The organism is Roseovarius sp. MBR-154 (assembly GCF_053628595.1).
In genome coordinates this window covers 1-55,682 of the sequence record NZ_JBRJGR010000015.1, presented here as the reverse complement: position 1 = coordinate 55,682, position 55,682 = coordinate 1, and the positions used below count along the sequence as shown (strand labels likewise).

Below are 55,682 nucleotides of genomic sequence, written 5' to 3'. Positions count from 1 at the left end.
AATTTTCGGGTAGGTGCGCGGATCGGCGGAGGCGAGACGGATTTGCCCGCGGCTCTCGGGGCGCAACTGGCAGACCGACATGGTAAAGGCCGAGAAGTGATGTGGCCCCTCGCCGGGGCTGTCGGCGGACCAGGGCTGAACGTGGAACTGGATGTCGGGGGTCTCGACATGATCCCCGGTGCGCATGAACCCGGTGGCAAGGCTCGCGGCCATGGCCATCGGACCGGCGCGGAACATCGCGTATTTGAGCGCGATCCGCGCCTGATCGAACAGGCTGCGCACCTCGTCGTTGAGCGTCGGCTCGTTGCACTTGAACACCAGCCGCGCCTGCAGGTGGTCCTGCATGTTGCGGCCCACGCCGGGCAGGTCGCGGCGCACTTCGATGCCGTGTTCGGCAAGATGCGCGGCCTCGCCCAGCCCTGACAGCATCATCAGGTGCGGCGAGCCGATGGCACCTGACGACAGGATCACCTCGCGTCCGGCGCGCACCACATGTTCGTGCCCGGCGCGGTCGCGATAGGCGACGCCCGTGGCGCGCGTGCCGTCAAAGGTGATATGGCTGGCCTGCGCGCGGGTCAGGATCGTCAGGTTCTCGCGTCCTCGTACCGGGTTGAGAAAGGCCACGGCGGCAGAGCAGCGCCGCCCGTTGCGCGTGGTCAGCTGGAAATAGCCCACGCCCTCCTGCGTCGCCCCGTTGTAATCGGGATTGAACGGATAGCCCGCCTCTTGCGCCGCCGCCACCCAAGCGTCGCAAATGGGGCGTTGCAGCCGCATGTTCGACACCGATAGCGTGCCCTGATCGCCGTGATAGTCATCCGCGCCCCGTTCCTGCCGTTCCGATCGCTTGAACAGCGGCAGCACATCGTCCCAGCTCCAGCCCGGGTTGCCCATCTGCGCCCAGCGGTCGTAATCCTGCGGTTGTCCGCGCACATACAAGAGCCCGTTGAGCGACGACGACCCGCCCAGCACCTTGCCGCGCGGCCAGTCGAGCGCGCGACCATTGAGCCCCGGATCGGGCTCGGTGCGGTAGCACCAGTCGACGTTCGGGTTGTGCATGGTCTTGAAATACCCGACCGGAATATGGATCCACGGGTTCCAGTCCCGCCCGCCCGCCTCCAGCAGCACGACCTTGATCTTGGGATCGGCGGAGAGGCGATTCGCCAGAACGCACCCGGCAGAGCCCGCGCCGACGATCACGTAATCCGCTGATATCTCCGACATTTCCAAATGACCTTTCAAGGTGCGTGAGAGCCAAAAAGTTTTTCCTTGCCATAACGACCATAAGTCTAGCAATATTGAGACTGCAAGTATCAAAATTGCAAAATCAGGGAGGAAACCATGAAAGCATCGAAAGCCCTAGCTGGGATTTCCCGGCGGGATTTATTCCGTCTGTCGGGTCAGTTCGGCCTGTCATCCGTGGTCTTGGGCGCGGGCGCGCTGACGGGGGCGGTCAGCCTGCCCTCCCTCGCGCGTGCCGCCGAAAGCACCTATGAGAAGCGCTTTGCCAAGGAACCCAAGCACACGCTGAAGCTGGGTGCCGCCGGTTTCAACGCGCGCAACCTGCTGATCGAACGCGCCGGCGTTCTGGAATTCGCCCGCGATCTGGAGGAGCGGACCGAGGGCGAGATTCGCGTGGAATTCATCGGCGACAACCAGATTTGCGGTCAGCTCAACTGCGTTGAGAAAACCCAGACCGGCGTGATCGACATGTATGCCGCCTCGACGCAGAACTCCGCGGGCGGCGCACCCTATCTCAACGTGCTCGATTATGCCTACATGTTCCCGAGCCGGGCGTCGCAGTATCACTTCCTCTATTCCCCGGAATCGCAGCGCATTCTGCGCGATCCTCTGGAAAAGCGGCATGGGCTGAAATTCCTGTTCTCGCATTGCGAATTGCGCGGCATCCAACTGGGCAACAATTTTGCCGAGAAACCCACCGTGACCAAACTCGAAGAGCTGTTCGGCACCAAGAACCGCGTCACCGGCACACAGTTGGGCCGCATCGCCATGCAGCTGCTGAACCTCAACCCGGTGCCGGTGGCCTGGGAAGAGACATTGGACGGGCTCAAGCAGGGCCTGATCGACGGCGCGGAAACCTGGGCCTCTGCCGTGGCCTACGCCAACATGTCGCCGGTGGTCAGCCAGTCGGTCGATCTCAAGTTCTTCTGCGGGACCGAGCATACCTCCATGTCGGTGCGCGTCTTTGACGCGATGGAGCCTCATTTGCAGGATGCGATCATGGAATCGGCGTATCTGGCACAGGTGCATGTGCAGGCGGCGAACGAGGCGGCGCTGGTCAAGACCGTCGGCTTCTCCGACCCGCAACTGCCGGGCACGATCTTTGCCGAGCACGGCGTGCGCCCCGCGTTCCTCGCCGACGACCAGATCAAGATGGCCGAGGAAATGTGCTCGCCCGAGTTCAACCCCGAACCATGGGCGCAATGGCGCGAGCGGCTCAACGGCTGGGCCGGCGGCATCGACACCTATCAGGAGATCTACGACGTCGCCCGGGAGATCCCCGTCGATACCCTGCCTGAGAATGTCGAGCCGCGCCGCTGGTGGCGGTCGGCCTGACGCGCCAGGCTCTGATCGGGTCGCGCGGCGAGTGCGCGCGGCCCGACCCCCAAGCCGCCGAGACGTGCGGCAAAGATACACGGCAACCCAAAGGGAGGAGTGGGCATGACCGGCTGGTTTCAGGGCACGGGAGAGATCCTGAGTGCCCTCGCCTCTGGCGATTCATGGATGTTGAGCGAAGCGATGCGCGCGCCCGCGGTCTGGCCGTTGGGCCTGATCGCGATGCTGGTGCTGGCGCTGGCATTTCTTGTTCTCTACCGCGTGGTGCCATGGGCCGAGCGCAACCTCGAACAGTCCTTGATGGTCGTGTCCTACCTCGCCATTGGCGGGATCATCTTTGTCGAGGTCTTCCGCCGCTTCGTGCTGTCGCAGCAGGTGCCGTGGTCGACCACATTGCCGCCGTTCCTCTTTCTCATCATGACGTGGTTCGGCTGCAGCTTTAACGTCAAGCTGCGCACCCATCTGGCCTTTGCCGAGTTCCGCACCGTCATGCCGCGCGCCGGGCAGATGAGTTGCCTGATGCTCGATGCGGTGCTGTGGATCGGATTTTCCTGGGTCGTGGTCGTCACATCGACCAAGGTGGTGGCCAATTCGGCGGCGAATTTCCAGATCATGCTGGGCACCGACAACGTGATGCAATGGTGGTTCCTGCTGTCGGTGCCGCTGGCCTTCACCACGCTGGTGGCGCGGGTGCTCGAGAACGTTGCCACAGACATCGCCAATTTCAGGCGGGGCAACACCCTCATCACCCAGGCCGTGATCGGAGGCGACTGACATGACCGACCCTTCAACCCTCGTCACGCTCATTTCCATCGCCGTGACGCTTCTCTTCATGCTGGGCGTGCCGGTCTTTCTGGTGATCGGTTACTGGGTGATCGGCGTGTCCTTCGTTCTTGGCATGCCGTTGCAGAATATCGGCGGGGCGCTGGCGGATGTGTTCACCGATGGCTTTGCGCTGCTGGCCATGCCGCTCTTCATCCTGACGGGTGACCTGATCAACCGATCCGGTATCGCGCGCCGACTGTCGGATTTCGCCTATGCCTGTCTCGGCTGGATACGCGGCGGGCTGGCGATGGCCAGCCTCGGTGCCTGCGGGCTCTTTGCCGCGATCTCCGGCTCCAACTCGGCCACCACGGCGACCATCGGCTCGATGCTGCATCCCGAGATGGTCAAGGGCGGCTATGACGAGCGGTTCTCGGCGGCCACGGCGGCGGCGGGCGGCACGGTGGGCATCATCATCCCGCCCTCGATCATCTTCATCGTCTACGGCTTTCTGCTGAACCTGCCTATTTCGGAGTTGTTCGTGGCCGGGATCATTCCCGGCGCGCTGATGGTGGGCGCAATGATGTTTGCGGCATTCCTGATCTGCTGGAGCAACAAGTGGGGCATCCTCATCGCGCTCAGCCCGATGCGCGTGATCAAGACGGCGATCGGTGCGTGGCTCGGCTTCTTCGCAATCGGCCTGGTGCTCTGGGGCATCTACACCGGCAAGTTCTCGCCCACCGAGGCGGCCGGTGTGACCGTCGGCTTCTGCGTGATCGTGGGCTTCATCAGCCTGCCGCTCTACAAGATCATGGGCGGGGCAAAGGGCCGCGATGTCAGCGAAAAGAGCGTCTCGGAAATGCTCGTGGTCGAAGGGTTCAGCCCGCTGGAACTGCCCTCGATCACCATGCGCTCGGCGCAGATCACCGGCATCCTGGCACCGCTCATCGCGGTGTCGGTGGTGATGCAGCAGATCCTGTCGGTGCTGGGCGCGCAGGAACTGATCGGCAATTTCGTGACCTCTATGGGGGGCTATTACGCGGTGCTGTTCACCTCGATGGCGATTGTCTTCGTCTGCGGCATGGTGCTCGAAAGCCTGCCGGTGACGATCATCCTCGCGCCAATTCTCGCGCCGATTGCGCATGAGGTGGGCGTCGAGCCGGTGCAATTCGCGGTGATCTTCCTTGTCGGGGCCTCCATCGGGTTCATCACGCCGCCTTACGGGCTCAATCTCTACGTGGCCTCGGGTGTGACGGGCGTTCCCTATTTCCGACTGTTGCGTTACACCGTCCCGTATCTGGTGGCTTTGCTTTCGGTCTGGTTCATCGTGGCCCTCGTGCCGGAGCTTTCGACGGCCCTGCTTCCGAACCGTTGACGATGGGGTATTCATGGACGGTGACAGCACGGGAACGATCCCGACAAACCTGCGCCTGCTTCTGGTGATCGAAGAGATCGCCCGGGCAGGCGTGCCGATCACGCCCACGGATGTGAACGCTGCCCTTGGCCTGCCCAAGCCGACCATCCACAGGCTTTTCGCCACGCTTGAGGAAGAGGGCTTCCTGCAACGCGACATGGACGGGCGCACCTATTCGCCCGGCCCCCGGCTGCGGACCATGGCGGGCGGCATCCTGTCCTCGCTGCGCATCCGCACCGCGCGGCAGGCCATTCTCAAGCGGCTCAGCAGCGAGATCGGCGAGACCTGCAACATCGCCCTGCCCGATCGTGACGCGATGACCTATCTGGAGCGGGTCGAGACCGAATGGCCGCTGCGCATCCAGCTGCCCATCGGCACACGCGTGCCATTCTATTGTACGGCAAGCGGCAAGATGTATCTCAGCTCGCTCGCGCGGACGCATCTGGAGAAATACCTCGCGGCGACCGATCTGCGCGCGAGAACGGCCAACACCCTCACCGATCCCGAGGCGCTGATCGAGGAGATACGTCTGGTGCGCGACAGCGGCTATGCGCTCGACCGCGAGGAGTTCATGCAGGACATGATCGCGCTCGCGGTGCCGGTGCTTGATATCAACGGCCGATTGATGGCGACGCTGTCGTTTCACGCACCGACGCAGCGGTTCGACATCGACCGCGCGCTCGGCTACCTGCGCCAGATGCGCGAGGCGGCGGCGGATCTTTCACGGCTGGTGAGCGAGGATTGAGCGATCACGCGGCAGGCCGCCCCTCGCGCGCGAGGTGTCGGGCATAGAGGCGCGGGGCGAGGAGCCGCTCATAGACAAGATGCGCGGTCTGACGCAGCCCCGGCAGCGCCACGATCCGCGCGATCCAGCGATAGCGTGGCAGTGCCTGCCACAGCGCGATGAAGGCATCGACTCCCGACAGGATGCACCCGCCCTGCCGCACATGCAGCCGCCGCGCGGCGGCATCGGCGCCGATCCCCCAATCGGCCAGATCGCGGCTGTTGAGATCGTGAAACGCGACCGGCAGGCCGCGCGCTTCGGCATAGCCCCGGTAATGGTCGATCTCTGCCCGGCAGACCGGGCAGCGGGCATTGTAGAGCACATGGGTTTCAGTGGTCATCGGGGGCCTCCTCCTGCGTCATCTAGAACGGGAGGAGGTCACGGGAAGAGCGCGCATCCTGCGTTGTCATGGCACGCCAACATATCCGCGACAGCGGGTGCTCCGGGGCACGCGTCTGACGAGAGATCCTCGGGTCAAGCCCGAGGATGACGGGGGACGCGCGCCCACAGATCATACTCCCCCGCCTCGTCCACCTCGACGGTGACGATATCGCCGACCGAGAGCGCACTCGTCCCCTCGTCGATAAACAAATTCCCGTCGATCTCCGGGGCGTCGGCCTTGGTGCGGCAGGTTGCGACGCCGTCTTGGTCGATATCGTCGACGATCACCTCGAGATGCTGGCCGACCTTCGCGGCAAGCTTGGCCTCCGAGATCGCCTGCGCCTTGGCCATGAACCGGTCCCAGCGGTCTTGTCTGACCTCCGGGTCCACATGATCCGACAGGGCGTTGGAGCGGGCCCCCGCGACATTCTCGTATTGAAAGCAGCCGACCCGGTCGAGTTGCGCCTCGTCGAGCCAATCCAGAAGCGTCTGGAATTCGGCCTCGGTCTCGCCGGGATAGCCGACGATGAAGGTGGAGCGCAGGGCTATTTCGGGGCAGATGGCGCGCCATGCGGCGATCTCGTCCAGTGTCTTTGCCGCTGCGGCGGGCCGGGCCATGCGTTTGAGCGTGTCGGGATGGGCGTGCTGGAACGGGATGTCGAGATAGGGCAGCACCAATCCTTCGGCCATCAGCGGGATCAACTCTCGCACATGCGGGTAGGGGTAGACGTAATGCAGCCGCACCCATGCGCCGAGCGACCCCAGATCGCGCGCGAGATCGGTGATATGGGCGCGGTGGCCATTCGCCTCGGCATATTTAATATCGACGCCATAGGCGGAGGTGTCCTGAGAGATCACCAAGAGTTCGCGCACGCCGCTTTCGACCAGCTTTTCGGCCTCGCGGAGCACCGCATGGGCGGGGCGGCTGGCGAGACGCCCGCGCATGTCAGGGATGATGCAGAATTTGCATTTGTGGTTACAGCCCTCGGAAATCTTGAGATAGCTGTAATGGCGCGGCGTCAGGCGCACGCCGGAGGCGGGCAGCAGGTCGATGAACGGATCGGGCGACGGCGGCACGGCGGCATGCACCGCATCGAGCACCTGTTCGTATTGATGCGGCCCGGTGACGGCCAGAACCCGCGGATGCACCCCGGTGATATAGTCAGGCTCGGCCCCCAGACAGCCCGTCACGATGACCCGGCCATTTTCCGTCAGCGCCTCGCCGATGGCCTCCAGGCTCTCGGCCTTGGCGCTGTCGAGAAAGCCGCAGGTGTTCACGATCACCGCATCCGCGCCGGTATAGTCGGGCGAGATGCCATAGCCCTCGGCGCGCAGCCGGGTGAGGATGCGTTCGCTGTCCACCAGCGCCTTGGGACAGCCCAAGGAGACCATGCCGATGGTCGGCTGGCCGTGGCGGGGCGTCTCGGTCAGGCGGGCGCGCGGGGCGAGATCGGGGCGAAGGCTGGGCGGGTTCTGTGACATGGGCGGCATATAGCCTCTGCCCCGCCCTGCGGGAAGGGGGAAAAGCGGTTGCCCCTGCCGTCGCAGCGCGCCTAGAGTTGCACCGAGGCGTTGCAAAAGGGGATTGCGCCATGCGGTGGGTGTTTCGGCTGATCGGGCTGCTGGTCGTGATGGCGGCAATTGTCCTGGGCGCGCTGTTCTTTCTGCCGGGCGATCGGATCGCCAAGATCGCCGCCGAACAGATTTCCAAGGCGACGGGCCGTAAGGTCACCATGTCTGGGGACACGACGCTCAGCTTTTATCCCATCTTGGGGGTCTCGACCGGGGCGGTCGAGATTGCCAATGCCGACTGGTCCGACGCGGGACCGATGCTCGCGGCTGACAGCCTCAAGATCGGGGTGGAGCCGGCGGCGCTCTTTGGCGGCGATATCCGGATCACCGGGTTGGAGGCCGTGGGGCCGAAAATTCGGCTTGAGCGGGCCGCTGACGGGCAGGTCAACTGGGAGTTGGGCGTCGAGGGCGTGGCGCCTTCGGGCCAATCCGAGGGCGGCGCGCCCGCCACCGCGAACCGGCTGTCGCTTACGCTGGATCGGGCGTTGATCCAAGGCGCCTATCTGACCTATACCGATCACGGCAGCGGCGAGACACAGGCCATCCGCGACATGGATTTCGACCTGCGCTGGCCCGATTACGATGGCCGGGCGACGTTTGACGTGGTGCTGCGGCAGGCGGGCGATCCGGTGACCGTGTCGGGCCATCTGGAGCAGGTGGGCGCGTTCATCGACGGCGCGGTGACGGATGTGGTGGCCAATATCGAGGGGCCGGGTGGGCGCTTTGGCTTTGACGGGCGTGCCGGGCTGCAGCCGCAGATGCAGGGGCGGTTCGACATCGACATGTCCGACACGGGAGCCTTTGTCGCGGCGCTGGATCTGGGCGCGATTGCTTTGCCTCAGGGCTTTGGCGCGGGCGTCAAAGGCGGGGCGGATGTGACGCTGACGCAGGAAATGCGGCTTTCCTTGCGAGACATGACGCTTGATCTGGGGGGCAACGCGCTGTCGGGGGCAGCGGATATCGACCTTGCGGGCGAAGTGCCGCGCGTCAATGCGCAACTCAATGCGGGCGCGCTTGACCTGTCGCAATTCGCTGGCGCGGATGGCGAGGCGGGCGGCGGCACTGACAGCGGCTGGTCGCGCACGCCCATCGATGCAAGCGGTCTGGCGCTTGCCAATGGCGAGGTGGCGCTGGTGGCCGATAGCATCGACCTTGGCGACCTGAAGCTGGGCACAACCCGCACCCTGATGACGCTGGACCGGTCGCGCGCGGTATTCTCCTTGCGCGAGTTGCGCGCCTATGACGGGCTGATCACCGGCGAGTTTGTCGCCAACAACCGCGCGGGCCTGTCGGTGGGTGGCAACATGAACGCGGAAGGCATCAACCTCGAACGCTTCCTCGCCGATGCGATGGACATCACCCGGTTCGCCGCCTCGGCGAGCGGTGAGGTGGAGTTTCTCGGCGTCGGCAACTCGTTGCATGCGATCATGAATTCGCTCTCGGGCAAGGGCGCGTTGCGGACCGGGCGGGGGGTGATCTCCGGGATTGATCTCGACCGGCTGATGCGCTCGGGCGACATGTCAGGGGGGGCCACGGTCTTTGACACGTTGAGCGCCAGTTTCACCATGGACATGGGTAATCTCTACAACCGTGATCTGGCGATGAAGCTGCCGCTGGCGCGGGCCGAGGGGACGGGCCGTGTGGGGCTGGGCGCGCGCGATATCGACTATCTCTTCACGCCGGTGTTGCTGGAGGGCGAGAATTCGCACGGTCTTGCCATTCCGGTGCGGATCGAGGGGCCCTGGGCCAGCCCGCGCATCAAGCCCGATCTGGAAAAGGCGCTTGATCTAAACTTCAAGGCCGAGCGCGACAAGCTGGAGCAGAAGGCCGAGGATCGGCTGGAGCGCGAGGTGCAGAAGCGGCTCAAGGTGACGCCGGAGGAGGGCCAGAGTCTTGAGGATGCGGTCAAGGACAAGATCGAGGACAAGGCGAAGGACACGCTGCGCAAGCTTTTCGACTGAGGCGGGCGTCGGATTTGAGTATTTTTGCCAAAAAGAAACAGGGGGCGGGGCGGTGAGCGAGGTCAGGGCGCAATACGAGGCTTATCCCTATCCGGCGCGCGATCCGGCGGAGGAGCGCACGCGGCTGATCACCGGGTCGCCGTCGCATCTGCTGGAGGTGGATCATTTTGTTTTCGGCGGGGCGCGTGACTGGTCTCAGCCGCTGCGCGTGCTGGTGGCGGGGGGTGGCACCGGCGATGCGCTCATCCAACTGGCGCAGCAGGTGAAGGATGCGGGCCGGGTGGCGGAGATCACCTATCTGGACCTCTCGACCGCCTCGCGCGCGATTGCCGAGGAGCGGGCCCGGGTGCGCGGGCTCAGTGGCATCCGCTTTGTCACCGGCAGCCTGCTGGAGGCGGAAGATCGTGGCGTGTTCGATTATATCGACTGTTGTGGCGTGCTGCATCACCTGCCCGACCCGGCCGAGGGCTTTCGCGCTCTGCTGGCCGCCCTGGCCCCCGGTGGCGGCATGGGGTTCATGGTTTATGCGCCTTACGGGCGCACGGGCGTCTATCCGTTGCAGGAGGCGTTCGGCACCCTTTTTGCGGGGATGGCACCTGCGGCGCGGCTCAAGGCGGCGCGCAAGATCGTGGCGGGGCTGCCCGAGGGGCATCCGTTCAGGGCCAATATCAACCTTGGCGATCACAAGGACAGCGACGCAGGGTTCTATGACTTGCTGTTGCACTCGCAGGACCGGGCTTTTGACGTGATGTCGCTGTGTGACATGCTGGAGGCGACGGGCTGGCACCTCACCGGCTTTACCATGCCCGCGCTCTATGATCTCGGGCGCCTGACCGAGGTGCCGGAGCATCTGAGCCCGGTGGAGCGGATGGCGCTGGCCGAAAAGCTCGACGGCACGATCAAGACGCATGTCGGTTATGCCGTGCGCGGCAGCGAGGCGCGGGGGGCGGCCACAGGTCGCAACCGCGCGCTCATTCCCCATCTCAAAGGGCTGCGCGCCGCCGATCTGGCGCGGGCCGTGGCGCAGGGGCAAAGCCCGAAGCTGAGCTTTGGCAGATTGCAGGCGCGGCTGAGCCTGCCGAAAGAGGCGGCCCGGCTGATCGCGGCGGTGGACGGGCGGCGCAGCCTGCAAGAGATTGCGACGGCGACGGGGACCGATCCGATCGGGATGGGGGCGCTCTGGTCCAAGGTCGAGCGGGAGCTGGGGGATCACGGCTTGCTGCTCTATTCCTCAATCCTGCGGCGCTGAAGCGCCATCAGCCCGAGGCGCGGCAAGCGCAGCACCAGCCGCCACAGGATGCCGCCATATTCCGCATCCCCCGCCATCAGGTCGAGAAACTGCCGCCGCAGCGTGGTCGAGCGGGCAAAGGCGCGCGCAAAGCCCGGCGCGAGCGCGGGAGCGAAGATCACCGGGCGGATCAGCCGTGCCATCCGGAGACTGCGATGCAGCGGGCGCAGACCGCGCCGATAGCGGCGCAAGGTCGTGTCGGGCTGCCCTGCGGCGAGCGCATCAACCGCCGCCTCAGCCGCAAGTTGGCCGCTGTGCAGGGCGTGGCCGATGCCCTCGCCGGTGATTGGATCGACGAGCCCGGCAGCATCGCCAGCGAGTAGAACCGCGCCGCGACCAGGGTGTTTCCGGAAATGGCCGAAGGGCAGGAACTGGCCCTTGATGCGCGCCTCGGGCGCAGTCACGCGGAGCATGTCACAATGGGCGGACATGATGTGTTTCATCCGGGGGTTCTTTGACAGCAGGCCGCCGACGCCGATGGTGGTCGAGTGGCGCTTGGGGAAGGACCAGCCGTAGCCCCATTGCGCTGCCGCAAGGTCGATGCGGATCGGCGCGGCGGGGTCAAGATGCGGATCGGTTGCCTCGATCTCCAGCCCGAAGCCGATGCGCGCGTGATCGAAGCTCTGGCCGAAGAGGTGTTTTGCCACCTGACTGATGACCCCGTCCGCGCCGATCAGCACGCCGTAGACAAGTGTCCGACCGTTCGTGAGCGTGACACTCTTAGCGCCGAAATCCATCTCTGCGACAGCCTGCCCTGTGAAATCCCGCGCCCCCGCACCAATCGCCCGGCCACAGATCATCGCATCCATGTCCCACCGCATCGCAAGGCACAGCATCGGCGCATTCTCGATCACGCCGATGGGCTGGCCGCGATGGCGGAAATCGACTGTGGTCTTGCGCTGATCCGGGTCGAACGGCATGTCATGGCCGAAAATCTCCGCGTAATGCCTGCGCGCGCGCCCCGTCACGAGGCCGCCGCAGAGCTTGTCGCGCGGAAAGCTCTTGCGGTCGACGAGCGCCACGGTAAGACCTGCGCGCGCCGCCCAATACGCGGCTGCCCCGCCTGCCGGCCCGGCCCCGATCACGATGACGTCGAACTGCTCCATTCAGACCTCGGGCAGCGCGTCGCGGCGGATCATGGTGCGCAGCGCGAAGCTGGAGCGCATGGAGCGGATGCCGGGCGTCTGCATCAGCCCGTCCTCGAGAAACCGGTCGAAGCCTGCGAGGTCGGCGGCCACCACGCGGATCAGCACGTCGCGCGTGCCGGTCATCAGGTAGCATTCCATCACCTCGTCAAAGCGGCGCAGCCGGTTTTCGAAGGCCTTGATCGCGTCGCGGGTGTGATGTTCCAGCTCGACGAAGATGAAGGCGTTGAGCGGCAGGCCGAGCTTTTCCTGATCGACGCGGGCGGCATAGCCGGTGATCACGCCCGCGCCTTCCAGCCGGGTTATGCGGCGCGCGAGCGGGGTGGGTGAGAGGCCGATGGTGGCCGAGAGATCGGCGAGTTTCTGCCGACCGTCGCGTTGCAGCGCGGCGATGATGCGGCGGTCGATACTATCCATGAGCCCTAATATTCCCCCTGTTATTGGAGAAAAACCCCATTCGTCACGCCCAAGTGACAAAAGTTTGGTGTTTTTTCGCCCTTCTGTGGTCTTACCCTGACGCTAGGGAGGATTCCACCATGCTGACACGTCTTTCATCGCCCACCCATGAGGCCCTCTACCGCGTCGAGGATATCGAGAGCGGCTTGCGCGGCTACATTGCGCTGCATTCCACGCGGCTTGGCCCGGCGGCGGGGGGCTTGCGGATGCGGGTGTATGAGGGCGACGATGCGGCGATCGAGGATGTGCTGAACCTGTCGCGCGGCATGAGTTACAAGAATGCTGCCGCCGGTCTGCCGCTGGGCGGTGGCAAGGCGGTGATCATGGGCGACCCGGGTCACGACAAGACGCCCGCGCTGCTGCGCGCCATGGGGCGTGCCATCGACAGCCTTGGGGGACGCTACTGGACCGCCGAGGATATGGGGATGAGCCCCGAGGACATGGCCGAGATCGCCCGCGAGACGCGGTTCGTGGCGGGCCGCGATCAGGGCATGCATGCCAGCGGTGATCCGTCGCCGGTGACGGCGCGGGGTGTGATGGGCGCGATGCAGGCGGGCGCGATGCGGGTCTGGGGCAAGGCCGATCTGGCCGGTCGCCGGGTGGCGGTGCAGGGGCTGGGCCATGTCGGCTGGCATCTGTGCCTGATGCTGCACGAGGCGGGCGCGCGGCTGATCGTGGCGGATATGGACGCGGCGCGCGTTGCCTCTACCGTCAAGGAATTCGGGGCGGAGCCGGTAGCACCCGGGGCCATTCATGCGGCGGAGGCGGATATCTTCGCGCCATGTGCGATTGGCGGCGTGCTGAACGCGCGCAGTATTCCCGAGATCGGGGCTGCGATGATCTGTGGTGCGGCGAACAATCAGCTGGCCACGCCCGAGGCCGCCGAATTGCTGGAGGCGCGCGGCATCCTCTACCTGCCGGATTATGTGGCCAATGGTGGCGGGATCATCAACGTTGCTGCCGAGATTTTGCAGATCGCGGATCGCGATGCCTGGGTCGCCGACCGTTTGTCGGCGATGCGGGCCAACATGGCGCATATCCTGGCCCGTGTAGCGGCGGAGGGCATAAGCCCCGCCGTGATCGCCGACCGGATCGTCGAGGAGCAACTGCTGGCACAGGCGGTCTGACGCCTGTCGTGATTTGTGCGGGGCCTCGGGGCTTGCTAGGCTGGGGCAAACAGCCCGGGAGGCCCGCCATGCGATGTCCGCTGATCCTTGCCCTTGTCTTGGGCCTTGCCCCCGCCGCGCAGGCCGAGACCCGGCTGAGCGAAGGGGTGAGCCTTGCCCATGGCACGTTTTCGTCGGGCGGCGGGCTGACCGTCGCGACCGAGTTTCGCCGCACTGCGAAAGGCGGCACCGCGCTCTGCGGCGCATGGGCGGAAAGCGAGAGCAAAGCCAGCTATACCGAGGGGCAGGCACGGCGTATCTTGCGACTGGCCAGCGCCTATGTGCAGGGGCGGCGCGTGGCGCAGGATCTGGGGGCCTTGCCACAGATCGCGCCGCGGCTGGATTATGCGGGCGCGCCTGCGGGCTGTCTCCTGACCGATTTGCCGTGGCGCGCGGGGCGCGTGCCCGAGGTGTTCCTGCCGCGCCAGCAGATCGCCCATGCCGATGGTGGCGATGGCGGTCCGCATATTGTTTTTCGCCAGACCGGGCCGGGGGCCATGGGTGCGGGGCTCGAGGTGGTGCCATTCCTGCGTCGCCTGAGCCGTCTTGTCGATCTGAGCCCCGCTGCCAGCCAGTCCGAGGGGCGCTATTCCTCGGGAGGCGGTCTACGCGTTGCCGCCGAACTGATCTCGGTCAACGGGCGCGCGCATGTCTGTGGCGTGTGGTCAGACCTGTCGGGGCAGGGGCCGCGCACCGCCAGCCTCGGGCGCGAGATCCTGCGGAGCACGCAGGCGGTGGTGGATGGGCGGGTGATGCTCGACGATCTGGGCGAGTTGCGCCGCGTGCCGCCGCGTGAAAGCTACGCGGGTGTCGATTCGACCTGCCTCGACACCGGCACGGCCTGGCGCGCCGGGATGGCGCGGCAGCCGCTGAGCCTGCGCCTGCCCGATCTCGTGGTGTACCGCGATACCACGCCCGAGGGGCGCGTCCTGATCCGCTTTGGCCCGGTGCAGGGGCAGGGTTGACGCCGCACGCCCGCCGGGCGCAGATCAGTCGACGCGACGTACCAGAAGCTGGTTGCCCGGCCCCGATTGCGTTTCGAACACCTTCAATTCCTTGATCAGGTCGCTCAGCTTCTTCTTGCCATAGCTGCGGGTGTCGAAATCCGGCTTGTCGGCCTGGATCTGCTGGCCGATGCGCCCGAGCGGATACCATTCGTCATCGCTGTCGATCTTCTCCATCGCCTCGAAGATCAGCCGCCGCGCATCGGCGATATGCTGGCTGTCTAGCTTGGGCTTGGGGGCGTTTCGGGGGGTGTCGGTCACATCTTCATAGATGTTCTCGATCGCCACGAAACGGTTGCAGGCGTTCTTGAGTGCGTCCGGGGCCTTGGCCTCACCGATGCCGATCACCGTCAGCCCCTGCTCGCGGATGCGGCTGGCCAGCCGGGTGAAATCACTATCCGAGGAGACCAGCACGAAGCCGTCGAAATGGCCCGCGTGCAGGATATCCATCGCGTCGATCACAAGCCCGATATCGCTGGCATTCTTGCCCTTGGTATTGGCGGTCTGCTGGTGCTGGACAAGGCCGAGGCTTTGCGCCGTGCGGGTCCAGCCCGACAGTTGCTGGCTCGACCAGTCGCCATAGACGCGGCGCAACCCCGGCTCTCCATAGCTGGTGACCTCGCGCAGGATCGCATCGGCATATTTCGCCGGCACATTGTCGGCGTCAATCAGAACGGCAAGAAGGTGGGTGTCGCGTGTCGGCATGAAGAGGCTCCTTTGCCCCCTTCATGCCTGATCCCGCGGCGGGGCGAAAGCGATTAGGCGTCCTCGCCGATCTTGTCCTGCGTGCGGGTCTCGAAATCTTCGGCCGAGTGGCGTTCATGCAGTTGCATATGCGGCTCGCCAAAGCTGCGGTTGACCATGCGGCCCCGTTGCACCGCCGGGCGGGCGTCGATCTTTTCTGCCCATGCCATCACGTGCTTGTAGCTCTGCACATCAAGGAAGGTGCCCGCACTGTAGAGCCGTCCGAGGCACAACTGCCCATACCACGGCCAGATCGCGATATCGGCGATGGTGTAGTCCTCCCCCGCGATATAGGGCCTCTCCGACAGTTGTCGGTCGAGCACGTCAAGCTGTCGTTTGGCCTCCATCGCGAAGCGGTCGATGGGGTATTGCCACTTCTCTGGCGCGTAGGCGTAGAAATGGCCAAAGCCACCGCCGAGATAGGGCGCACTGCCCATCTGCCACATCAGCCAGTTGAGCGTTTCGGTGCGCGCCGGGCCGTGTCCCGGCAGGAAGGCGTCGAATTTCTCGGCCAGATGCATCAGGATCGAGCCGCTCTCGAACACGCGCAGCGGTGTGTCGCCGGTGCGGTCCACCAATGCGGGGATCTTGGAATTGGGGTTGATCTCGACAAAGCCACTGCCGAACTGATCACCCTCGCTGATATTGATCAGCCACGCGTCATACTCAGCGTTACGTCCGGCGTCGAGCAGTTCCTCGAACATCACCGTCGCCTTGACGCCATTGGGCGTGGCGACTGAATACAGCTGGAAGGGATGCTCTCCGACAGGCAAGTCCTTGTCATGGGTCGGGCCCGCGATGGGCCGGTTGATCGAGGCAAACTGCCCGCCAGAGGCTGCTTCCCATTTCCAGACGTCGGGCGGGGTGTAGCTGTCATTGGTCATGTGCTGATGTCCTCTCAATTTTTCTGACCGACAAGCTAACTCTTTCAGTCGCTTACACAAGCGATGCCTCCGCACAAAGTTGTGTGCGCACCTGCAAAGGCCGCTCTTACCGGAACGCAGTGATCGCGCGCGGCGTGACAGTTGCCCGGTTGGGCAGTTTGGGGCTGCGCATCCGGTTTCAAGATTGATTGAGCTAGCTAGCGCGCGGTGCGGCGCAGGCGGATCACCACATCGACCGCGCTGATTTCGGCACCTTCGGGGGCCGAGGGCAGGCGCGAGATCTCCAATTCGTCGGCAGGGGCGTCGCTGAGACGGTTTTCGTCTTCCCAGTAGAAATGCGGATGGTCATGGGTGTTGGTGTCGAAATAGCTCTTGGAGCCGTCGACCGTCACTTCCTGAATGAGCCCCGCATCGCAGAACGCGCGCAGCGTGTTGTAGACCGTGGCCAGCGACACGCTTTCGCCCTGCGTCTGCACATCTGCAAAAAGGCTTTCGGCGGTGACGTGCCGATGCTGCCCGTCGCCCACCAGAAGGCGCGCCAGTGCCACGCGTTGACGCGTCGGGCGCAGCCCGGCCCCGGAGAGCCAATCGGTCGCAACTGTGGTTGCTTGCGGTGTCATGAATGCCTTTCCCTTCTTTCATCGCAATATAGGGCGGCATGACCCCCCATTTCAAATAGAATTCCCGGGGCGGGAAACAGGGCCGCAGCAGTGCGGCAGGCTTGCAAGGGCCTTTTCCCGGGTGTTAGAGGGTTTCTGGACTGATTAATTTGCGAAGCAAGCAATGAAAGGGGCCGCCCGAATGGCCGAGTATCCGAGCAGTTTCGATCGCGACGATCTGCTGAAATGCGCCCGTGGAGAGCTTTTCGGGCCGGGCAATGCGCAATTGCCCGAACCGCCGATGCTGATGATGGATCGGATCACCGAGGTGTCGGGCGATGGCGGGGAGCATGGCAAGGGCCATATCGTGGCGGAATTCGATATTCACCCCGACCTGTGGTTCTTCAAATGCCATTTTCCGGGCAATCCGATCATGCCAGGTTGCCTCGGTCTTGACGGGCTGTGGCAACTGACCGGCTTCAACCTCGGCTGGCGCGGCTGGAAGGGGCGCGGCTATGCGCTAGGCGTGGGCGAGGTGAAGCTGACCGGGATGGTGCGCCCGGATAGAAAGTTGCTGACCTATCACGTGGATTTCACAAAGGCCGTGCAGACCCGTCGTCTCACGATGGGGGTTGCCGATGGCCGGGTTGAGGCCGATGGTGAGGTCATCTATCAGGTCAGCGATATGAAAGTGGCCCTTTCGGAAAGCTGATCCACGCTGCAACAAGGAGAGCGCCTATGCGTCGTGTCGTCGTCACCGGGATGGGGATCGTATCCAGCATCGGCAATAACGTCGAGGAGGTCCTGACCTCTCTCAAAGAGGGTCGGTCGGGCGTGTCCGCCAATGCCGCGATGGCCGAGCACGGCTTTCGCAGCCGCATCGCAGGAGACATCAAGCTCGATGTGACCGAGCACGTGGACAAGCGCACGCTGCGCTTCATGGGGCCGGGGGCGGCCTATGCGTATATCGCCATGAGGCAGGCCATTGCCGATAGCGGGCTGGAGGAGGCCGATATCATCAATCCGCGCACCGGGCTGGTTGCGGGATCGGGCGGGCCGTCCACGTCGGCGATGCTTTCGGCGCATCAGACGGTTCTGGAAAAGGGCAGCCCGAAACGTATCGGGCCGTTCGCGGTTCCCAAATGCATGTCGTCCACGATCTCGGCCAACCTGTCCACCGCTTACCAGATCAAGGGGATCAACTATTCGATCACCTCGGCCTGTTCGACCAGCCTGCATTGCATCGGCAATGCCGCTGAGCAGATCATGATGGGCAAGCAGGACCTGATGTTCGCCGGTGGCGGCGAGGAATTGGACTGGACGCTGTCGTGCCTGTTCGACGCGATGGGGGCAATGTCGTCGAAATATAACGACACGCCCGAGCGCGCGAGCCGCGCCTTTGACGCGGATCGCGACGGGTTCGTGATTTCGGGCGGCGGCGGTATCGTCGTGCTGGAGGATCTGGAGCGTGCCAAGGCACGCGGGGCCAAGATCTATGCCGAGGTGACCGGATATGGCGCCACCTCGGACGGGGCTGACATGGTCGCCCCATCGGGCGAGGGCGGCGAGCGCGCGATGCGCGTGGCGCTGTCGACCCTGCCCGACGAGCGCAAGGTAAGCTATATCAACGCGCATGGCACCTCGACGCCGGTCGGCGATGTCGGCGAGGTCGAGGCGGTGCGCCGCATCTTCGGCCAAGGCTCCACTCCGCCGATCAGTTCGACCAAGTCGATGACCGGCCATTCCCAGGGGGCCACCGGCGCGCAGGAGGCGATCTATTGCCTGCTGGCGCTGGAGCATGACTTCATCATCCCCTCGATCAATGTCGAGACGCTCGACCCGGCGCTTGACCCCGCCGAAATCGCGACTGCCCGGGTGGATAATGCCGGGCTTGATACGGTGATGACCAATTCTTTCGGCTTCGGCGGCACCAATGGCTGCATGCTGCTGAGCAAGTATCACGGATGACACGCATATGATGAATTCGATGCAGGGCAAGCGCGGCCTGATCATGGGGGTTGCGAATGACCGCTCCATCGCCTGGGGGATCGCCCGGGAGATGCACGCGGCGGGTGCAGAGCTTGCCTTTTCCTATCAGGGCGAGAATTTCGCCAAGCGCGTGGCCCCCTTGGCCGAAAGCGTCGGCTCCGACATCCTGCTCGATGTCGACGTGACCGACGATGCCTCACTCGATGCGGCCTTTCAGAAGCTGGGCGAGCAGTGGCCGACAATCGATTTCGTGGTGCACGCCATCGCCTATTCCGACAAGTCGGAACTGACGGGGCGGTTCCTCAATACCAGCCGACAGAATTTCAAGCACTCGCTGGAAATCTCGGCCTATTCTTTCATCGAGGTGGCGCGCCGGGCGCATCCCCTGATGCGCGACAAGGGCGGCTGCCTGCTGACGCTGACCTACCAGGGGTCGAACAAGGTGGTGCCGAGTTACAACGTCATGGGCGTGGCCAAGGCGGCGCTGGAGGCCGCGACGCGTTATCTGGCCAATGATCTGGGCCCCGAGGGCATCCGCGTCAACGCAATCAGCCCCGGCCCGATGAAGACACTGGCAGGCGCGGCCATCGGTGGCGCGCGCAAGACTTTCAAACATACCGAAATGAACGCGCCGATGCGCGCCAATGCCACGCTCGAGGCGATCGGTGGCACGGCGGTATACCTCGCCTCCGATGCAGGCGCCTGCACCAGCGGCGAGATCATCCATGTGGATGGCGGCTATCATGTGCTGGGCATGCCGCAGGCCGAAAACCTCTGAGCAACGGGTGCCGCCCCCGAGACCTGCGGGAGCGGCGATGCCCAGAGCCTCAAAGAATGAAGTCGTCCGAGTCGAGTTGGGCGATCGTGACATTGCGCAAGATCAGATCATGTGCGCCGAAGTCGAGCACGACGGAGGTGCCGGAAACTCGTGCGGCACCGAGAACGTCGTCGAAATCATTGACGCCGCTCAGCCCGGTCAGGTCGATCTGATCGTCTCCGGGTTCGAAATCCCGGATCACATCGCGGCCGAACCTGAAGACAAAGGTGTCGGCCCCTTCGCCGCCGGTCATCACGTCATTGCCGCGTCCGCCGTCGATGTGATCATTGCCTTCGCCACCGCTGAGCTGGTCATGGCCGCCACCACCGGACATGCGGTCATTGCCCGCGCCGCCCGCGAGACTGTCGCGGCCTTGTCCCGCGATCATCACGTCATCGCCTTCGCCTCCGAACATGCGGTCGTTGCCGCCCGCCCCGGTCATCCGGTCGTTGCCCGCGCCCGCCATCATCAGGTCATCACCCGCGCCGCCATCGAGGCTGTCGTTGCCTTCGCCGGCGTCCAGCGTGTCGTTGCCGATCCCGCCGAACAGACTGTCGTCGCCGCTGGCATCGGTGATCCTGTCGTCTCCGGCGTTGCCGACGAGCAGGTCTTCGCCCTTGCCGCCCTCGATGGTGTCAGTGCCCTCGCCGCCTTCGATGCGATCGCCATCGTCGTTGCCGTCGATCTTGTCATTTCCGTCGCCGCCGAGGAGCGTGTCGTCGCCGTCAAGTCCAGTGATCTGATCGGCGAAGGGAGTGCCTGTCAGACGGTCCGCGCTATTGGTTCCAATCAATCGTGCCATTCTGTCGATCCTTGCTGCTGGCGCCGTGTCCGGCGCGTTGGTGTCAGGCCCCGCGCGTTCGTCTTGACGGGGCTTATGACAAACGTGCTGCCTGCGGATTTATTCCCGGTCGGCTCGCGGTTCTTTGCGCGCTGCGGATGGGCGCAGGGCGTGTATGGCGTCTTGCGTCGCGGTTCCGCCTCAATCTGGCCAAGCTTGCCGATCATGCTGCAGGCATGGAACAGCAGGGCAAATCTCCGGCCGAACGCCAGATGCGCGTCGAGCAGCGCGCCCGGCGCGTGCGGGGCATGGCCTGGCCTGTGCGGATCGGCCTGCTGGGCTGTCTCGGGACGGCGATCTGGCAGGAGCCGATGCTTGCACCAGACCTGCATGACGGCATGAAGAGCGTGGCCGCGTCGATTGAAGCCCGGCTCGAGGAAAACGAACAGGTTGCGGCGTTCTTCAAGTCCTGGACCGGCGAACGGCTGGCGCAGGACGCGCCCAATCTGTCGGCGTCTCTTACCGATTTCCTGAGTAACTGACCCGTGACAGGGAATTTTCCGGGGGCATATTGACCGCAGTGTGGCGCATTCCCACTTCGGCAGTATGACGTACCAGAACCGCACCCACCCGAATGTGCCCGGCGTGGATCAATCGGATCGCACAGTGCCCGCCAATCTGCGCCAATCCGGCCCCACCCCCGTGCAGATGCTGATTTCGACCCGGGTCCGAAAATCCCCCTTCTGGCACCTGTCGATCGAGGCCGGGGCGTGGCGCGCGACGATCTACAACCGCATGTATCATCCGCGCGGCTATGCACGGCCCGAAGATGGTGGGGCGATGGCCGAGTATCGCGCGCTGGTCAATGGTGTGACCCTGTGGAATGTCGCCGTCGAGCGGCAGATCCGCGTCAAGGGACCCGATGCCGAGGATTTCGTAAACACCGTGATCACCCGCGACGCCACGCGGATCAGGCCGATGCACGGCAAATACTGCATCCTTTGCAATGACCGGGGTGGTATCCTGAACGATCCCGTCCTGCTGCGGCTGGCCGAGGACGAGTTCTGGTTTTCGATCTCGGACAGCGATCTGATGCTGTGGTTGCAGGGGGTGAACATGCCGCGCCGCTGGAATGTGGATATCCGAGAGTTGGACGTGGCACCTCTGCAGGTGCAGGGGCCGCTCTCGGAGGATCTTATGGCCGACCTGATCGGCGAGGAGTTGCGCGACATCCCGTATTACGGGTTGATGGAGGCACAGATCGAGGGCTGCCCGGTGGTGATCAGCCAGACCGGCTTCAGCGGCGAGAAGGGCTACGAGATCTATGTGCGCGATGCCTCGGAGACGGCGGAGCGGGTGTGGTATGCGCTGCGCGGTCTGGGCGCACGCTACGGGCTGAGGGTGATCGCGCCGGGTCATCATCGCCGCATCGCCGCCGGAATCCTGTCCTGGGGGCAGGACATGGATGCCGAAACCTCGCCGTTTCAGGTCAATCTGGCCTATCAGGTGCCGCGCGAAAAATCCGCCGATTACATCGGCAAGACGGCGCTGGAGGCGCAGCGTGACGAGATCGAGGCCGGGCGCTATCCGTTCTCCCTGAAGCTGGTCGGGCTAAAGATGGGGGGATTGCCGATCACCGATTATGCGCCGGATTTCTGGCTGGTGAGCGATGCCGAGGGCGCGCGCTGCGGTTATGTCACCTCGCCGTGGTATTCGCCGGAACTGGAGCAGAATATTGCCCTGGCCTATGTGCCCTGGGACAAATCCGCCATCGGCACGCGACTGCAGGTCGAATTACCAGAGATGTATCAGGAGGCGTCGGGCCAATCTGCCGCGGCGGTCGTGTCGGAAGTGCCGTTCGTCGCCTCAGAGAATCCGAGCGCGCGAGAGAGGGCACGAGGGTAGGGGCTCAACTGCAAGTCTTCGGGCGGGACCCGATGGATGCTTCCGCGAACCGGTCCGAACATGAGGTGCCGACACGTTCTTCACACAAGAACCGTGATCGGCACAGCACATATCGTCTTGCGCTTACATCGCCCGGGTCAGTGGCCGCATGGATTCATTTCGCAGGCGTTGATCGTGCCCATGCCACGGCCCCGGCAGAGGATGCGGCAGGCCGCGTCGCTGCTGCGACCAATGACGCTGGTCGGTTACCGGCGCAAAGCCGCCCGGATCGACAGGGCCGCGATAATGCCACGCAAGCTTGACCGGGTCAAAGCCTTGGGCGCAGAGAACGGACATCTCCACCTATGCTTCCATGCGGCGCGGTGGTTCGGTGCCCGGGTCGTGCGCACGGCGTGAACCGCCGGGCCGGGATGGCCGTGGGTGATGAGGATCTTCCGTGGCACCCGCCCGGTCCGGGCGGTCCCAGATAGTTCGCGCAAAAATCTAGGCCAGTCTTTAAGGTGGACCGGATGATGAAAGAGACGATCCAACATGGCAATGGGGAGGACGCAAAGGGCGGTCTGACTTCGGTTACAACTCGATGTTCACCCGTCAGCATGTACCGGGTCTGCACTACCTGTCTGTCTGGCTCTATCGACTGTCCTGACAGATGATCGCCACGCACGAGAAAGCGAGCCTCGATACGCAAGGCCAGCGGCCCGCCCGAGATCAGCGGCGCACCATCAGATGCGGGGCGCTGAGCGTGGATGTGCAGATGCGGCTCGGCCGATGCACCGGAATTGGCGACCTGCCCAGCACGTCAGCCACGTTGACAAGATCGTTGGGCATTACGGACACGCTGCTCTGCCGCATGTGGGCAAACACGATCTCGGACGCGCCGCGACGCAGGATGACGTGGCTGTCAATGCGGTTGACCTGATCGCTCTTCGACATCTCGAAATCCGGCATCTCCCCTTCCGTGGCGACCATCGTGCCAGCGCAGGGCGCGCACAGCCCCGAAGGCCGCAGCGGCCAAAACCTCGGCCCCGGCGGCAAAGCCCGAAAACGGGGCGGCGCCGGGCCCCGCGACGATCTGCACCACCGCCGTGCCATGATCGGGCGGCGCGGGGCGCTCGCCCTCGGCCCGCACCGACCGGCAGTTGAGACGCACCCCCTCCAATGCCGGATGGCCAGGGTTGACCGGGCCGTCGATCCCCCCGATGTGCACGGGTCGGTCGAGACGGCAGGCCCGCCCCGGATCGTCGCCGCGGCATAGAGCATCGCCGGGCGCGTCATCAGAACGATCTTTCCCTGCGCCCTTGGCGGCGGGCCGCGCACCGCGCGCGTCAACGTGCTGCCCGGTGCGGCACAGCCTGTCTGCGTGGCCGCCAGCCACGGCATGAGGCCAAGCAAAAGCGCGAGGATGAGACCGTCGGTGCGCCCGTCGGCCCCCATGGCCGACACCCGCCAGAGCGGCGGATCGACCCCGGCCAGCCGCGCCAGCGTTGGCGGGCGCGACCCGGTGCCCGTGGCAGCGGTAGGCGGCACATGCACTGGCCTGCTTTCGATTGTCGAATTGGTAGGCAGTTGCGCCGAAGCGTGCTTCGGTTCAATGCGTTTTTAACGCAAGCAGAGGTGGTCGTGGAAATGCCGATCAGTTGTCCAGGTGGATCGCATGACGAAAGAGAGGTTCAAGCGCCACAAAGAGAACGACGCATAGCCCTGGTGATCCTGTGCCTTCTTCGGCCCCCACCTTTGTGCGCGCGCGGCGGAGGAGGCGTTTGCTGTCGCTCCGGCGTAAGGCGATTAACGTATTGAGAATATGTGATTTAAATTCCAAAATAAAGCAAGCTGTATAGCAAAATGTATAGCGGGAATATCAACTCCCTTTGCTATCATCACGTTGCCCAAAATGCGGCTCGGCGCAACCGCCCAGACGTGTAACCGGGCGCGATCCATGCAAACCTCTGGCTCGTCGGCGTGCGAGCGGATATGTTACAAGGCGTGACGAACCAGTTCCCACCAGAAGATCAAGGGCGAGCCCAAGGGCAGATGGCAGGGGCTCCGGCATTCCTGTGGATCCTGGTCGGCATCATGGCCGTGATCGAGGTCGCTCTCAGCCTCTCCGAGGCCGGATACCTGGGGTCATTCAACTGGAGATGGCCAGCATTCGCCGCGGGCGCGTTCTGGCAGCCGATCTTCGCGGGCGACATGACGCCGCTCTATCCGGGGCAGAGGCTGGTCATGCTGGTTACATATGCGTTCCTGCACGGCGGCATTGCGCATTTCGCTATCAACAGCGTCATCTTGCTTTCACTCGGCAAGCTTGCCGCCAGTCGCATCGGGGCAGCCAAAACGCTCTTGCTGTTGTTACTCTCGACCGTCGGTGGTGGGCTTGCCTTTGGGATGTTGTCACAGAGTGCCGGGCCGATGATCGGCGCGTCGGGCGCGGTGTTCGGGTTGATCGGGCTCTGGCAGGCCTGGGACTACCGATTTCGGAAAGATGCAGGGCTTCCGCTTCGTCCGTTGGTCACCGCGATCCTTGGGCTCGCCGTTGCAAATATCGTGCTTTTCGTGATCCTCGCCGGTGGCTTGGCTTGGGAAGCGCATCTCGGCGGCTGGCTGGTCGGCTGGGTCATGGCGCTGCGGCTCTCGATTCGAAATGTGCACATTTGAGCGGCGCCTGTCTCTTCGACAGAGTTGCTTTCAAACACCTAGAGGCTTTGGTTAGCGCGGTTTCACGCTGACCAATTTGATGTCTTCAAATGTACCCACGATCTACCGCCAGATGCGCGCGCATGATGATGGACCGACGGGCAGATCAATGGACCGGAACAGGTGATCTTGTGCGCTCTGCTGCACAAATCACCTGATGTCGCGTGGGAGTAGAAAAGTTTTGGAGTTACACCACGGCGCTGGCCTCTGTGAGTTCGTAACTTATGTCGCCGATGACGACACTTTCGAAGCGCTCTGCGATGTTCACAGCCAGTTCCGAAGCGATTTCCCTGATCCGGGTCTGTTCGAGCGTGCACTCCGTGTCATGCATAGCGGGCTTGCCAACCGGAAGCTCGATGCGATCAAGGATTACAGTATGAAAACGGGCATCTGCATCGAAAGTGCCGCGCAGTGGAGGACGTAGGGATGAGGGCGACCCGGGGCAGGGTCAGAACCCTGCCGCGTGGCCGTCCTTACGCGGATCGGAGCCCCCGCTCAGAAGGCCTCGCTCATGGTCGATGAGAATGGCCTGGCAGCCGCCGAGCGGGTCCTGCGCCATGCGCAGACGGTGGCCCTTGTCGGTCAAGGCCTGCAGGATCGCAGGCGGCAGGCTGCGTTCGACCTCGACCTCGGCGCCGGTCGCCAGAAGCCGCGGCATGTCGATGGCCGCCTGCAGATCCATGCCGTAATCGACGAGGCTGGAGACGATCCGCGCATGTCCGAACGGCTGGTAATCCCCACCCATGACGCCAAAGGACAGCCGGACGCGGTCGCCTTCGGTCGCCATGCCCGGCATGATCGTGTGCATCGGTCGCTTGCCAGGGGCCAACGCGTTGGGATGCGCGGGGTCGAGCGTGAAGGAATTGCCACGGTTCTGGAAAAGCACGCCGGTCTCCGGGCAGAGGATGCCGCTGCCGAAGGAATCGAAGATCGAGTTGATGAAACTGACCGTGTTCAGGTCCCGGTCAACCACGGTCATGTAGACCGTCTCTGAGGTTGACAGCCCAAGGACGCCGATATCGGGCATGGCATGATCGGGTGAAATGCGCGTCCGCAGCCCGGCGGCCCAGTCCTTTGACAGGATCGCATCGAGCGGAACCTGCATCGCCTCGGGGTCGGCGATGTGGCGGTCGCGCATGGCATAGGCAAGTCGCCCGGTCTCGATCTCGAGGTGAAGGCGCTCCGCCGACAGCGGATCGAGCGCGGCCATGTCGAAGCCTTCCAGCAGGTTGAGCATCATCAGCGCCGTGATCCCCTGATTACTGGGCGGCACCTGATGGATATCGAGGCTCCGGTAGCGCGTGCTCGCCGGGGTGACGTAGTCGCCCTGAACGCCGTGAAAATCCGCCTCCTCGTGCAAGCCGCCATGGGCCTTCAGGCTGCGCACCATGGCAGCGGCCAGCGGACCCTCGTAAAAGGCGCGCGTGCCCTGCGTTGCGATGGTCTCGAGCGTGTCGGCAAGCCGTTCCTGGCGGTGAATGTCGCCCTCGGCGGGCACCTGCCCCGAGGGCAGGAACAGCGCGCGCGTCGCCTCGCGCGCCGCAAGATGGGAACGCGCGCGCAGCCAGTCCCGCCGCACCCGCGCATGGACAGGATAGCCGTCGCGCGCATAGCCGATGGCCGGTGCGAGCAGCCGGGCGAACTCCATCCGCCCATGATCGGCATGCAGCCGCCCCCAGCCGTCGACCGCCCCCGGCAGGGTCACCGCATGCACAGAATCTTCGGCGATCCGCGTCAGGCCCTCGGCGCGCAGGCGCTCGATACTGGCCGCAGCGGGGGCCCGACCGGAGCCGTTGAAGGCGATGACCTGGGCAGAGCCCTTGGGACAATAGAGCGCAAAGCAATCCCCGCCGATCCCGGTCATCTGCGGCTCGACTACCGCCATGACCGCAGACCCGGTGATCGCCGCGTCGATGGCATTGCCACCCTCGCGCAGCACGTTGAGCGCGGCCTCGGTCGCCAGAGGGTGCGAGGTGGCCACCATCGCATTCTGAGCGTGGACGGTGGAACGGCCGGGGAAGTGGAAATCACGCATGGTCTTGTCTTTCATTCGGTTTTGGGGCGCATCGGGGCACGCTGCCCATCGTCGCGCCGGACTTGGTTGATCTGCCTGATGATCTGCATGTTCTGGCGCGACGACCGGATGTGCGCGCGCGCCGCCGCGACCGCCGCAGGCGCATCGCGCGCCATCACGGCTGTTACGATGGTGCGGTGCTCTTCCACGGCCATCTTCCATTGATCTATCCAGCGCACCTCGACCCAGAGCGCGAGCCGCAACTGGTCATAGACGCGCTGCGTGATCTCTCTCAGCGCCGGGTTGCGCGTCATGTCGAGGATCACCTCATGCACCTTGAGGCCCAGCTCCAGTTCCCGGGCATAGACCTCGGGCGTGCGCTCATGCACCCGGTCGAGCGCCTCGATCTCCTCCATCACGGCAGCAAGCCGGCGCAGGTCGTCCTCGGTCGCCGTCTCCACGGCGATCTCGGCGGCCAGCGCATCGAGACCTTCGCGCACGACGAGCAGATCGCAGACCGCGTCGATGTCGAGATTGGCGACCGAGTAGCCGCTGTTCGGCTGGCTGACCACCAGCCCCTCGCGCTCCAGCCGGTTGAGCGCTTCGCGCAGCGGCGTGCGGCCAATATCGAACTCGCGCATCAGCCGCGCCTCGGACAGGCGCTCTCCGCGTCTGAGCTGGCCGTGAAGGATGCCCTGCTTCAGGGTCCGATACGCCTTTTCCCGCAGCATGCCACGCGGTGTCGGGGGGCCGCCATGGGTGTGATCTTCGGTAAGGCCGGTCATCGGGTCAATCCTTGGGCAAGGGCGGTGCGCGGGGCGTGCGAGGGTTGCAGATGCTGGTTGAGCCGCCGCTCCACGCGCCGCGCCATGAAGATGAAACCATAGACAAGGATGAGATAGAGAATCGCGGCAAGGCCGAACGCCTCGTAGAAGGTGAAATGCCGCGCCCCGATGGCACGCGCCACCCCGGTGATGTCCATGATCGTGATGATGGAGACCAGCGAGGTCGCCTGGATCTGATAGACCACCTCGTTGGTATAGGCGGGCCATCCGATGCGGATTGCGCGCGGCAGGATGATGAATCGCAGCCGCATCGGCCATTTCAACCCGAGCGAGCGGGCCGCCTCGATCTCGCCTTTGGGAACGGCCTGGATCGCACCTCTGAGGATCTCGGAGCTATAGGCCCCGGTATTGAGCGTCAGCGTCAGCAAGGCGCAAAACCAGGGATCGCGAAAGAAGCCCCAGAGACCGACCGCGTCAAGCGCATGGCGGAATTGGCCGCTGCCGTAATAGATCAGGAAAATCTGCGCGAGCAGCGGCGTTCCCCGGAAGAAGAAGACATAGCCCGTGGAGATGCCCCTGAGCACCCGACTGGCGGACAGCCGCGCCAGGGCTACCGGCACGGCGATACAGAGCCCCAGCAGACAGCTATAGGTCGCCAGCTGCACCGTCAGCCACGCCCCCTCCAGAAATCTCGGCAGGTTCTCGACAACGAAGGAGAGCATTACAAGGCCCCTTCGGTGGTGCCGCGCGATGCCCAGGTTTCCAACCGCCCCTGTCCCCACATCGAAACCAGCGTAATGCTCAGATAGAGCAGGCAGGCCATGAAGAAGAAGGTAAAGGGCTGCTGGGTCGAGCGGGCGGCGATGTCAGCGTTGCGCATCAGTTCCGGCAACTGGATGATCGAGATGAGCGCCGTCGCCTTGACGAGGACCATCCAGACGTTGCCGAGCCCGGGCAAGGCATAGCGCATCATCTGCGGCAGTTCGACCTTGCGAAACGTGACCATCGACGACAGACCGAGCGCAAGTGCGGCCTCGCGCTGACCGGGTGGCACGGCGAGGTAGGCCGCGCGATAGACCTCGCAGGCGAAGGCCGCATAGATCAGCGTCAGCGTGCCGATCCCCGCCACGAAGGGATTGATCGCGAGCGTCACGTCATGGCCCATGCCGCCAAGCGTATCCTGCACCAGCGTCGGCAGCCCGTAATAGATCAGCAGCAGCAGGACGAGTTCCGGCACCCCGCGCACGACGGTCGTGTAGCCTTCGATCAGGACCCGGCCCGCCTTGGGGGCAAAGAGCTTTCCCGCAGCGGCGGCAAGCCCCAGGATCAGCGCACCGATCATGGACGCGATCGCAACGCCGAGCGTCATCATCAGCCCGTCGATCAGCAGGCTCCCATAGCCCTGAAGATCAGGCATTGGCATTTCTCCGGATGGTTTTCGGTCTCATGCAGGACAAGACCCGGCCGTCACGGCGATGACGGACAGCCGGGTCAGAGGGGTGTCAGCCGCCGTAGACGTTCAGGCCGAACCACTTGTCGGAGATCTCCTGGTAGGTGCCGTTCTCACGCAGCGCCGTGATCGCCTCGGAGAACGCGTCGGCAAGCGCCTTGTCGTCCTTGCGGACCGCGACACCGGCCCCATAGCCGAACCACTCGGGCCCGGTGAATTCGGGTCCGCGCATCTCGAAACCCTCGCCCTCAGGCTTGCCCAGAAAGCCGTTCTGGATCGCCACCACGTCTCCCATCACAGCATCGACCCGGCCGGAGGTGAGATCGAGATAGGCCTCGTCCATGGTGCCATAGAGCCGCAGTTCGGTGCCCGGCATCTTGTCGTTCATGTAGCGCTCGAAACTCGTGGCGCGCTGCGTGCCGACCACTGCACCGTCAAGCCCTTCAGCGGAGATCTCAAGGTCACTGTCGCTCGGCACGAGAAAGCGGGCGGGCACCTGGTAATACTTGTCGGAGAAGGCGATCACTTCGCGCCGTTCGTCGGTGATGTAGAGTGAGGCGATGATCGCGTCGTATTTCTGCGCCTGAAGCCCGGGGATGATGCCGTCCCAGTCCTGGGTCAGCCACTCGCACTCGATCTCGAGATGCGCGCACATCGCGTTGCCCAGGTCGACCTCGAACCCCTGCACGTTGCCGTCGGAATCGGTGAAATTGAAGGGCGGATAGGCTCCTTCCGTGCCGATCACCAATTTTTCCGGCACGTCCTGCGCCCATGCGGCCCCCGTCAGTGCGACCGTGACGGCCAGCCCATATGCCGCTTTCCTGAGTAGTTCCTTCATATCAACCTCCTTGTCGTATCTCCGCGCTGTCCGCCGCGCGTCGGGGTTCAGCTTGATACACAAAATTGTATATAATCAAGCATTCAATCCAGAATATTTTTCTTCAGGTGGCTGAGTTGTCCAGAAAGGCGCTTGTTTGGCGAAGATCTGCGCACGCGCGGCGACCGTGATGGCCGCCATGGGCCGAAGGCTCGCCCAAATTCAGGGGTCAGACACGAATCGTGCTGCTCCAGTTCAGGGCTCGCTTGGAAACCCTAGCACGAGGCCCGTGGCAAGGAATGGCTACGCCTCTGCCCCTCGCCGGATCACGACGAAAAGATTTACAAGACGTTTCCATGAGGCTGCCTCAAGGTCTACATAGGCGGAAGTTCTCCGGAATAATGTGAACCCTAGGTTGCGGGAAACCGCCTTTTTTCATGGAGAAAGTAAGACCGAAGGTTGTGCAAGAGATTTACATTGGAATGCACAGAAAAAACTCTCGGATTCATGTAGACCGTTTGGGCATCGTGCGGGACAAGGTCCCCATGGATGATGGACCGGTCAGAGATGCAGATGACCGAGAGAGTGACCCGGTCAAGGATCATGCGCGGGAGCGTGGCGAGGCAGGCGCACGCTTTATTTCTTCTAATTTAACCGTGACGGTGCTCCCTTCGGATGTGTGAGGCATAACCAATCATGCGCACTCGTAGACGACGTTGCGAACGGAACGCTGGTCGCCATCCACTGCAAGGTCAACATCGAAATGAGCTTGGCATTTTTGTCCGCGGCGCGAGTTGCCCAAGACAACTGCGCGCAGTTTTTGGATTCGCTCAGTAAACGTGTGTTCAAGGGCTGTGGTTATGTCCGAACTTGGCACGTTTACAAAAGGTTAAAGTCGTTATCTACGGAATTCCGGCGCACCGAAGTCCCTCGATAAAAGCTTCCAGATGCTCCGGGATACCGCAGGCGCCGACCCCAGACCGACCAGTGTTCGTCCCTGATGCCGGAGCGCCTCAACGGTCACCACGGCCAGGTCGCGTGATGGGACGCAGCGCAAAAGGATTCGTAAAGCGTCTAGGAACGCCCGTGGAGTCACATGGGGCACTGCCAGGCCAGCGCAATGCTTGACTGCTGCGGCACCTCAGTGGCCGTAGCTCGCGTCCGCGGCATTGCAGGTCGTCTAGCCCTCGTACGAAGGCGCGCGGCCAGCCTCGAAGCGAACTTTCAGCGGCCCGCGGAAATGTCGAGGATCGCGCCGCTGATATAGGAAGCCGCATCCGACAGCAGCCATGTCACCGCTGAGGCCACCTCATCGGCGCGCCCGATACGGCCGAGCGGCACGTCACCGGCCTTCGCGGCGAGTCGGTCGGCGAGCCCGGCGGTCGCGTGGATGTCGGTGTCGATCAGGCCTGGGGCGACGGTGTTCACGCGAATGCCATCCGCGCCAAGCTCCTTGGCGAGGCCAACCGTCATCGAATTGATCGCGCCCTTGGAGGCGGCGTAATGGATCCATTCATTGCCACCGCCGAGGGCTGCGGCGCGGCTTGACATCAGGACAATCGCACCGCCCGCACCGCCGTGGCGGGTAGACATCAGCCGCGTCGCCGCCTGTACGGTCAGGACCGTGCCGGTCACGTTCACGTCGAGGACGCGGCGCAGGTCAGCCGGGGCGAGATCCTCCATGCGGCTGGAGGGGCCGGTAATGCCGGCATTGGCAAAAACCCCGGTGGGCGCGCCAAAGGCGTTCTGGCAGGTCTCGAACAGGCTCGTGACCGCCGCCTCGTCGGCGACATCGCCCTGCACGGCGATGGCCGTGCCGCCCGCAGCCTGCACGCGCCGCGTCAGGGCCTGCACCGCGTCTGCATTGGACGCATAGGAAAACACCACCGGGTGACCGGCAGCGGCAAGCGCCAGGACGGTCGCCGCGCCGATGCCACGGCTGCCCCCGGTGACGATGACCGGGCCGGGTTCAGAATGCGACATTGTCGCCGCCTTTCAACTCCAGCATCTCGCGCGCCTCGTCGGGTGTGGCCACCTCGAGGCTCAGCCCTTGCAGGAGCTCACGCGCCTTGCGCACCTGATCGGCGTTGCTCTGCGCGAGCTTGCCGGGCGAGATCCAGAGCGAATCCTCGAGGCCGACGCGCACATTGCCGCCCTGCGCCGCGGCCTGTGCGGCGACCGGCATCTGATTGCGCCCGGCGCCCAGCACGGACCAGACATAGGCATCGCCGAACAGACGGTCCGCCGTGCGCTTCATATGCGCCACATCCTCGGGATGCGCGCCGATGCCGCCGAGCAGGCCGAACACCGTCTGCACCAGGAACGGGGCTTTCACCAGACCGCGATCCACGAAATGCGCCAGGTTGTAGAGATGGCTGGTGTCGTAGCACTCGAATTCGAACCGGGTGCCGTTGGCATTGCCGGTGTTCAGGATGTGCTCGATATCTGCAAAGGTGTTCTTGAAGACCAGATCGCGGCTGTTCTCGAGATGCTGCCGCTCCCAGTCATGCTTGAACTCGGAAAAGCGGTTCAGCATCGGGTAGAGGCCGAAATTCATCGACCCCATGTTGAGCGAGGCCACCTCGGGTTTCAGCTCTGCGGCCGGGCGCATGCGCTCCTCGACGCTCATATGCGGGCTGCCGCCGGTGGTGAGGTTCAAAACCGCCCCGGTGGCCTGTTTCAACCGGGGCAGAAAGGCGCGGAAGGCGTCCGGGTCCTGGGTCGGGCGGCCGGTTTCGGGGTCGCGGGCGTGCAGGTGCAGGATCGTCGCGCCGGCCTCGGCAGCGGCGAGGCTGTCGGTGATGATCTCTTCGGGGGTGACCGGCAGATGCGGCGACATCGAGGGCGTGTGGATCGCCCCGGTCACGGCGCAGCTGATGATCACCTTGCGGGTCGGTTTTGGCATGTCGGTTCTCCGGTCAATCAGGATTTGGGGGCATTGTCTCTGAGGTGTTTCATCATCCGCACCAGCCGACTGTCGCGCTCGGCCTGTGCCTCGGATATCTGCTCAAGCGGCAGTCTTTTGCGCCGCGCGGCGTCGATCCGGTCGAGCGTCTCGCCTGTCCAGTCGGGATGTTCGCGCTGCGTTGCTGCGATCTTTGCATACATCGGGCCGTAGCGGGCGACATAGTCGCGCACGCCGCCCGGCGCGTTGAGATCAATCGTCTCGAACGGGCCGAGCAGCGCCCAACGCGGGGCCAGCCCGTCGCGCAGGCCGGTATCGACATCCTCGGGCGAGGCGATGCCGTTCGCGACAAGGCGAAACGCCTCTTGCAAGAGCGCGCCTTGCAGGCGGTTCATGATGAAGCCGTCGATCTCGCGCTGCATGCGGATGGGCTTCTGGCCGATCCGCTCCATCAGCGCGGTGCAGCGGTCCATCGCGTCGGCGCTGGTCCACGGGGCGGGCACGATCTCGACCGCCGGGATCAGGCTGGGCGGGTTGATCGGATGGGCGACGAGGCAGCGCTCGCGCCCGGTGACATGTCCGGTAAAGGCCGAGGGCAGCAGCGCGGATGTCGAACTGGCCAGGATCGCGTCGCGCGGGGCGCGGGCATCCAGATCGGCAAACACCGCCTGTTTGATCTCCAGTTTTTCGGGCACGTTTTCCTGGACGTGAACGGCCCCGGCGAGCGCTGCGTCAAGATCGTCGGCGATCTCGACGCGGCCGATGATGTCGGCCGCCGTTTGACCGTCCAGCATGTCTGCGGCCTCCAACTCATCCGCCAGCGCCGCGAGGGTTGCGCTGGCCCGATGCGCCGCCTCGGCGTTCTCGTCGTAGAGCGCGACGGAACAGCCGCCGCGCGCAAAGGCCACCGCCCAGCCACATCCGATCAGGCCGCTGCCGATGATTGCCGTCTTGGGGGTATCGGCCATCACAGCGTCTCCACCCCGGCGCAGACGCTGAGCGCCTGCCCGGTGATGTTGGCCCCGCCCGGTGTGTTCAGAAACAGGCACATAGCCGCGATGTCATGCGGGCTGACCATGCGCCGCAACGCGACTTTCTCGAGATTGCGCTCGCGCATTTCCGCGTAGCTGAGGCCGAGCCTTTCGGCGCGCGCGTTGATGACCCGGTCGATCCGGGGGCCTTCGACGATACCGGGCAGGATTGCATTAGCGCGCACACCCTGCGGCCCGAGTTCCGAGGCGAGGCTTTTCGCCAGACCGATCACCCCCCATTTGGAGGCGGCGTAGGGCGTGCGATAGGCAAAGGGCAGGCGCCCCGCGACCGAGGCGATGGCGATGAAACTCCCCCGGCTCGCGATCAGATCCTGCGCCGCGAAGCGTGCCGCCAGATAGGCGCCGCGCAGATTGATGTCGAGGGTGCGGTCCCAGTCCTCGGCGCTGATATCCCCGATGGTCGAGGTGGGCCCCTCTATACCCGCATTCGCCACCACGACATCGAGCCCGCCCAGACGCTCGCGGGCCTCGGCCACGAGATCGCGCGTAGCGGCCTCGTCAGAGGCGTCGGCGACGGTTCCGCTGATGGTGTCCGAACAGGCTGCGGCCACGGCCTCGGCATCGACGTCCGAGACGTGGACCCTGGCACCGGCCGCCGCGAAATCGTCAGCGATGGCCTTGCCGATCCCGGCGGCACCGGCGGTGATCAGGACGCGCAGGCCCGGTGGTGGGGTGAGGGCGGACGGTGATGTCATGGATGTCATGCCTCTTTCTTTGGTGACTTTTCTGTCTCGACATTCAGGAAAGCGCGAATGTCCTTCGCGGCGGTGGTGATGTCATCGACGATGGCGCGGCGCACGGTCGCCCCGTCGCGGGCGTCCAGCGCGGCCATGATCTGATCGTGGAACCCCTGAGAGGTGGCCATGTGCGCGCGATCCGGCACGCTGGCGCGAATCGAGGGGCCGACCATCAGCCAGAGCCGCTCGATCATCCCGAGCAGAAGCGGCCAGCCGCACAGCTTGTAGATCGCGGCGTGAAAGGCCGCATTGGCCTTGAGATACCAGTCGGCGTCGCCGCTTTCGGCGGCGGCGGTCAGTTCTTCGTTGAGCTTTCGAATCTCGAAACTGTCCTTGGCTGTCATCTCGGCGGTGGCGCGCTCTGCGGCCATGCCCTCGATCTCGATGCGGATCGCGCAGATCTCGTCAAAGTCCTGCGGTCGAAGGATACGCAGCCGGAGCGTGCGGCTTGACGTAGTCTCGAGCGCGCCCTCGGTGGTGAGCCGGGTCAGCGCCTCGCGCACCGGCATCGCGCTGACCCCCAGATCCTCGGCAAGCCCGCGGCTGGAGAGAACTTCGCCGGGGCGAAAGACGCCCGACATGATCGCATCCCTCAGATTGTCGAAGATCTGCTGTTGCAGGCTGTCTCGTCTCAGGCTGCCAGCCTGAAGCGTGGCGCGGGGTTCGGAAACGTCTTGCATATCGGATTTCTGTTGTTATCGTTGATCTGAGATCGCAGATTGCAGTGCGGAACTATAGAAGTCAAGCAAACCCCTGCATCGGTGATCGCAATTCGCCCGGATCGACCGGGCTGCATGAAGGGAGGACCAACATGAATCTGAAGGCAACATTACTGACTGCGGTGGCGGCGGTTGCCAGTGTTCCGGCGCAGGCCGAGACGTTGGACGTCGCGAGCACCTTTCCGAAGAACCTCGCATTCCTCGGGGAGGGGGCCGAGGTTCTGGCCAAGAACATCGAGACCGCGACCGGCGGCGATGTGAAGCTGCGCGTGCATGGCGCGGGCGATCTGGTTCCGGCGCTCGAGGTGCTCAATCAGGTGAGTTCCGGCGCGATTCCCGCAGGGTGGGACTATGTCGGCTATTGGGGTGGCACGATCCCCGTCGCCTCGCTGGCCGGGTCCATGCCGTTCGGCCCCGGCCCGGACCTCTTTGTCGGCTGGATGTGGGAAGGGGGCGGCATGGAGATCGTCCAGAAAGCCTATGATCCGCTCAATGTCAAGCTGCTGCCCTGCCACGTGACGGCCCCCGAGCCGGGTGGCTGGTTCAACAAGGAAATCAACAGCGTCGAGGACCTCAAGGGCCTGCGCATGCGGATTTCCGGCATGGGCGGTCAGGTGCTCAACAAGCTTGGCGTCTCGACCCAGCTCATTCCCGGCGGCGAGCTTTACGTGGCGCTGGAGCGTGGCCGCATCGACGCGACCGAATTCTCGCTCCCGGTGGTCGACAAGGCGCTCGGCTTTGCCGAGATCGCCAAGTATTATTACTTTCCGGGCTGGCACCAGCCAGCAAGCTGGAACTCGCTCATCGTGAACATGGATGTCTGGAACGGCTTTGACGAGCAGACCCGTGAGCAGATCATGGTGGCGTGCCGCGCAACGGTGAATTGGTCGCTGGCGGCGGCACCCCAACCGCAAGGTGCAATCATCGAAGAGTTCCGGGCCCAGGGGGTCGAGACCAAGCGTTTCCCTGACGAGGTGCTTGCGGCGCTGCGCGAGGCCGCGACGGAAGTGCTCGAGGAGCAGGCAGCCGAGGACGAGATCTTTGCCGAGGCATATGAGTCGATCCAGGCCTATCTCGCCGATGCCGAGGTCTGGACGTCGCTTCAGGCCATCCCCGAGCCGTCGGAGTAATGGGTAAATGACCCGTCGTTCCATATTGGAGCGGGTCGGCCATGCGCTTGTCGAGGCAAGCGCATGGCCTGGCCGTGTCGCGGCCTGGCTGGTCCTTCCGATGATCGCGCTGGTATTGGTGGCGGTTGTCGGGTCGCTCATGAAATGGGGCCAACTGGCAAGTTGGGAGGCCGATCTGCCGCTCCTCGGATCGGAACTGACCCTGACCGGACTGGCCGAATTGCAATGGCACCTGCAGGCGATCATCGTCATGCTGGGCGTGTCCTATGCCTTGGCGCGCGACGCGCATGTCAAGGTCGACATGCTTTCTGTCCGGTTCACGCCGCGCGGCAGGGCGCTGGTCGATCTGCTCGGTGATCTGGTCTTTCTCCTGCCGTTCTGCGCCATCATCGGCTGGCTGAGCCTCGGCTTTGTCGAGTTCTCCTACAGTACCGGGGAGCGATCCGATTATGGCGGCCTGACCGACAGGTATCTCGTGAAATCCATTCTTCCGATCGGCTTTGTCGTGCTTGCCCTGTGCGGGGTCGGGCGGGTGCTGCTGCATCTGGGTGTGCTGCTTGGCGGTGGAGACCGACCTCATGATTGAATATATCTTGCCACTGTCAATGGTGCTCGCTCTCATCCTCGGGATCTTTTCGGGTTACCCTGTGGCGTTGGTGCTCGCGGGTGTCGGCATTCTGTTTACCTTCATCGGCGATGTGCCGCTGGTCTTTCTGAACACGATCTCGTCGAAGATCTTTACCGGCACCCTGACGAACTGGCTGATGATGGCGGTGCCGCTCTTCGTTTTCATGGGGCTGATGCTCGAGAAATCGAATATCGCCAAGAACCTGCTTCTGTCGCTCGAACGGCTCTTTGCGCAGCGACCGGGCGGGCTGGCGCTGTCGGTCACGATTGTCGGGGTGGTCATGGCCGCGAGCACGGGCATCATCGGGGCCTCGGTGGTCATGCTGGGCCTGATGGCCTTGCCGGTGATGCTCAAGCAGAATTACTCCATGCGTCTCGCGGCCGGCACGATCTGCTCGGCGGGAACGCTGGGCATTCTGATCCCGCCGTCGATCATGCTGGTTCTGGTCGGCGACATCCTGCAAATTTCGATTGGCGATCTGTTCATGGGGGCGGTGGTGCCCGGCCTTATCCTGGGTGCACTCTATGCGGCCTACATCCTCATCACCACCCATCTCGATCCGTCGCTGGCCCCGCCAAGCGCGGCGCAGGAAAAGGTCTCGACGCTCGAGGCGCTGGCGGTGCTGATCAAGCATCTGATCGCACCGATCATCCTCATTCTCGGTGTTCTGGGTTCGATCGTGGCGGGTATCGCCACGCCGACCGAGGCCGCCGCGATCGGCGCGCTCGGAGCCACGTTGCTGGCCGCCGTCATGGGGCAGTTGACGGCGCGAAACCTCATCGAATGCGTTCAGGAAACCGCGCTGACCACCGCAATGATCCTGATGGTCGCAATCGGGGCCACGGTTTTCAGCGCGATCTTCAAGCGGGTCGGTGGCGACTACATGATCGAGGACGCCGTGATGGCCATCGCCTCGGGCCCGTATCAGACCCTGTTCCTCATCATGGCGTTGATCTTCGTTCTGGGCTTCTTTCTCGAATGGATCGAGATCAGCTATGTGGTGCTGCCGCTGTTCGCCCCGATCATCGCGGGGCTGGATTTCGGGCTCGGCCATTCCGGGATCACACTGACCTGGTTCGCCGTGCTGGTGGCGGTCAACCTGCAAACCTCGTTCCTGACGCCGCCTTTCGGCTATGCGCTGTTTTATCTGCGCGGGATCGCGCCACCGGAACTAAGCATCCGTGACATCTATGCGGGGATCGTGCCTTTCGTGCTGATCCAGCTTGTGGGATTGGGCCTGTGCATCCTGTTCCCGTCTCTGGTGCTGTGGTTGCCGGACGCGCTGGCAAATTGAGGGGGCGAAGATGAGCGAGATGTTCGATCTCACCGGCAAGCGTGTCGTGATCACCGGCGGCACCAGCGGAATCGGGCTGGCCACCGCGCGCGCCTTTCTCGAGGCGGGGGCGCAGGTTCTGATATCCGGGCGCTCGGTCGAACGCGGCCAGCAGGCGCAGGCGACGCTGGAGGGCAAGGGCCCGGCCTGGTTCGCCGCTGGCGATGCGGCAGACGAGACCGACGCAACCGCCGTGGCGCAGGCCGCAGAGGAGCATATGGGTGGGACCGATGCGATCGTCTGCGCGGCCGGAATGAACCGGCGCGGCGCGCCGCAGGATCTGAGGCTCGAGGATTGGGATGCGGTCGTGGATGCGAGCCTGCGGGGCACGTTTGTCACGGCGCGGGCGTTCTACCCGGGTCTTTGCAAGGCGGGGCAGGGGCGCATCGTCACCGTGGGCTCGATGCTGTCGGTTCTGGCCAATGAGGCCACGGCGCCCTATGCGGCGGCCAAGGGTGGGGTGGTGCAGCTTACCCGCAGCCTGGCCGTGGCCTGGGCGAAAGACGGCATCCGGGCGAATTGCATCCTGCCCGGCTGGGTGGACACGCCGCTGACGCGGCAGGCCCGCAAGGACATGCCCGACCTCGACCGCCGGGTGTGCGAGCGCACCCCCGTGGGCCGCTGGGCAACCCCGGACGAGATCGCCGGAGCGATCCTGTTCCTCGCGACCCCGGCTGCGGGGTTCATCACCGGCACAGCCATCCCGGTCGATGGCGGCTACCTGATGCGGGCCTAACCCGCAGACCAGCGAAAAAGGCGGAAAATGACATGACGGAACGCAGTTCGAGACTGACTGGATTTGCAACCCTGAGCCGGTCGGAGCGGCTGGACGCGCTGAAGGACTGGCTGCCGGAGGGCGCGGACGCGCCGGGCATTCTGGGCAATACCGGGGTGCTGTCGGCGGATCTGGTGGACCGGATGATCGAGAACGCCATCGGCGTCATGCCGGTCCCTCTGGGCATCGCGACGAATATGGTGGTCGATGGCGAGGATGTGCTCATTCCGATGGCGACCGAGGAAAGCTCGGTCATCGCCGCCGTCTGCAACGCCGCCAAGCGGTGCCGCGCCACGGGCGGGTTTCGCACCTCCTATGCGGGCTCACTGACCATCGCGCAGGTGCAGATCCTCGATGTTGCCGATCCGCATCGGGCGCGTCTCGAAATCCTGCGCCGGTTCGAGGAGACGCGCGACCTGTGCAATCAGGTCGATCCGAAGCTGGTCGAGCTTGGCGGCGGATTACGCGATGTCGAGGTGCGGCTGCTGGACGGGCGGCACGGGCGCATGGTTGTGGTTCACCTGATCGTCGACACGCGCGATGCCATGGGGGCCAATGCGGTGAACACCATGGCCGAACGGATCGCTCCGGTGCTGGCCGACTGGACTGGCGGGCGGTCCTTGCTGCGAATCCTGTCCAACCTGGCCGACCGACGCCTGACCCGCGCCGAGGCGGTCTGGCCCGCCGACGAAATCGGCGGGGCGGCGGTGGTCGACACGATGCTCGAGGCCGCCGAGTTCGCCGTGATCGACCCCTACCGCGCCGCGACCCATAACAAGGGGATCATGAATGGCGTCTCGGCGGTTGTGCTCGCCACCGGCAACGATACCCGCGCGATCGAGGCCGGTGCCCATGCCTATGCGGCCCAATCCGGCCAGTACGGCCCGCTGACCCGTTGGGAGAAAACCGCCAACGGGGATCTGGCAGGTTCCATCGAACTCCCGCTGTCGTTGGGCATTGTCGGCGGGGCCACGCGCATTCACCCGGTGGCACAGCTTGCCCTCGGGATCATGCGGGCCGAAAGCGCCGAGAGACTTTCCCGGCTTGTTGCCGCCGTCGGTCTAGCGCAGAATTTCGGGGCGGTTCGCGCCCTGGCGACCGATGGTATCCAGAAAGGGCACATGGCGCTGCATGCGCAGAATATCGCCATCGCGGCCGGGGCCGAGGGGGACGAGATCGTCCGCGTCGCGGAGGCGATGAAGGCGTGCGGGGAGATCAACGAACCCATGGCGGCGCGCCTGCTGGCGGAGCTTCGGACATGAGCGCAAGGCCGGGCCTGATCAGACGAGCATGCACGGATCATGCCGGGGCGCCAGCGCGATGAGATACGAGCCTATCGCCCCGGCAACGGGCATGCGGCGCCTGCGGATCGAGGATGAGGACTGGGCCCGCCTGTCGACCAAGGACGCCAAACGGCTTGCGACATTGCTGATTACCGCGCGGCGGTTCGAAGAAAAGATCCTCTTTTTTGACAAGCTCGGCCTGGTGCACGGCCCCGCCCATTCCAGTCTCGGTCAGGAGGCCGGCGCGGCGGGCTGTCTTGCGGCTCTGCCCATCGACACGATGATGAACGGCTCGCACCGGGCGCATCACCAGGTTGTCGCCAAGGCCGTGAATGCGCTCTACACCGACAATTTCGACCCCTCGGCCGGCACGCGCCTGCGTGACGAGATGCGCGACGAAATCCGCCGCATGATGCACGAGATTCTCGGCCTCGAGGAGGGCTGGACAGGCGGGAGGGGCGGCTCCATGCATTTGCGCCGCGAGGCGCTTGGCATCATGGGCACGAATGCGATCGTCGCGGGCGGACTGCCGATTGCCTGTGGCCATGCCTTCGCCGAGAAATCCCGTGGAGGGGACCGCCTGACGGTGTCGTTCTTCGGCGATGGTGCCATTCACCAGGGCACCACCCACGAGGCCATGCATCTTGCGGCGCTCTATCGCTTGCCGATCGTGTTCTTCTGCGAGAACAACGGCTACGCGGTCTCGACCAGCGTCGAGCAATCCACATACGAGACCAATCTCAATACCCGTCCCTGCGCCCATGGCATCGAGAGCCTGCATGTCGATGGCATGGATCCGCTGGCAGTATGGCGCGCGACACGGTGGGCAGAAGAGCATATCCGCACGCAGCGCCGCCCGGCTTTCATACAGGCGGATGTGTACCGCTATTATCATCAGTCCTCGCCCGTCCCGGGCAGTGCCTTTGGCTATCGCACCAAAGAGGAGGAAGACGAATGGCGGGCGCGTTCGCCGTGGGAATATCTGTGCGAGCGCCTGCGGATGCATGACATCGTCAGCGAGCAAGAGCTTGATGCTATCGACGTGGCGGTCTCCGAGGCTGTGGAGTTCGCGGGCGAAAGCTGTACCGAGGGCAAGGGATCGTCGATGCACATTCCCGGCTCGCTCTGGCCAGGGCCCGAGACCGTCGACGACAACCTTGTGTCGGACATGTCGGAGTTTTCCGGCATGCGCGCCGCCGAGTCCGAGGATTTCGCAGCGGCGGACATGCGCGAGATGTCCTTTATCGAGGCCATTCCCGCGACCATGGAAGTCGCCATGGCGCGAGATCCGGAGGTGCTGCTCTTTGGCGAGGATGTCGCCAATATGGGCGGTGGCACGGTCGGTGCGACGCGGGGGCTGTCGCGGTTCTTCGGCACGCAGATCATCAACACGCCGATCACCGAGAACGGATTTTGCGGATTGGCCGTGGGGGCGGCGATGTCGGGCATGCGGCCCATCGTCGAATTGATGTATAGCGACTTCTTCCTTGTCGCCGCCGACCAGCTCTTCAATCAGGCCGGCAAGATCCGGCACCTGTTCAACGGCACCGCAAACGTCCCGCTCGTGCTGCGCTGCCGTCTGCCGGGACTGGAGGGATACGGCTCCCAGCATTCGATGGATCCGACCAGCGTTTTCGCACTGTTTCCCGGCTGGCACATTCTGGCACCGTCGAACGCCTTCGACTATGTGGGGCTGATGAACAGCGCGCTGCGCTGCACCGACCCGGTGCTGATCATCGAACCGCAGGCTCTTCACAAACGCAAGGCGCTGGTGCCCGAGGATCTCGGCTACCACATTCCGATCGGCAAGGCGAAACGTGTCGTCGAAGGTGATCAGTTCACGCTGCTCACCTCGCTCGGGATGGTGGATCTCTGCGCCGATCTGGTGGCGCGCCTGGGGCTGAGCGCCGATGTGATAGATTTGCGCAGCCTGTCGCAGCGCGACATTGACTACGAGTTGATCGGGCAGTCGGTGCGCAAGACCGGCCGCGTTGCGGTGATCGAGCAGACCACACGCGGCGCGAGTTTTGGTGCGGTCCTCGCGGACGAGATCCAGCGCCGCTTCTTCGACTATCTGGATCAGCCGATCAAGCGCGTCACCGGGCAATGGGCGCCGCCGACGGTCTCGCGCGTGCTGGAGCGGGCGTCCCTCGCGGGCGAGGAGGACATCGAGGCGGCCCTGCGCGAGATGCTGCGCGATAGCGCCTTGCGCCAACCAGACAGCGAACGGGTTTGAGAACATGCTGGATTTCGCAGGAAAAACCGTTCTCGTGACTGGCGCGGCCGCAGGAATAGGCGCGCAGACCGCGCGAATCCTCGCAAGCCTCGGGGCGCGGCTTGCACTTTGCGACCGGGAGGATTGCGAGACGCTCGCCAATGAGTTGCGCGCAAATGGCGCCGAGACCGTCACCAAAGCCTTCGACATACGCGATCGCGCGCTTGCCGAAGACTTCGTCTCGGCGCAACCAAGCCTGGATGGGGTGATTGCCAATGCCGGATATTGCCCATGGGATGAGTGGCATGACAGGGCATGGGATGACGCGTTCGACGACGTGATCGACATAAACCTGAAGGGTGCGATCAACGTCCTGCGCCCGGCGCTCGACCGGATGATGGCGCAGGGCCATGGCAAGGCCGTTCTCGTCGCCTCGGTTGCCGGAAGAATGGGAGGGTTGCGCGCCAGCCCGCACTATGTGGCCGCCAAGGGCGGGGTCATCTCGATGACCAAATGGATGGCCGCGAGGGCGGCGCCACATGGGGTCAATGTCAACGCGGTTGCTCCCGGCGCAACCGATACCGCGATGGTGTCCGGATCGGTAATAGAGACCGGCTCGATTCCCTTGGGACGACTGGCAACGCCCGATGAAATCGCGCAGCCCATCGTCTTTCTGTGCTCGGATGGCGCGAATTACATGTCTGGCGCGATCATAGATGTAAACGGCGGTGTATACACCGGATAGATTGGGCGGCTTGGGTTTGGCTGCGTCCAACCGGACGCAGGCAACGTCTATAGTGCCCGCCAGAGCTTGTGGTGACTCTCAGCACAAACGCTCTGCATGTGTCTCGGAAAGTTTCCCGCAGCCGTGCCGTGTGCGCAGATGACGCCGCGGTCACAATCTACGCCCGGTTCGATGACTGGCGCCGGGGGTGGCGATGATCGGCGGGCTGCTCCCCACGCTCGCCGGATCGGCGTGGGCGCGCGCGGCGCTCCGCTACGGAGCCATCGTCCTCGCGGTGCTCCTGTTCCTGCTCGCGCTCCGGCGCTCTGGCGAGCGAGCGGGACGCCTCGCCGAACGCGTAGAGACCACGGAGAAGGCCAATAATGTCCAACGCCAGATGCTGGAAGCGGCAGTTCGCCGTCCTCGCGATCGCACCGAGCTTGCTGAGCGGCTGCGCAGCGGGCGGTTCTGAACGCCGCGTCGCGACCGTCCGCCCAGCGGAGGTCCAGTATAGCCGCGAGTTCCAGGCTCGGGCGGCCGAGGAACTGGCCCTGCTGCCGGAGGGATCGGTGATCGCCGTAATGTTGAAAGACTACGCCGTGATGCGGGAGCAGGTGCGCATGTGCTCTCGTCCCTGATTAGAAGCGGAGTCGCAGCTTCAAGGTCATGCGGCAGCGTAGCTGGTGAAAATTTCGATCGATCCGTCGCGCTGGATCAGGAACACGTCATAGGCCTCGCGCTCACTTTCCGACCCCATTCCGGGCGAGCCGTAAGGCATGCCGGGCACTGCGAGGCCGACCGCGTCGGGGCGTTCCACCAGCAAACGGCGAATGTCGGCAGCAGGGACGTGGCCCTCGATCATATAGCCGTCCACGCGACCCGTATGGCAGGAGACCATCTCCTGCGGGATGCCGTTGTCCAGCTTGTAGCGCATCAGAAGCGTTCCGGCGCTCGCCTCGGTCGTGACTGCGAAACCGTCATTCGCGAGGATATCGATCCAGGCCGAGCAGCAGCCACAGTTCGGGTCCTTAATCACGTGGATCGACGGACCCACGTCTTGCGCCAACGTATGAAGGGGCGAGGTGGCCACGAGCGCGGTCGCTCCGATCAGGATCGCGCGGCGAGAGATCGTTTCATGGGTCATATGGTTTTCCTTTCTGATTGGTGTGTGTGCCGGCGGGTCAGAGATCGACCCGCCTCAGCCGCAGCGCGTTGGTGATCACCGAGACCGAGGACAGGCTCATGGCCGCCGCCGCGATCATCGGCGAGAGCAGAAGGCCGGTGACAGGGTAGAGCAGTCCGGCCGCAATCGGCACGCCAAGGGCATTGTATGCGAAGGCGAAGAACAGGTTCTGCTTGATGTTGCGCAAGGTGGCGCGCGCGAGTTTACGCGCGCGGACGATGCCCATCAGGTCGCCGCCCAGCAGGGTGATCCCGGCGCTTTCCATCGCCACATCGGCCCCCGTGCCCATGGCAATGCCCACATCGGCGGCGGCCAGTGCGGGCGCGTCATTCACCCCGTCGCCCGCCATCGCGATCTTGTGGCCCTCTCGGCGCAGCTGGTCGATCAGGTCCTTCTTTGCCTCGGGCAGAACGCCTGCGCGCACTTCGTCGATGCCGAGCTTTCCCGCGACCGCCTGCGCCGTGCGTTCGTTGTCGCCCGTCGCCATGATCACCCGTAGCCCCTGGGCATGAAGTTCCCGAATGGCCTGCGCGGTACTCTCCTTGATCGGGTCGGCGACCGCCACGATGCCGACGAGCGCGCCGTCAAGAGCGACGAACATCGCCGTCTTGCCCTCGGCGCGCAGGGTGTCGGCCTTCGCCTCGGCCTGCGCGGTGTTGAGCCCCATTTCCCTCATCATCGCCGCGTTGCCGAGCGCCACCGCGCGCCCGCCGACGCGACCCTGCACGCCCTTGCCGGTGACGGCATCGAAGTCCGTGGCCTCCTGACGCGGGGAGCCCTGTGCCTCGGCGCCCTCGACGATGGCTTCGGCCAGCGGATGTTCCGAGCCGCGCTCGAGCGCAGCAGCCAGCGACAGTAGCTCAGTCTCGGTCAAATTCCCAAGCGCGACCGTATCCGTTAGCTTCGGCTTGCCCATGGTCAGCGTGCCGGTCTTGTCGACGATCAGCGTATCGACGCCCGCCATCCGCTCCAGCGCCTCGGCATCCTTGATCAGCACGCCCGCCTGCGCGCCGCGCCCCGCTGCCGTGGTGATCGAGATCGGGGTGGCGAGACCAAGAGCGCAGGGGCAGGCGATTATCAGCACCGAAACGGCGGATGCTATGGCGAAGACCAGCGCGGGTTCCGGGCCGAGGATCATCCAGACGATGAAGGCTATGATGGCGATGGCGACCACGGTTGGCACGAAGACCGCCGACACCCGGTCAGCGAGACCCTGGATCGGCGCGCGGGACCGCCGCGCGTTCGACACCATCGCGACGATCTGCGCCAGCACGGTGTCGGAGCCGACCTTGGCCGCCTCGATCACCAGAGAGCCGTTCTTGTTGATCGTTGCCCCGGTCACCGCATCGCCCGGGCCCTTTTCGACCGGCATCGACTCGCCGGTCAGCATGCTCTCGTCCAGCGACGATCGGCCCTCGATCACCGTTCCGTCCACTGGCACCGCATCGCCCGGGCGTACGCGAAGTCGGTCGCCCTCCATGATGTTCTCGAGCGGCGCGTCGTACTCGGTGCCGTCCGGCAGGATGCGCCTTGCGGTCTTCGGCGCTAGGTCCAGAAGTGCGCGGATCGCGTCCCCGGTGCGTTCGCGCGCGCGGAGTTCCAGAACCTGGCCCACGAAGACCAGCGCCACGATCACCACCGCCGCCTCGAAGTAGGTGCCGACGCCGTGGCCCATCCGGTACTGTTCCGGAAAGACACCCGGTAGGAACGTAGCGACGATCGAGTAGAGGTAGGCCGCCGCCACGCCGATGCTGATCAGCGTCCACATGTTGGGGCTGCGGTTCACGATCGAGTCCCAGCCGCGCCGGAAGAATGGCAAGGCGGCCCAGAGGATGATCGGCGTGGCCAGCACGAACTCCAGATAGCTCGCCGTCTGATGCCCGATCCAGTCGCGCACCGGCAGCGCGACCAGTTCGCCCATCGTCAGGATGATGAGCGGCACCGCCGCGGCAGCCGAGATCCACATCCGTCGCGTGAAGTCGGTCAGCTCCTCGCTCGGCTCGTCCGAGGGCAGCATCGGTTCAAGCGCCATGCCGCAGATCGGGCAGGCCCCCGGCGCGTCGCGCACGATCTCGGGATGCATCGGGCAGGTGTACTGGACGTTGGCCGGCGCCGCCTTCTTATGCCCGGCGGCCCGGCCCGAAGCGTAGAACCACGGATCCGCCTTGAACTTCGTCTGGCATTTCTCCGAACAGAAATGGAAGGTTTTGCCCTGGAACTCGGCGTGACGCCCGTCCGTCTTGACCGCGACCGTCATCCCGCAGACCGGGTCCTTCGTCGTCTCTGCCCCCGCCGGAATGTCGGGCGTCGCGTGTTGGTGATCATGCTCCATGTTCTGCCAGCCTTTCGATCTCTTGTTTCAGCTTGCGGCCTCCAGTGGCTGGAAGCTCAAGCTCTTTTCAGTGATGGTCGTGAGCGTCTTCCGGGGCGGGATCGCGTGCGAGGAAGATCCCGACAAACAGGAACACCAGCGCCATGCCGATCGCGCCCAGGACGACAATGAGGGGGTCGGACTGCCATTTCATCGCGGCGAATGCGGCCAGCACCACGGCATCGAGGGCGATGGCCGTCAGCAACACCCAGCCCCGCGCGCCGATGTCCTCACGCAGGTGCCGGAACACGCCCCAGTGGATGATGATGTCCATCACCAGATAGAAGAAGGCCCCGAGAGACGCGATCCGGCTGAGGTCGAAGAAGACCGTGAGAAAGCCCGCGATCACAACCGTGTAGACGAGTGTGTGGTCCTTGATCGTGCCCGGCATCCCGAAATGGCTGTGCGGGATCATCTTCATGTCGGTCAGCATCGCCAGCATCCGCGAGACCGCGAACACGCTGGCGATCAGGCCCGACGCGGTGGCCACCAGCGCCAGTGCCACCGTCAGGTAGAAGCCGGTCTGACCGAGCGCGGGCTGGGCCGCTTCGGCCAACGCGTAGTCCTTCGCCGCCACGATACGGTCGAGCGGCAGGCTGGAGCCGACCGCGAAGGCCACCAGCAGATAGACGACGACGCAGATGGCGATGGACAGGATGATGGCTCGGCCCACATTGCGGTGCGGGTCGGTGACCTCGGCGCCGCTGTTGGTGATGGTCGTGAACCCCTTGAAGGCGAGAATGGACAGCGCAACCGACGCCACGAAGCCGGTGGCGCCCATGTCTCCACCCGTCGCCTCGAACGAGATACCACTCGCCCAGAGGCCGGCTGCCCCGAACAGCGCGATTCCGCCCACCTTGAGAAGGGCCATGACGATGGAGAACAGCCCGACCGACCGGTTGCCCGATACGTTCACGAGCCAGGCGAAGACGATCAGCCCGACGCCGAGGATTGGCACCAGCACGCTGTCCGGATCGCCGCCGAACGCCCGCAGCGTGTAGGTGCCAAAAGTGCGCGCGACGAGGCTTTCGTTGATCACCATCGACAGCGCCATCAGGAGGGCGGCGCCCGCCGCGACCGTCGTCGGTCCGTAGGCTTTCTTCAGGATCATCCCGATGCCACCCGCAGACGGGTATGCGTTCGACATCTTGATATAGGTATAGGCGCTGAACGCGGTCACGATGGCGCCGACGATGAACGAGAACGGGAAGAGACGTCCGGCGAGTTCGGCGATCTGCCCGGTCAGCGCGAAAATGCCCGCGCCGATCATCACGCCGGTGCCCATGGCCACTGCGCCCGGCAGGGTAATGCTGTTCTTCTCGTAATCGCCTTTCGTCATGGATTTTCCTTTTCAGGCTTTTGCCGCAGCGCCACCCAGAGCAGCGGCAGCCCCGTCACAAGCCCGAGGCCGAGCACCGCCCATGTCGCGCGCCCGAGGTCTCCGCTAACCGCCTCACCGCCGAAATGCGCCAGCAGGAAGCTTGCCGGTATGATCCCCGCCAGTGTTGCCAAGGCGAAACGCCAAGCGTGCAATCGGCTCAGTCCGGCCGCGTAGCTGATCATGTCGAAGGACACGAAGGGCATCAGGCGGCTGGCAAAAACCGTCGCCGTCAACGCGGTCTGCGAGCCGAGAAGCCCGGCATCGACACGGGTCCCGAACACCCGCCGCAAGACATCATGCCCCAGAACCCGCGCGACGGCGAAGGCGATCAGCGCCCCGAGTTCGGCGCCGATCACGACCTGCACGGTCCCCCAGAAATGCCCATAGGCTGCTCCAGCGGCCAGCGCGACCGGTGCGCTCGGGATCGGGCTGGCCACGACCGCGAGGGTCATGAGCGTGACGATCACGACTGGCCCCCAGAGACCCGCACGCGCCACCAGCATTTGCAGACGCTCGGGCTCCAGAAGGCTGCGCGCCTCGGCGAATACCGAAGGCGCGAACTGCCAGACAGCGAGCAGTCCGATCCCGAGGATCGCTAGGCCCGTGAGGATGGCGGCGCGCAGGCTCATCTCAGACCGCCGCGACGGCGTTCGCCAGAAGGTCGCGCACCTCGCCCGCCACGGCCGTCAGCTGGGCGTTCAGGGTCGCCTGCATCGACGCTACCGGGTCGATGGCGCTGACCTCCACACCACCGTCGACTTCGCGCAGGATGACGTTGCAGGGCAGCATCGCGCCGACCCGCGGTTCGATCCCGATGGCCCGATGCGCCATCTTCGGGTTGCAGGCACCGAGGATGCGATAGGCCGACATCTCGACATCGAGCTTCTTCTTCATTGTCGCCTTGACGTCGATCTCGGTCAGAATGCCGAAACCATGATCCGCCAGTGCCTTGCGCGCCCGAGCGTCGACATCGTCGATACCGGCGTCGGGGAACATTCGATTGATCGTGTAGGTCATTTCCAAGTCCTTTTTCTCACTTCCGAAGATATTTGATCAGTGCCGCTATGGCCAAAACCACCAGCGCAAGGATCAGCAGGCCGAAGAGCCAGCCAAACCCCATTCCGGAGCCCATATCGTTCCAGTTCATCATCTCATACTCCTGATTTTCACCCGCAGGGTGCGCCTTTTCGCCGGCTCTCGCGACAACATGGAGCAGGACAGCACAGGATCAGTGTCGGGGCGTCGGGGCGCCCTGTCCGGACGCCCCGCCCGGATCACACCGACGCCGTGACCGCGAACTCGGTCATCATGCCGGTCGCAAGATGCGGCATGTGGTGGCAATGCAGCATCCAGCGCGCGGCCTCGCCTGCATCGAGCGCGACATCGACCATCGACATCGGCGGTACGTGAATCGTGTCGCGCAGCGCACAGGCCACACGCCGCCCGTTCAGGCCGACGACCTGGAACACATGGCCGTGCAGATGCATCGGGTGGGCCATCATCGACATGTTGTGGAACGACAGCATGACCCGCTCGCCGCTGCGGGCAATGATCGGCTGGTGCTGGCCCCAGACGGCGCCGTTGATCGTCCAGACATAGGGCTGCATCGAGCCGCCCAGCATCAGCACCTGGCTGCGGTCCACCGGCCGATCCGGCAGAGGATCACGGGCGATCAGGCGCGCTTCCTGCGCAAGATCGGTGTCGAACGCGGGTGCCGCGGTCTCCGCCATGGCATCGAGGCGCCGGACCTCGGCACCCTGCGTGGCGAGGATCAGGCCGGTGCGTTCCCGCGCGCCTTCGCGCAGGGCGAGGATTGGCCAGGTGCCGCCTTCGCTCGGCAGGTCGATCTCGATATCCAGCCGCTGACCCATCGCCAGCCCGAACCGCGAGCCCGCGACAGGCTGGACGGCGTGCCCGTCCACCGCGACCAGCCGCGCCTCGGCACCGCCGGTCTCGATCCAGAACACCGTCGCTGCGGCGGCGTTGATCACCCGGAGCTGGATGCGCCCGCCGCGCTCGACCTGCACCACCTCGGGGTCCGACAGCGTCCGGTCGTTGGTGAGATAAGCGTCCCAGTCATAGTCGTTCAGGTCCATGGCCATGCCGCCCATCTGGCCGCCCATGCCCATCATCCCGCCCATTCCGGGCATGTTGCCCACGGCACCATGGCCCACGCCGCGCCCGCCGCCATGACCTGCGCCGATCTCGGCCAGAACCTCCTCGGGGGCCTTGAAGGAGAAGTCATGCAGGAACATCACGACCTCCTGCCGGTCGGCGGCGATGTCCTCCTGCGAACGGACGATCAGCGGCGCGGCGAGCAGCTGCATCTCCTGCGTCGGCACATGGCTGTGCATCCAGTGGGTGCCCGGCCGGGCCTCGAAGTCGTAGGATCGGGTCTCACCCGGGGCGAGAAGGGGCATCGGCATGTCGGGCACGCCGTCCTGCGCGTTTGGCGGGATCTGGCCGTGCCAGTGGATGATCGTGCCGACATCCAGATCATTGGTCAGGTCAACCCGGAACCTCTGGCCGGGGTCGAGGATCAGGCCCTGACCGCCGGGGCCGACAAGGCCAAAGACGGTTGCCGCGCGCCCGGCGATATCGAGCGTCCGGGTCGCAGCGGAGAGGCTGATCGGCGCCACTTGCGCGAAGGCGATGCGGGGCATCTGTGCCGCGCCAATGGCGGCGGCGCTTGCGGCAAGAAAGCCGCGTCGTGAAAGCGTGTTCATGGTCGTCTCCTCGGGACATCCCGTCCCGTTCATCAAGGCCGATGGGACGCCGCGGGCGTCTGCCCGGACGCGATCAGAGGAGACGGAGTTGGGGAGGGCGCTCGTTCAGTCCCGGCGCACGGCTGACGTGGATTGCCTCGGACGCGACGTCATGACTGGCGGTGCCGTGCGCGTCCCCGGCTTCTCCGCCTGCCGATGTCAGGAAGGGCGAGAGGCCGACGCAGACGAACGCACACATCTCGGCATCGGCCGATCCACAGTGCTCTCCAGCGTCACAGTCGGGGCCGACAATGACCGGAGAGTGCATCATGTCGGCGAAATGCGTCGCATGATCCGCACCGGAGTTCATGCTCATGCGTGTGGCATGCGCGGAGGTTGCCGTCGTCACCACGGTTATCGCGAGTATGGCAAGCAAGGTGATGACACGTGCGTACATACTTGAGAGATAGGCATTGCTCACGAGAATGTCCATTGTCGCAGGCGCCTAACCGCTGGCACAACGTGGGTGTGAACCTCTCCGGGTTTTCCGGAGGCTCCAAATCGAGGAAGGATTGGAGCCATGGAAAAAGACAACAGAGCGAACCGCTATTCACCTGAGACACGCGCGAGAGCAGTGCGGATGGTGGGTCATGGCGCGACATCTTTCTCTTAGAGAAGCGCAACGCTGAGCCGTTCCCGGCTGCCAAAGCCCTCAAAGTAAGCGGATCAAAGCGCGTTCACAGTATCGGCGCAAGATCGAGAAATTCACCAAGTGACGTCACGGAAAGTTTCCAAGGTGGGTAAATAAATCATTATATCAATGACCTACGTAGAACTACGCTACCGGTTGAATCTAAGCTTCAAACACGCGATGGTTTCGACGTTCACGAGTGTCATCGCATTTATCAGCGCTGGCATGCGTGAATGCGGCATGGGGAGGTGACGCAATGTTGATACACGCAATCAACGGTTTGAACGAAATCGTTGGGCGGATCGTGGCGGTTCTCGCCATCATTTTCGCAGCCATTATCATCTATGACGTGGTCCTGCGCTACGTGTTCAGCGAGCCGACGCGGTGGGCTTTCGACGTCTCGAAACAGCTCTTCGGCTTCTACTTCGTGCTGCTGGGGGGCTATGCCCTGCGTCACGGCGCGCATGTGCGCGTCGATATCCTGACCGAAAGGCTTGGGCGCGGCGGACAGCGGATCGCCGACCTTCTGGGCTATGTTATTTTCTTCTTTCCCTTCGCCTGGGTGTTTCTCACCCGGTCCTGGGATTTTGCCTCGCGCTCCTGGGCACAGGGCGAGGTCACCTATGGTGCCATTCAGATGCCGGTATATCCGCTCAAGATGGCAATGTGCGTCGCCGCAGGGTTGTTGCTGCTTCAGGGTTTCGCAGAGGTTCTGAAAATCGTGCTCAACCGGCAGGAGGCCTCTGAATGAACCCCGAACTGATCGCTGTCCTGATGTTCGGCCTGCTTTTGCTGGGCCTGTTCCTCGGGCATCCGCTGGCCTTCGTTCTGGGTGGCACCGCCGTGCTGACCGCGATCATCGCGGGCAAACCGATGGTTCTGGGCATCGTGATCAACCGGATCTTTGGCGATGTGCTGGACAATTACACGCTGATCGCGATTCCGCTATTTGTCCTCATGGCCCGGTTTCTATCGGATTCAGGCGTCACCGACCGAATGTTCGAGACCCTGCGCCTGATGCTCAGTCAGGTGCGCGGCGGCCTTGCGCTCGCGGTGGTGTTCATCTCGATCCTGCTGGCGGCGACCACAGGCATCATCGGCGCGTCGATCACCGTGATGGGCGTGATGGCCCTGCGCCCGATGCTGCAATACGGTTACGCGCCGTCGCTCACCGCCGGTGTGATCGCGGCCTCGGGCTGTCTCGGCATCCTCATCCCGCCGTCGATCATGCTGATCCTGATGGCCAGCTATTCGCCGCTCTCGGTGGGCGAGTTGTTCGCGGGCTCGATGATCCCCGGCGTGCTTCTCGGCCTCAGCTACGCCGTTTATGTCTACATCATCTCGGTGCTGCGCCCCGATCTCGCCCCGGCGGTGGAGCCGGATGAAAAGGTCGGGCGCGCGACCCTGATGCGGATGCTGGCGGTCGAAGCGCTGCCGCCGCTCGTGCTCATTTTCGGCATTCTCGGCTCGCTTCTGGCGGGCATTGCCACCGCGACCGAGGCGTCGGCGATCGGCGCCGCGCTCGCGCTGCTGATCGTGATCGCGCGCGGGCGGTTTCAGATCGGCACCTTCTATGGTGCGATGCTGGAGACCGGGCGCACCTCGGCGATGATCTTGTTCATCGTGGTGGGGGCCACCGCGTTTACAGGCGTGTTCAACATCACCGGTGGCCTGCGCGCCACGCAAGAACTGATCCGCACGCTCGACATGGAGCCGTGGATGCTGATCACCATGATGATGGCGATCGTGTTCATCCTCGGGGCGTTTCTGGACTGGACCGGCATCGTGCTGCTGTCCTTCCCGATCTTCCTGCCGATCATTCAGGAAATGCCCGACGTGAACCTGCTGTGGTTCGTCGTGCTGATGGCGGTCGTGCTGCAAACCTCGTTCCTGACCCCACCATTCGGCTATGCGCTCTTTTACCTGCGGGCCATCGCGCCCAAGGATCTGCGCACCGGCTCGATCATTCGCGGCGTGCTGCCGTTCATCGCGCTTATCGTCGCGATGTGCGTGCTCGTCGCGGTCTTTCCGGCGCTGGTCACCTGGCTGCCGGATGTCCTCTACACCAAGTAACCACAACCATGGAGAAGGGAGATACCATGACCATGAAAGCATTCGTACTCGCGGCCGGGGCCGCGACCGCGCTGGCCGGGCAGGCCACCGCACAGGACAGCTGGACGATGACCACAACCTGGCCGTCCTCGCTGGAACTGATCGAGACCGACAAGCATTTTGTCGATCTGGCCAACAAGCTGACGCAAGGCGAATTGACCATCGAGTTCTTCGACGGCGGCTCGCTCGTCCCGGCTGGCGAGGTCTTTGGCGCGGTCGAGTCGGGCACCATTCAGGCCGGTGCCGACTGGCCCGGATACTGGGCCGGGCGCGATGCGGCCTTCTCGCCGCTGGCCACGACGCCCAGCCTGTTCAACGCCGTCGATTACGTGAACTGGATCCAGCAATGGGGCGGGGCCGAGCTCTATAACGAGATCTACGGTAATTATGGCATGGTCTATCTGCCTTACGGCGTGACCAACAACGAATCCGGCTTTCGCACCAACGAGCCGATCCGGAACCTCGAGGACCTGCAGGGCAAGCGCCTGCGCCTCTCGGGGCTGGAGCAGGGCAAGCTGCTCGAACGTCTGGGCGGCAATCAGGTCTCCATGGCGGGTGGCGAAATCTATCAATCGCTGGAGCGTGGCGTGATCGACGGGGCCGAGTTCTCGACCCCCAATGTCGACTGGTCGGCGGGCTTTCAGCAGGTCACCGACTATTGGGCGACCCCGGGCTGGCACCAGTCGGCCTCGGTCTTTGGCGTGATGATCAACAAATCCGCCTGGGACGCGCTCAGCGTCGAGACGCAAGAGAAGCTGCAGATCGCAGCCGATGCGACGCTGCTGTGGTCGCTCGCCTTCACCGAGAAGCGCGCGACCGAGGCCTATGCCAAGTTCGAGGAGGCGGTCGAGATCAACCGCTATGACGACGAGACGCTGGCAAGGGTTCAGGACATGGCCAACGAGGTAATCGTCGAGACCGCCTGCGCCAACCCGAACTCGGCCAAGGTCTATCTCAGCATGGTCGAATACCTTGACGATTATGCAAAGTGGCGCGATGCTTCAGCCCCGTTCAACCTCGGGCGCACGCCTAACGGTCCCGATGCTGCCGCCCTGCGCGACTGCGCACAATAGTGGCACGTATTATCCTCTGGCATGCCCGCTGAAATAGCGGGCGTGTGTACTGGTCGGACCTCGTTGGAACTACAGTGATTGTTCGGTCCGACCAGTCAAATATGAAATCAGCAAGCATTCCACGCACGGATAGGCCAAGATGCGCGACATCTGCGGCTATAGCCGCTATCGGATTGATCTAAATGTCGGCTCGCAGCACCTCCACCTATAAGCCCCGTCAGTGCAGCGAATGTCCACAACTCCGTCGCAAACTACATCATCGTCATTGGTCCCGGGCAGACAAAAGCAGCACATAGCTGATTTCATCCTCGCGCGACACAGGACCATGAGGAGCACCATTGAATGTGCACATCCAGACCCAGAAGCTGGGCTAATGCCGCCATGAACATGTTTGAAACAGCAGCCAGAGAAAATCTGCTACCTGATCTGCATGGCTCGCCGCCAAGGAATGGCTTGATGCTCCGGTATAGACGATAGCCAAAATGTATGGAATACGACGAAGTCCAAGATTTTTCTAGCGATTTCGAAGGGGTGCATTCTGAGCTACTCCCCATCGGTTGGACAGGATCTGGCGTAAATTAAGCTACTCTTTGCACCTGCTGATCGGGTTGGGTTTTGTCTTTTCTCAGCCAATAGAGCACGGCGGGTGGTCTGCCGCCAAGGGCCGAGTGTGGGCGTT

At 64.2% G+C, this 55,682-nt stretch carries 56 protein-coding genes (1 of these 56 running past the window's edge); 26 read left to right on the top strand and 30 right to left on the bottom strand.

Going from position 1 to position 55,682, the window contains the following annotated elements; translation table 11 throughout:
* Positions 1-1,221, bottom strand: the 5' portion of a protein-coding gene (locus ACSSV4_RS16390) for a GMC family oxidoreductase (protein WP_454276170.1). It extends 387 nt beyond the left edge of the window; only the first 1,221 of its 1,608 coding nucleotides appear in the window; it begins with the start codon at positions 1,219-1,221; its stop codon lies off the left edge, out of view.
* 117 nt (positions 1,222-1,338) lie between these two features.
* Between ACSSV4_RS16390 and ACSSV4_RS16385 the strand changes: the two genes are divergently transcribed.
* The 4 genes from ACSSV4_RS16385 to ACSSV4_RS16370 all read left to right on the top strand — a co-directional run bounded on the left by ACSSV4_RS16385 (position 1,339) and on the right by ACSSV4_RS16370 (position 5,495).
* Positions 1,339-2,574 (top strand): TRAP transporter substrate-binding protein, encoded by a 1,236-nt coding sequence (locus tag ACSSV4_RS16385; RefSeq protein WP_454276169.1) that lies wholly within the window; start codon positions 1,339-1,341, stop codon positions 2,572-2,574.
* 105 nt (positions 2,575-2,679) lie between these two features.
* Positions 2,680-3,348 (top strand): TRAP transporter small permease, encoded by a 669-nt coding sequence (locus ACSSV4_RS16380; RefSeq protein WP_454276168.1) that lies wholly within the window; start codon positions 2,680-2,682, stop codon positions 3,346-3,348.
* A gap of 1 nt (position 3,349) precedes the next feature.
* Positions 3,350-4,711, top strand: coding sequence for a TRAP transporter large permease (locus ACSSV4_RS16375; protein WP_454276167.1), 1,362 nt, complete (start codon positions 3,350-3,352; stop codon positions 4,709-4,711).
* Positions 4,712-4,724: 13 nt separating this feature from the next.
* Positions 4,725-5,495, top strand: a complete 771-nt coding sequence (locus ACSSV4_RS16370) for an IclR family transcriptional regulator (RefSeq protein WP_454276166.1) — start codon at positions 4,725-4,727, stop codon at positions 5,493-5,495.
* A 4-nt stretch (positions 5,496-5,499) separates the two neighbouring features.
* Here the strand turns inward: ACSSV4_RS16370 and ACSSV4_RS16365 are convergent, their stop codons facing one another.
* Positions 5,500-5,874 (bottom strand): thiol-disulfide oxidoreductase DCC family protein, encoded by a 375-nt coding sequence (locus tag ACSSV4_RS16365; protein WP_454276165.1) that lies wholly within the window; start codon positions 5,872-5,874, stop codon positions 5,500-5,502.
* A gap of 134 nt (positions 5,875-6,008) precedes the next feature.
* Positions 6,009-7,397 carry a 30S ribosomal protein S12 methylthiotransferase RimO gene (gene rimO / locus ACSSV4_RS16360; protein ID WP_454276164.1) on the bottom strand — a complete coding sequence of 463 codons (1,389 nt, stop codon included), beginning with the start codon at positions 7,395-7,397 and terminating at the stop codon, positions 6,009-6,011.
* Between the two features lie 110 nt (positions 7,398-7,507).
* Between rimO and ACSSV4_RS16355 the strand changes: the two genes are divergently transcribed.
* Complete coding sequence (locus ACSSV4_RS16355; protein ID WP_454276163.1) at positions 7,508-9,448, top strand: AsmA family protein; 1,941 nt, start codon at positions 7,508-7,510, stop codon at positions 9,446-9,448.
* 52 nt (positions 9,449-9,500) lie between these two features.
* Positions 9,501-10,697, top strand: coding sequence for a class I SAM-dependent methyltransferase (locus ACSSV4_RS16350; RefSeq protein WP_454276162.1), 1,197 nt, complete (start codon positions 9,501-9,503; stop codon positions 10,695-10,697).
* On the opposite strand, the gene ACSSV4_RS16345 is transcribed toward ACSSV4_RS16350, so the two are convergent.
* A complete protein-coding gene (locus ACSSV4_RS16345; RefSeq protein ID WP_454276161.1) occupies positions 10,673-11,842 on the bottom strand; it encodes an NAD(P)/FAD-dependent oxidoreductase in 1,170 nt (389 codons plus the stop codon). The two genes, ACSSV4_RS16350 and ACSSV4_RS16345, sit on opposite strands and share 25 nt — an antisense overlap.
* Positions 11,843-12,298, bottom strand: a complete 456-nt coding sequence (locus ACSSV4_RS16340; RefSeq protein ID WP_454276160.1) for an Lrp/AsnC family transcriptional regulator — start codon at positions 12,296-12,298, stop codon at positions 11,843-11,845. It abuts the gene before it with no gap.
* A 119-nt stretch (positions 12,299-12,417) separates the two neighbouring features.
* On the opposite strand from ACSSV4_RS16340, the gene ACSSV4_RS16335 reads away from it, so the two are divergent.
* A complete protein-coding gene (locus ACSSV4_RS16335) occupies positions 12,418-13,464 on the top strand; it encodes a Glu/Leu/Phe/Val family dehydrogenase (protein ID WP_454276159.1) in 1,047 nt (348 codons plus the stop codon).
* A gap of 68 nt (positions 13,465-13,532) precedes the next feature.
* Complete coding sequence (locus ACSSV4_RS16330) at positions 13,533-14,468, top strand: orotidine 5-phosphate decarboxylase (protein WP_454276158.1); 936 nt, start codon at positions 13,533-13,535, stop codon at positions 14,466-14,468.
* Between the two features lie 24 nt (positions 14,469-14,492).
* Here the strand turns inward: ACSSV4_RS16330 and ACSSV4_RS16325 are convergent, their stop codons facing one another.
* The 3 genes from ACSSV4_RS16325 to irrA form a co-directional block, all read right to left on the bottom strand.
* Positions 14,493-15,212, bottom strand: coding sequence for an NYN domain-containing protein (locus tag ACSSV4_RS16325; RefSeq protein ID WP_454276157.1), 720 nt, complete (start codon positions 15,210-15,212; stop codon positions 14,493-14,495).
* Positions 15,213-15,265: 53 nt separating this feature from the next.
* Complete coding sequence (gene yghU, locus ACSSV4_RS16320) at positions 15,266-16,135, bottom strand: glutathione-dependent disulfide-bond oxidoreductase (RefSeq protein WP_454276156.1); 870 nt, start codon at positions 16,133-16,135, stop codon at positions 15,266-15,268.
* A gap of 197 nt (positions 16,136-16,332) precedes the next feature.
* Positions 16,333-16,755, bottom strand: a complete 423-nt coding sequence (gene irrA / locus ACSSV4_RS16315) for an iron response transcriptional regulator IrrA (protein WP_454276155.1) — start codon at positions 16,753-16,755, stop codon at positions 16,333-16,335.
* 181 nt (positions 16,756-16,936) lie between these two features.
* Between irrA and fabA the strand changes: the two genes are divergently transcribed.
* From fabA to ACSSV4_RS16300, 3 genes are read left to right on the top strand one after another with little or no spacing between them, the layout of a single operon-like run.
* Positions 16,937-17,446 carry a bifunctional 3-hydroxydecanoyl-ACP dehydratase/trans-2-decenoyl-ACP isomerase gene (fabA, locus tag ACSSV4_RS16310; protein ID WP_454276154.1) on the top strand — a complete coding sequence of 170 codons (510 nt, stop codon included), beginning with the start codon at positions 16,937-16,939 and terminating at the stop codon, positions 17,444-17,446.
* Positions 17,447-17,472: 26 nt separating this feature from the next.
* Positions 17,473-18,702, top strand: a complete 1,230-nt coding sequence (fabB, locus tag ACSSV4_RS16305; protein WP_454276153.1) for a beta-ketoacyl-ACP synthase I — start codon at positions 17,473-17,475, stop codon at positions 18,700-18,702.
* Between the two features lie 7 nt (positions 18,703-18,709).
* On the top strand, positions 18,710-19,501 hold the full coding sequence (locus ACSSV4_RS16300; protein WP_454276152.1) for an enoyl-ACP reductase FabI: 792 nt from the start codon (positions 18,710-18,712) through the stop codon (positions 19,499-19,501).
* 49 nt (positions 19,502-19,550) lie between these two features.
* On the opposite strand, the gene ACSSV4_RS16295 is transcribed toward ACSSV4_RS16300, so the two are convergent.
* Complete coding sequence (locus ACSSV4_RS16295; protein WP_454276151.1) at positions 19,551-20,342, bottom strand: calcium-binding protein; 792 nt, start codon at positions 20,340-20,342, stop codon at positions 19,551-19,553.
* Positions 20,330-20,548: a hypothetical protein gene (locus ACSSV4_RS16290; protein WP_454276150.1), complete on the bottom strand. Its 219-nt coding sequence runs from the start codon at positions 20,546-20,548 to the stop codon at positions 20,330-20,332. Before ACSSV4_RS16290 ends, ACSSV4_RS16295 begins: the two co-directional genes overlap by 13 nt.
* 9 nt (positions 20,549-20,557) lie before the next feature.
* On the opposite strand from ACSSV4_RS16290, the gene ACSSV4_RS16285 reads away from it, so the two are divergent.
* Positions 20,558-20,863: a hypothetical protein gene (locus ACSSV4_RS16285; RefSeq protein ID WP_454276149.1), complete on the top strand. Its 306-nt coding sequence runs from the start codon at positions 20,558-20,560 to the stop codon at positions 20,861-20,863.
* A gap of 64 nt (positions 20,864-20,927) precedes the next feature.
* A complete protein-coding gene (locus ACSSV4_RS16280) occupies positions 20,928-22,226 on the top strand; it encodes a glycine cleavage T C-terminal barrel domain-containing protein (protein WP_454276148.1) in 1,299 nt (432 codons plus the stop codon).
* A 708-nt stretch (positions 22,227-22,934) separates the two neighbouring features.
* Here the strand turns inward: ACSSV4_RS16280 and ACSSV4_RS16275 are convergent.
* Both ACSSV4_RS16275 and ACSSV4_RS16270 read right to left on the bottom strand, forming a co-directional pair.
* Complete coding sequence (locus ACSSV4_RS16275; protein WP_454276147.1) at positions 22,935-23,159, bottom strand: hypothetical protein; 225 nt, start codon at positions 23,157-23,159, stop codon at positions 22,935-22,937.
* Positions 23,128-23,601: a hypothetical protein gene (locus ACSSV4_RS16270; RefSeq protein ID WP_454276146.1), complete on the bottom strand. Its 474-nt coding sequence runs from the start codon at positions 23,599-23,601 to the stop codon at positions 23,128-23,130. Before ACSSV4_RS16270 ends, ACSSV4_RS16275 begins: the two co-directional genes overlap by 32 nt.
* A 596-nt stretch (positions 23,602-24,197) precedes the next feature.
* Here ACSSV4_RS16270 and ACSSV4_RS16265 point away from each other — a divergent pair.
* Positions 24,198-24,881 carry a rhomboid family intramembrane serine protease gene (locus ACSSV4_RS16265; protein WP_454276145.1) on the top strand — a complete coding sequence of 228 codons (684 nt, stop codon included), beginning with the start codon at positions 24,198-24,200 and terminating at the stop codon, positions 24,879-24,881.
* 226 nt (positions 24,882-25,107) lie between these two features.
* On the opposite strand, the gene ACSSV4_RS16260 is transcribed toward ACSSV4_RS16265, so the two are convergent.
* The 6 genes from ACSSV4_RS16260 to ACSSV4_RS16235 form a co-directional block, all read right to left on the bottom strand.
* A complete protein-coding gene (locus ACSSV4_RS16260) occupies positions 25,108-25,251 on the bottom strand; it encodes a hypothetical protein (protein ID WP_454276144.1) in 144 nt (47 codons plus the stop codon).
* Between the two features lie 117 nt (positions 25,252-25,368).
* Complete coding sequence (gene ggt, locus ACSSV4_RS16255; RefSeq protein WP_454276143.1) at positions 25,369-26,970, bottom strand: gamma-glutamyltransferase; 1,602 nt, start codon at positions 26,968-26,970, stop codon at positions 25,369-25,371.
* On the bottom strand, positions 26,967-27,719 hold the full coding sequence (locus ACSSV4_RS16250) for a GntR family transcriptional regulator (protein ID WP_454276142.1): 753 nt from the start codon (positions 27,717-27,719) through the stop codon (positions 26,967-26,969). Before ACSSV4_RS16250 ends, ggt begins: the two co-directional genes overlap by 4 nt.
* Positions 27,716-28,441, bottom strand: coding sequence for an ABC transporter permease (locus ACSSV4_RS16245; protein WP_454276141.1), 726 nt, complete (start codon positions 28,439-28,441; stop codon positions 27,716-27,718). The genes ACSSV4_RS16250 and ACSSV4_RS16245 overlap by 4 nt, the downstream gene beginning before the upstream one ends.
* Positions 28,441-29,136: an ABC transporter permease gene (locus tag ACSSV4_RS16240; protein ID WP_454276140.1), complete on the bottom strand. Its 696-nt coding sequence runs from the start codon at positions 29,134-29,136 to the stop codon at positions 28,441-28,443. The genes ACSSV4_RS16245 and ACSSV4_RS16240 overlap by 1 nt, the downstream gene beginning before the upstream one ends.
* A gap of 85 nt (positions 29,137-29,221) precedes the next feature.
* Complete coding sequence (locus ACSSV4_RS16235) at positions 29,222-30,007, bottom strand: lysine/arginine/ornithine ABC transporter substrate-binding protein (RefSeq protein WP_454276139.1); 786 nt, start codon at positions 30,005-30,007, stop codon at positions 29,222-29,224.
* 416 nt (positions 30,008-30,423) lie between these two features.
* Between ACSSV4_RS16235 and ACSSV4_RS16230 the strand changes: the two genes are divergently transcribed.
* A complete protein-coding gene (locus ACSSV4_RS16230; protein WP_454276138.1) occupies positions 30,424-30,669 on the top strand; it encodes a hypothetical protein in 246 nt (81 codons plus the stop codon).
* A 541-nt stretch (positions 30,670-31,210) separates the two neighbouring features.
* On the opposite strand, the gene ACSSV4_RS16225 is transcribed toward ACSSV4_RS16230, so the two are convergent.
* The 5 genes from ACSSV4_RS16225 to ACSSV4_RS16205 are packed head-to-tail and all read right to left on the bottom strand — an operon-like array spanning position 31,211 to position 35,360.
* Positions 31,211-31,969, bottom strand: coding sequence for an SDR family oxidoreductase (locus ACSSV4_RS16225; protein ID WP_454276137.1), 759 nt, complete (start codon positions 31,967-31,969; stop codon positions 31,211-31,213).
* Positions 31,956-32,891, bottom strand: a complete 936-nt coding sequence (locus ACSSV4_RS16220; protein ID WP_454276136.1) for a 3-keto-5-aminohexanoate cleavage protein — start codon at positions 32,889-32,891, stop codon at positions 31,956-31,958. Before ACSSV4_RS16220 ends, ACSSV4_RS16225 begins: the two co-directional genes overlap by 14 nt.
* 17 nt (positions 32,892-32,908) lie before the next feature.
* Positions 32,909-33,859 carry a 3-hydroxyacyl-CoA dehydrogenase gene (locus ACSSV4_RS16215; RefSeq protein WP_454276135.1) on the bottom strand — a complete coding sequence of 317 codons (951 nt, stop codon included), beginning with the start codon at positions 33,857-33,859 and terminating at the stop codon, positions 32,909-32,911.
* Positions 33,859-34,638, bottom strand: coding sequence for an SDR family oxidoreductase (locus ACSSV4_RS16210; protein WP_454276134.1), 780 nt, complete (start codon positions 34,636-34,638; stop codon positions 33,859-33,861). The genes ACSSV4_RS16215 and ACSSV4_RS16210 overlap by 1 nt, the downstream gene beginning before the upstream one ends.
* A gap of 5 nt (positions 34,639-34,643) precedes the next feature.
* Complete coding sequence (locus tag ACSSV4_RS16205; protein WP_454276133.1) at positions 34,644-35,360, bottom strand: GntR family transcriptional regulator; 717 nt, start codon at positions 35,358-35,360, stop codon at positions 34,644-34,646.
* 131 nt (positions 35,361-35,491) lie between these two features.
* Between ACSSV4_RS16205 and ACSSV4_RS16200 the strand changes: the two genes are divergently transcribed.
* The 8 genes from ACSSV4_RS16200 to ACSSV4_RS16165 all read left to right on the top strand — a co-directional run bounded on the left by ACSSV4_RS16200 (position 35,492) and on the right by ACSSV4_RS16165 (position 43,959).
* Complete coding sequence (locus ACSSV4_RS16200; RefSeq protein ID WP_454276132.1) at positions 35,492-36,529, top strand: TRAP transporter substrate-binding protein; 1,038 nt, start codon at positions 35,492-35,494, stop codon at positions 36,527-36,529.
* A gap of 7 nt (positions 36,530-36,536) precedes the next feature.
* Positions 36,537-37,115 carry a TRAP transporter small permease subunit gene (locus ACSSV4_RS16195; protein WP_454276131.1) on the top strand — a complete coding sequence of 193 codons (579 nt, stop codon included), beginning with the start codon at positions 36,537-36,539 and terminating at the stop codon, positions 37,113-37,115.
* Positions 37,116-37,134: 19 nt separating this feature from the next.
* Positions 37,135-38,451 (top strand): TRAP transporter large permease, encoded by a 1,317-nt coding sequence (locus ACSSV4_RS16190; RefSeq protein WP_454276130.1) that lies wholly within the window; start codon positions 37,135-37,137, stop codon positions 38,449-38,451.
* Between the two features lie 10 nt (positions 38,452-38,461).
* Positions 38,462-39,226 (top strand): SDR family NAD(P)-dependent oxidoreductase, encoded by a 765-nt coding sequence (locus tag ACSSV4_RS16185; RefSeq protein WP_454276129.1) that lies wholly within the window; start codon positions 38,462-38,464, stop codon positions 39,224-39,226.
* Positions 39,112-40,527, top strand: a complete 1,416-nt coding sequence (locus ACSSV4_RS16180) for a hydroxymethylglutaryl-CoA reductase, degradative (protein WP_454276208.1) — start codon at positions 39,112-39,114, stop codon at positions 40,525-40,527. Before ACSSV4_RS16185 ends, ACSSV4_RS16180 begins: the two co-directional genes overlap by 115 nt.
* 58 nt (positions 40,528-40,585) lie before the next feature.
* The gene (locus ACSSV4_RS16175) at positions 40,586-42,784 is read left to right on the top strand and encodes an alpha-ketoacid dehydrogenase subunit alpha/beta (RefSeq protein ID WP_454276128.1); all 2,199 of its coding nucleotides are present in this window, start codon (positions 40,586-40,588) and stop codon (positions 42,782-42,784) included.
* Positions 42,785-42,788: 4 nt separating this feature from the next.
* Positions 42,789-43,508 carry an SDR family NAD(P)-dependent oxidoreductase gene (locus ACSSV4_RS16170; protein WP_454276127.1) on the top strand — a complete coding sequence of 240 codons (720 nt, stop codon included), beginning with the start codon at positions 42,789-42,791 and terminating at the stop codon, positions 43,506-43,508.
* Between the two features lie 193 nt (positions 43,509-43,701).
* Complete coding sequence (locus ACSSV4_RS16165) at positions 43,702-43,959, top strand: hypothetical protein (RefSeq protein WP_454276126.1); 258 nt, start codon at positions 43,702-43,704, stop codon at positions 43,957-43,959.
* 192 nt (positions 43,960-44,151) lie between these two features.
* Here ACSSV4_RS16165 and ACSSV4_RS16160 read toward each other — a convergent pair whose 3' ends face one another.
* From ACSSV4_RS16160 to ACSSV4_RS16130, 7 genes are all read right to left on the bottom strand, one after another.
* Entirely contained in the window at positions 44,152-44,631 is a 480-nt protein-coding gene (locus ACSSV4_RS16160; protein WP_454276125.1) for a DUF411 domain-containing protein, read from the bottom strand.
* Positions 44,632-44,668: 37 nt separating this feature from the next.
* Positions 44,669-47,002 carry a heavy metal translocating P-type ATPase gene (locus tag ACSSV4_RS16155; RefSeq protein ID WP_454276124.1) on the bottom strand — a complete coding sequence of 778 codons (2,334 nt, stop codon included), beginning with the start codon at positions 47,000-47,002 and terminating at the stop codon, positions 44,669-44,671.
* Positions 47,003-47,069: 67 nt separating this feature from the next.
* On the bottom strand, positions 47,070-48,380 hold the full coding sequence (locus ACSSV4_RS16150; RefSeq protein ID WP_454276123.1) for an APC family permease: 1,311 nt from the start codon (positions 48,378-48,380) through the stop codon (positions 47,070-47,072).
* Positions 48,377-49,051, bottom strand: coding sequence for a TVP38/TMEM64 family protein (locus ACSSV4_RS16145; protein ID WP_454276122.1), 675 nt, complete (start codon positions 49,049-49,051; stop codon positions 48,377-48,379). Before ACSSV4_RS16145 ends, ACSSV4_RS16150 begins: the two co-directional genes overlap by 4 nt.
* A 1-nt stretch (position 49,052) precedes the next feature.
* The gene (locus ACSSV4_RS16140) at positions 49,053-49,439 is read right to left on the bottom strand and encodes a DUF302 domain-containing protein (RefSeq protein WP_454276121.1); all 387 of its coding nucleotides are present in this window, start codon (positions 49,437-49,439) and stop codon (positions 49,053-49,055) included.
* A gap of 257 nt (positions 49,440-49,696) precedes the next feature.
* On the bottom strand, positions 49,697-51,148 hold the full coding sequence (locus ACSSV4_RS16135; protein WP_454276120.1) for a multicopper oxidase family protein: 1,452 nt from the start codon (positions 51,146-51,148) through the stop codon (positions 49,697-49,699).
* A gap of 73 nt (positions 51,149-51,221) precedes the next feature.
* Complete coding sequence (locus ACSSV4_RS16130; RefSeq protein ID WP_454276119.1) at positions 51,222-51,620, bottom strand: hypothetical protein; 399 nt, start codon at positions 51,618-51,620, stop codon at positions 51,222-51,224.
* Positions 51,621-52,074: 454 nt separating this feature from the next.
* Between ACSSV4_RS16130 and ACSSV4_RS16125 the strand changes: the two genes are divergently transcribed.
* The 3 genes from ACSSV4_RS16125 to dctP are packed head-to-tail and all read left to right on the top strand — an operon-like array spanning position 52,075 to position 55,003.
* On the top strand, positions 52,075-52,569 hold the full coding sequence (locus ACSSV4_RS16125) for a TRAP transporter small permease subunit (protein WP_454276118.1): 495 nt from the start codon (positions 52,075-52,077) through the stop codon (positions 52,567-52,569).
* Positions 52,566-53,891, top strand: a complete 1,326-nt coding sequence (locus ACSSV4_RS16120; protein WP_454276117.1) for a TRAP transporter large permease — start codon at positions 52,566-52,568, stop codon at positions 53,889-53,891. Before ACSSV4_RS16125 ends, ACSSV4_RS16120 begins: the two co-directional genes overlap by 4 nt.
* 26 nt (positions 53,892-53,917) lie before the next feature.
* The gene (gene dctP, locus ACSSV4_RS16115) at positions 53,918-55,003 is read left to right on the top strand and encodes a TRAP transporter substrate-binding protein DctP (protein ID WP_454276116.1); all 1,086 of its coding nucleotides are present in this window, start codon (positions 53,918-53,920) and stop codon (positions 55,001-55,003) included.
* The last annotated feature ends 679 nt before the right edge of the window (positions 55,004-55,682 follow it).

Coding starts and splice junctions, on each gene's coding strand:
- ACSSV4_RS16385 (WP_454276169.1), top strand. CDS start 1,339: ATGAAAGCATCGAAAGCCCTAGCTGGGATTTCCCGGCGGGATTTATTC.
- ACSSV4_RS16380 (WP_454276168.1), top strand. CDS start 2,680: ATGACCGGCTGGTTTCAGGGCACGGGAGAGATCCTGAGTGCCCTCGCC.
- ACSSV4_RS16375 (WP_454276167.1), top strand. CDS start 3,350: ATGACCGACCCTTCAACCCTCGTCACGCTCATTTCCATCGCCGTGACG.
- ACSSV4_RS16370 (WP_454276166.1), top strand. CDS start 4,725: ATGGACGGTGACAGCACGGGAACGATCCCGACAAACCTGCGCCTGCTT.
- ACSSV4_RS16365 (WP_454276165.1), bottom strand. CDS start 5,874: ATGACCACTGAAACCCATGTGCTCTACAATGCCCGCTGCCCGGTCTGC.
- rimO (WP_454276164.1), bottom strand. CDS start 7,397: ATGTCACAGAACCCGCCCAGCCTTCGCCCCGATCTCGCCCCGCGCGCC.
- ACSSV4_RS16355 (WP_454276163.1), top strand. CDS start 7,508: ATGCGGTGGGTGTTTCGGCTGATCGGGCTGCTGGTCGTGATGGCGGCA.
- ACSSV4_RS16345 (WP_454276161.1), bottom strand. CDS start 11,842: ATGGAGCAGTTCGACGTCATCGTGATCGGGGCCGGGCCGGCAGGCGGG.
- ACSSV4_RS16340 (WP_454276160.1), bottom strand. CDS start 12,298: ATGGATAGTATCGACCGCCGCATCATCGCCGCGCTGCAACGCGACGGT.
- ACSSV4_RS16335 (WP_454276159.1), top strand. CDS start 12,418: ATGCTGACACGTCTTTCATCGCCCACCCATGAGGCCCTCTACCGCGTC.
- ACSSV4_RS16330 (WP_454276158.1), top strand. CDS start 13,533: ATGCGATGTCCGCTGATCCTTGCCCTTGTCTTGGGCCTTGCCCCCGCC.
- ACSSV4_RS16325 (WP_454276157.1), bottom strand. CDS start 15,212: ATGCCGACACGCGACACCCACCTTCTTGCCGTTCTGATTGACGCCGAC.
- yghU (WP_454276156.1), bottom strand. CDS start 16,135: ATGACCAATGACAGCTACACCCCGCCCGACGTCTGGAAATGGGAAGCA.
- irrA (WP_454276155.1), bottom strand. CDS start 16,755: ATGACACCGCAAGCAACCACAGTTGCGACCGATTGGCTCTCCGGGGCC.
- fabA (WP_454276154.1), top strand. CDS start 16,937: ATGGCCGAGTATCCGAGCAGTTTCGATCGCGACGATCTGCTGAAATGC.
- fabB (WP_454276153.1), top strand. CDS start 17,473: ATGCGTCGTGTCGTCGTCACCGGGATGGGGATCGTATCCAGCATCGGC.
- ACSSV4_RS16300 (WP_454276152.1), top strand. CDS start 18,710: ATGATGAATTCGATGCAGGGCAAGCGCGGCCTGATCATGGGGGTTGCG.
- ACSSV4_RS16295 (WP_454276151.1), bottom strand. CDS start 20,342: ATGGCACGATTGATTGGAACCAATAGCGCGGACCGTCTGACAGGCACT.
- ACSSV4_RS16290 (WP_454276150.1), bottom strand. CDS start 20,548: ATGATCGGCAAGCTTGGCCAGATTGAGGCGGAACCGCGACGCAAGACG.
- ACSSV4_RS16285 (WP_454276149.1), top strand. CDS start 20,558: ATGGAACAGCAGGGCAAATCTCCGGCCGAACGCCAGATGCGCGTCGAG.
- ACSSV4_RS16280 (WP_454276148.1), top strand. CDS start 20,928: ATGACGTACCAGAACCGCACCCACCCGAATGTGCCCGGCGTGGATCAA.
- ACSSV4_RS16275 (WP_454276147.1), bottom strand. CDS start 23,159: ATGTCGAAGAGCGATCAGGTCAACCGCATTGACAGCCACGTCATCCTG.
- ACSSV4_RS16265 (WP_454276145.1), top strand. CDS start 24,198: ATGTTACAAGGCGTGACGAACCAGTTCCCACCAGAAGATCAAGGGCGA.
- ACSSV4_RS16260 (WP_454276144.1), bottom strand. CDS start 25,251: ATGCATGACACGGAGTGCACGCTCGAACAGACCCGGATCAGGGAAATC.
- ggt (WP_454276143.1), bottom strand. CDS start 26,970: ATGAAAGACAAGACCATGCGTGATTTCCACTTCCCCGGCCGTTCCACC.
- ACSSV4_RS16250 (WP_454276142.1), bottom strand. CDS start 27,719: ATGACCGGCCTTACCGAAGATCACACCCATGGCGGCCCCCCGACACCG.
- ACSSV4_RS16245 (WP_454276141.1), bottom strand. CDS start 28,441: ATGCTCTCCTTCGTTGTCGAGAACCTGCCGAGATTTCTGGAGGGGGCG.
- ACSSV4_RS16240 (WP_454276140.1), bottom strand. CDS start 29,136: ATGCCTGATCTTCAGGGCTATGGGAGCCTGCTGATCGACGGGCTGATG.
- ACSSV4_RS16235 (WP_454276139.1), bottom strand. CDS start 30,007: ATGAAGGAACTACTCAGGAAAGCGGCATATGGGCTGGCCGTCACGGTC.
- ACSSV4_RS16230 (WP_454276138.1), top strand. CDS start 30,424: ATGGAGAAAGTAAGACCGAAGGTTGTGCAAGAGATTTACATTGGAATG.
- ACSSV4_RS16225 (WP_454276137.1), bottom strand. CDS start 31,969: ATGTCGCATTCTGAACCCGGCCCGGTCATCGTCACCGGGGGCAGCCGT.
- ACSSV4_RS16220 (WP_454276136.1), bottom strand. CDS start 32,891: ATGCCAAAACCGACCCGCAAGGTGATCATCAGCTGCGCCGTGACCGGG.
- ACSSV4_RS16215 (WP_454276135.1), bottom strand. CDS start 33,859: ATGGCCGATACCCCCAAGACGGCAATCATCGGCAGCGGCCTGATCGGA.
- ACSSV4_RS16210 (WP_454276134.1), bottom strand. CDS start 34,638: ATGACATCACCGTCCGCCCTCACCCCACCACCGGGCCTGCGCGTCCTG.
- ACSSV4_RS16205 (WP_454276133.1), bottom strand. CDS start 35,360: ATGCAAGACGTTTCCGAACCCCGCGCCACGCTTCAGGCTGGCAGCCTG.
- ACSSV4_RS16200 (WP_454276132.1), top strand. CDS start 35,492: ATGAATCTGAAGGCAACATTACTGACTGCGGTGGCGGCGGTTGCCAGT.
- ACSSV4_RS16195 (WP_454276131.1), top strand. CDS start 36,537: ATGACCCGTCGTTCCATATTGGAGCGGGTCGGCCATGCGCTTGTCGAG.
- ACSSV4_RS16190 (WP_454276130.1), top strand. CDS start 37,135: ATGGTGCTCGCTCTCATCCTCGGGATCTTTTCGGGTTACCCTGTGGCG.
- ACSSV4_RS16185 (WP_454276129.1), top strand. CDS start 38,462: ATGAGCGAGATGTTCGATCTCACCGGCAAGCGTGTCGTGATCACCGGC.
- ACSSV4_RS16175 (WP_454276128.1), top strand. CDS start 40,586: ATGAGATACGAGCCTATCGCCCCGGCAACGGGCATGCGGCGCCTGCGG.
- ACSSV4_RS16170 (WP_454276127.1), top strand. CDS start 42,789: ATGCTGGATTTCGCAGGAAAAACCGTTCTCGTGACTGGCGCGGCCGCA.
- ACSSV4_RS16165 (WP_454276126.1), top strand. CDS start 43,702: ATGATCGGCGGGCTGCTCCCCACGCTCGCCGGATCGGCGTGGGCGCGC.
- ACSSV4_RS16160 (WP_454276125.1), bottom strand. CDS start 44,631: ATGACCCATGAAACGATCTCTCGCCGCGCGATCCTGATCGGAGCGACC.
- ACSSV4_RS16155 (WP_454276124.1), bottom strand. CDS start 47,002: ATGGAGCATGATCACCAACACGCGACGCCCGACATTCCGGCGGGGGCA.
- ACSSV4_RS16150 (WP_454276123.1), bottom strand. CDS start 48,380: ATGACGAAAGGCGATTACGAGAAGAACAGCATTACCCTGCCGGGCGCA.
- ACSSV4_RS16145 (WP_454276122.1), bottom strand. CDS start 49,051: ATGAGCCTGCGCGCCGCCATCCTCACGGGCCTAGCGATCCTCGGGATC.
- ACSSV4_RS16140 (WP_454276121.1), bottom strand. CDS start 49,439: ATGACCTACACGATCAATCGAATGTTCCCCGACGCCGGTATCGACGAT.
- ACSSV4_RS16135 (WP_454276120.1), bottom strand. CDS start 51,148: ATGAACACGCTTTCACGACGCGGCTTTCTTGCCGCAAGCGCCGCCGCC.
- ACSSV4_RS16130 (WP_454276119.1), bottom strand. CDS start 51,620: ATGGACATTCTCGTGAGCAATGCCTATCTCTCAAGTATGTACGCACGT.
- ACSSV4_RS16125 (WP_454276118.1), top strand. CDS start 52,075: ATGTTGATACACGCAATCAACGGTTTGAACGAAATCGTTGGGCGGATC.
- ACSSV4_RS16120 (WP_454276117.1), top strand. CDS start 52,566: ATGAACCCCGAACTGATCGCTGTCCTGATGTTCGGCCTGCTTTTGCTG.
- dctP (WP_454276116.1), top strand. CDS start 53,918: ATGACCATGAAAGCATTCGTACTCGCGGCCGGGGCCGCGACCGCGCTG.